This is a genomic window from Saprospira grandis DSM 2844 (genome assembly GCF_000275825.1).
Classification (GTDB): Bacteria; Bacteroidota; Bacteroidia; order Chitinophagales; family Saprospiraceae; genus Saprospira; species Saprospira grandis_A.
On record NZ_JH719942.1, the window covers coordinates 907300 to 964214 of the forward strand.

53 protein-coding genes and 1 tRNA gene (2 of these 54 only partly in view) are annotated in these 56915 nt (G+C 45.7%); 21 read left to right on the top strand and 33 right to left on the bottom strand.

Annotated elements, in window-relative coordinates; all coding sequences use genetic code 11:
- The 4 genes from SAPGRDRAFT_RS04220 to SAPGRDRAFT_RS04235 all read right to left on the bottom strand — a co-directional run.
- Positions 1–90: the 5' end (the start) of a peptidase M61 gene (locus tag SAPGRDRAFT_RS04220; protein ID WP_002657458.1), read on the bottom strand. 1782 nt of this gene lie to the left of the window's left edge; the window shows 90 of its 1872 coding nt (coding positions 1–90); the start codon lies at positions 88–90; its stop codon lies off the left edge, out of view.
- A 205-nt stretch (positions 91–295) separates the two neighbouring features.
- Positions 296–1099 (bottom strand): zinc ribbon domain-containing protein, encoded by an 804-nt coding sequence (locus tag SAPGRDRAFT_RS04225; RefSeq protein WP_002657460.1) that lies wholly within the window; start codon positions 1097–1099, stop codon positions 296–298.
- A gap of 8 nt (positions 1100–1107) precedes the next feature.
- Positions 1108–1671 carry a hypothetical protein gene (locus SAPGRDRAFT_RS04230; RefSeq protein ID WP_002657462.1) on the bottom strand — a complete coding sequence of 188 codons (564 nt, stop codon included), beginning with the start codon at positions 1669–1671 and terminating at the stop codon, positions 1108–1110.
- Between the two features lie 11 nt (positions 1672–1682).
- Positions 1683–2345 (bottom strand): hypothetical protein, encoded by a 663-nt coding sequence (locus SAPGRDRAFT_RS04235; protein ID WP_253271260.1) that lies wholly within the window; start codon positions 2343–2345, stop codon positions 1683–1685.
- A gap of 310 nt (positions 2346–2655) precedes the next feature.
- Here SAPGRDRAFT_RS04235 and recO point away from each other — a divergent pair, with 310 nt between their 5' ends.
- Positions 2656–3372 carry a DNA repair protein RecO gene (gene recO, locus SAPGRDRAFT_RS04240; protein WP_002657466.1) on the top strand — a complete coding sequence of 239 codons (717 nt, stop codon included), beginning with the start codon at positions 2656–2658 and terminating at the stop codon, positions 3370–3372.
- A 163-nt stretch (positions 3373–3535) separates the two neighbouring features.
- Here recO and SAPGRDRAFT_RS04245 read toward each other — a convergent pair whose 3' ends face one another.
- From SAPGRDRAFT_RS04245 to SAPGRDRAFT_RS04275, 6 genes are all read right to left on the bottom strand, one after another.
- Complete coding sequence (locus SAPGRDRAFT_RS04245; protein ID WP_002657468.1) at positions 3536–4291, bottom strand: glycosyltransferase family 2 protein; 756 nt, start codon at positions 4289–4291, stop codon at positions 3536–3538.
- Positions 4292–4293: 2 nt separating this feature from the next.
- The gene (locus SAPGRDRAFT_RS04250; protein ID WP_002657470.1) at positions 4294–5160 is read right to left on the bottom strand and encodes a glycosyltransferase family 2 protein; all 867 of its coding nucleotides are present in this window, start codon (positions 5158–5160) and stop codon (positions 4294–4296) included.
- A 104-nt stretch (positions 5161–5264) separates the two neighbouring features.
- Positions 5265–8279 carry a translation initiation factor IF-2 gene (infB, locus tag SAPGRDRAFT_RS04255; RefSeq protein ID WP_002657471.1) on the bottom strand — a complete coding sequence of 1005 codons (3015 nt, stop codon included), beginning with the start codon at positions 8277–8279 and terminating at the stop codon, positions 5265–5267.
- Positions 8280–8562: 283 nt separating this feature from the next.
- On the bottom strand, positions 8563–9891 hold the full coding sequence (gene nusA / locus SAPGRDRAFT_RS04260) for a transcription termination factor NusA (protein ID WP_002657474.1): 1329 nt from the start codon (positions 9889–9891) through the stop codon (positions 8563–8565).
- 16 nt (positions 9892–9907) lie between these two features.
- Positions 9908–10396 (bottom strand): ribosome assembly cofactor RimP, encoded by a 489-nt coding sequence (gene rimP, locus SAPGRDRAFT_RS04265; RefSeq protein WP_002657476.1) that lies wholly within the window; start codon positions 10394–10396, stop codon positions 9908–9910.
- A gap of 402 nt (positions 10397–10798) precedes the next feature.
- Positions 10799–12451 (bottom strand): hypothetical protein, encoded by a 1653-nt coding sequence (locus SAPGRDRAFT_RS04275; RefSeq protein WP_002657478.1) that lies wholly within the window; start codon positions 12449–12451, stop codon positions 10799–10801.
- Positions 12452–12866: 415 nt separating this feature from the next.
- Between SAPGRDRAFT_RS04275 and SAPGRDRAFT_RS23390 the strand changes: the two genes are divergently transcribed.
- Positions 12867–13202, top strand: coding sequence for a hypothetical protein (locus SAPGRDRAFT_RS23390; protein ID WP_253271263.1), 336 nt, complete (start codon positions 12867–12869; stop codon positions 13200–13202).
- A gap of 177 nt (positions 13203–13379) precedes the next feature.
- On the opposite strand, the gene SAPGRDRAFT_RS04285 is transcribed toward SAPGRDRAFT_RS23390, so the two are convergent.
- On the bottom strand, positions 13380–14375 hold the full coding sequence (locus SAPGRDRAFT_RS04285) for a Hint domain-containing protein (protein ID WP_002657481.1): 996 nt from the start codon (positions 14373–14375) through the stop codon (positions 13380–13382).
- A gap of 312 nt (positions 14376–14687) precedes the next feature.
- Between SAPGRDRAFT_RS04285 and SAPGRDRAFT_RS04290 the strand changes: the two genes are divergently transcribed.
- Entirely contained in the window at positions 14688–15227 is a 540-nt protein-coding gene (locus SAPGRDRAFT_RS04290; protein ID WP_253271264.1) for a transposase, read from the top strand.
- A complete protein-coding gene (locus tag SAPGRDRAFT_RS23395) occupies positions 15211–15438 on the top strand; it encodes a hypothetical protein (RefSeq protein ID WP_253271265.1) in 228 nt (75 codons plus the stop codon). The genes SAPGRDRAFT_RS04290 and SAPGRDRAFT_RS23395 overlap by 17 nt, the downstream gene beginning before the upstream one ends.
- Positions 15439–15491: 53 nt before the next feature.
- Here the strand turns inward: SAPGRDRAFT_RS23395 and SAPGRDRAFT_RS04295 are convergent, their stop codons facing one another.
- The 4 genes from SAPGRDRAFT_RS04295 to SAPGRDRAFT_RS04315 form a co-directional block, all read right to left on the bottom strand.
- Positions 15492–16028 carry a GNAT family N-acetyltransferase gene (locus SAPGRDRAFT_RS04295; protein ID WP_002657485.1) on the bottom strand — a complete coding sequence of 179 codons (537 nt, stop codon included), beginning with the start codon at positions 16026–16028 and terminating at the stop codon, positions 15492–15494.
- A gap of 492 nt (positions 16029–16520) precedes the next feature.
- Positions 16521–17342 carry an SDR family oxidoreductase gene (locus SAPGRDRAFT_RS04305; protein ID WP_002657487.1) on the bottom strand — a complete coding sequence of 274 codons (822 nt, stop codon included), beginning with the start codon at positions 17340–17342 and terminating at the stop codon, positions 16521–16523.
- Positions 17343–17436: 94 nt separating this feature from the next.
- Positions 17437–18903 carry a sigma 54-interacting transcriptional regulator gene (locus tag SAPGRDRAFT_RS04310; RefSeq protein ID WP_253271266.1) on the bottom strand — a complete coding sequence of 489 codons (1467 nt, stop codon included), beginning with the start codon at positions 18901–18903 and terminating at the stop codon, positions 17437–17439.
- A gap of 206 nt (positions 18904–19109) precedes the next feature.
- The gene (locus SAPGRDRAFT_RS04315; RefSeq protein WP_002657491.1) at positions 19110–19841 is read right to left on the bottom strand and encodes a peptidylprolyl isomerase; all 732 of its coding nucleotides are present in this window, start codon (positions 19839–19841) and stop codon (positions 19110–19112) included.
- A 33-nt stretch (positions 19842–19874) separates the two neighbouring features.
- Here SAPGRDRAFT_RS04315 and SAPGRDRAFT_RS04320 point away from each other — a divergent pair, with 33 nt between their 5' ends.
- On the top strand, positions 19875–20255 hold the full coding sequence (locus tag SAPGRDRAFT_RS04320) for a DUF1573 domain-containing protein (protein ID WP_002657493.1): 381 nt from the start codon (positions 19875–19877) through the stop codon (positions 20253–20255).
- On the opposite strand, the gene bshA is transcribed toward SAPGRDRAFT_RS04320, so the two are convergent.
- A complete protein-coding gene (gene bshA / locus SAPGRDRAFT_RS04325; RefSeq protein ID WP_002657495.1) occupies positions 20252–21403 on the bottom strand; it encodes an N-acetyl-alpha-D-glucosaminyl L-malate synthase BshA in 1152 nt (383 codons plus the stop codon). The two genes, SAPGRDRAFT_RS04320 and bshA, sit on opposite strands and share 4 nt — an antisense overlap.
- Before the next feature lie 287 nt (positions 21404–21690).
- Between bshA and SAPGRDRAFT_RS20205 the strand changes: the two genes are divergently transcribed.
- From SAPGRDRAFT_RS20205 to SAPGRDRAFT_RS04345, 3 genes are all read left to right on the top strand, one after another.
- Positions 21691–21864, top strand: coding sequence for a DUF2256 domain-containing protein (locus tag SAPGRDRAFT_RS20205; RefSeq protein ID WP_002657499.1), 174 nt, complete (start codon positions 21691–21693; stop codon positions 21862–21864).
- Entirely contained in the window at positions 21836–22285 is a 450-nt protein-coding gene (locus SAPGRDRAFT_RS04335) for a hypothetical protein (protein WP_002657500.1), read from the top strand. Before SAPGRDRAFT_RS20205 ends, SAPGRDRAFT_RS04335 begins: the two co-directional genes overlap by 29 nt.
- Before the next feature lie 320 nt (positions 22286–22605).
- Positions 22606–24093, top strand: coding sequence for a glyceraldehyde-3-phosphate dehydrogenase (locus tag SAPGRDRAFT_RS04345; protein WP_002657502.1), 1488 nt, complete (start codon positions 22606–22608; stop codon positions 24091–24093).
- Positions 24094–24160: 67 nt separating this feature from the next.
- On the opposite strand, the gene SAPGRDRAFT_RS04350 is transcribed toward SAPGRDRAFT_RS04345, so the two are convergent.
- Positions 24161–24577, bottom strand: a complete 417-nt coding sequence (locus SAPGRDRAFT_RS04350) for a hypothetical protein (RefSeq protein ID WP_002657504.1) — start codon at positions 24575–24577, stop codon at positions 24161–24163.
- A 137-nt stretch (positions 24578–24714) separates the two neighbouring features.
- Between SAPGRDRAFT_RS04350 and SAPGRDRAFT_RS04355 the strand changes: the two genes are divergently transcribed.
- Positions 24715–25476: a transporter gene (locus tag SAPGRDRAFT_RS04355; RefSeq protein ID WP_002657505.1), complete on the top strand. Its 762-nt coding sequence runs from the start codon at positions 24715–24717 to the stop codon at positions 25474–25476.
- 211 nt (positions 25477–25687) lie between these two features.
- Positions 25688–26167, top strand: coding sequence for a hypothetical protein (locus SAPGRDRAFT_RS04360; protein ID WP_002657507.1), 480 nt, complete (start codon positions 25688–25690; stop codon positions 26165–26167).
- Here the strand turns inward: SAPGRDRAFT_RS04360 and SAPGRDRAFT_RS04365 are convergent.
- Positions 26130–27506 carry a flavin-containing monooxygenase gene (locus tag SAPGRDRAFT_RS04365; protein ID WP_002657508.1) on the bottom strand — a complete coding sequence of 459 codons (1377 nt, stop codon included), beginning with the start codon at positions 27504–27506 and terminating at the stop codon, positions 26130–26132. The two genes, SAPGRDRAFT_RS04360 and SAPGRDRAFT_RS04365, sit on opposite strands and share 38 nt — an antisense overlap.
- Positions 27507–27727: 221 nt before the next feature.
- Here SAPGRDRAFT_RS04365 and SAPGRDRAFT_RS04370 point away from each other — a divergent pair, with 221 nt between their 5' ends.
- Positions 27728–28792 carry a hypothetical protein gene (locus tag SAPGRDRAFT_RS04370; protein ID WP_002657510.1) on the top strand — a complete coding sequence of 355 codons (1065 nt, stop codon included), beginning with the start codon at positions 27728–27730 and terminating at the stop codon, positions 28790–28792.
- 281 nt (positions 28793–29073) lie between these two features.
- Here the strand turns inward: SAPGRDRAFT_RS04370 and metK are convergent, their stop codons facing one another.
- Together metK and SAPGRDRAFT_RS04385 are read right to left on the bottom strand one after the other, a co-directional pair.
- Positions 29074–30327 (bottom strand): methionine adenosyltransferase, encoded by a 1254-nt coding sequence (gene metK / locus SAPGRDRAFT_RS04380; protein WP_002657511.1) that lies wholly within the window; start codon positions 30325–30327, stop codon positions 29074–29076.
- A 165-nt stretch (positions 30328–30492) separates the two neighbouring features.
- On the bottom strand, positions 30493–32001 hold the full coding sequence (locus SAPGRDRAFT_RS04385; RefSeq protein WP_002657512.1) for a Fic family protein: 1509 nt from the start codon (positions 31999–32001) through the stop codon (positions 30493–30495).
- Positions 32002–32428: 427 nt separating this feature from the next.
- On the opposite strand from SAPGRDRAFT_RS04385, the gene msrB reads away from it, so the two are divergent.
- Positions 32429–32824, top strand: coding sequence for a peptide-methionine (R)-S-oxide reductase MsrB (gene msrB / locus SAPGRDRAFT_RS04395; protein ID WP_002657515.1), 396 nt, complete (start codon positions 32429–32431; stop codon positions 32822–32824).
- 174 nt (positions 32825–32998) lie between these two features.
- On the opposite strand, the gene SAPGRDRAFT_RS04400 is transcribed toward msrB, so the two are convergent.
- Positions 32999–33478 (bottom strand): 2'-5' RNA ligase family protein, encoded by a 480-nt coding sequence (locus tag SAPGRDRAFT_RS04400; RefSeq protein WP_002657517.1) that lies wholly within the window; start codon positions 33476–33478, stop codon positions 32999–33001.
- A 124-nt stretch (positions 33479–33602) separates the two neighbouring features.
- Between SAPGRDRAFT_RS04400 and SAPGRDRAFT_RS04405 the strand changes: the two genes are divergently transcribed.
- The 8 genes from SAPGRDRAFT_RS04405 to SAPGRDRAFT_RS04440 all read left to right on the top strand — a co-directional run bounded on the left by SAPGRDRAFT_RS04405 (position 33603) and on the right by SAPGRDRAFT_RS04440 (position 40371).
- Positions 33603–34802, top strand: a complete 1200-nt coding sequence (locus SAPGRDRAFT_RS04405; RefSeq protein WP_002657519.1) for a putative sugar nucleotidyl transferase — start codon at positions 33603–33605, stop codon at positions 34800–34802.
- Positions 34793–35458 (top strand): spermidine synthase, encoded by a 666-nt coding sequence (locus SAPGRDRAFT_RS04410; protein WP_002657520.1) that lies wholly within the window; start codon positions 34793–34795, stop codon positions 35456–35458. Before SAPGRDRAFT_RS04405 ends, SAPGRDRAFT_RS04410 begins: the two co-directional genes overlap by 10 nt.
- Before the next feature lie 293 nt (positions 35459–35751).
- Positions 35752–36831, top strand: coding sequence for an OmpA family protein (locus tag SAPGRDRAFT_RS04415; RefSeq protein ID WP_002657523.1), 1080 nt, complete (start codon positions 35752–35754; stop codon positions 36829–36831).
- A gap of 174 nt (positions 36832–37005) precedes the next feature.
- Positions 37006–37356 (top strand): hypothetical protein, encoded by a 351-nt coding sequence (locus tag SAPGRDRAFT_RS04420; RefSeq protein WP_002657525.1) that lies wholly within the window; start codon positions 37006–37008, stop codon positions 37354–37356.
- A 9-nt stretch (positions 37357–37365) separates the two neighbouring features.
- Entirely contained in the window at positions 37366–38175 is an 810-nt protein-coding gene (locus tag SAPGRDRAFT_RS04425; protein ID WP_002657527.1) for a hypothetical protein, read from the top strand.
- Positions 38176–38325: 150 nt separating this feature from the next.
- Complete coding sequence (locus SAPGRDRAFT_RS04430; protein ID WP_002657530.1) at positions 38326–38979, top strand: hypothetical protein; 654 nt, start codon at positions 38326–38328, stop codon at positions 38977–38979.
- Positions 38946–39692, top strand: a complete 747-nt coding sequence (locus SAPGRDRAFT_RS04435; RefSeq protein WP_002657531.1) for a sensor histidine kinase — start codon at positions 38946–38948, stop codon at positions 39690–39692. Before SAPGRDRAFT_RS04430 ends, SAPGRDRAFT_RS04435 begins: the two co-directional genes overlap by 34 nt.
- Entirely contained in the window at positions 39676–40371 is a 696-nt protein-coding gene (locus SAPGRDRAFT_RS04440) for a response regulator transcription factor (protein WP_002657533.1), read from the top strand. Before SAPGRDRAFT_RS04435 ends, SAPGRDRAFT_RS04440 begins: the two co-directional genes overlap by 17 nt.
- Before the next feature lie 580 nt (positions 40372–40951).
- Here the strand turns inward: SAPGRDRAFT_RS04440 and SAPGRDRAFT_RS04450 are convergent.
- Both SAPGRDRAFT_RS04450 and SAPGRDRAFT_RS04455 read right to left on the bottom strand, forming a co-directional pair.
- Positions 40952–42082 (bottom strand): aminotransferase class I/II-fold pyridoxal phosphate-dependent enzyme, encoded by a 1131-nt coding sequence (locus tag SAPGRDRAFT_RS04450; protein ID WP_002657534.1) that lies wholly within the window; start codon positions 42080–42082, stop codon positions 40952–40954.
- Positions 42083–42085: 3 nt separating this feature from the next.
- Positions 42086–44383: a RelA/SpoT family protein gene (locus SAPGRDRAFT_RS04455; protein WP_002657536.1), complete on the bottom strand. Its 2298-nt coding sequence runs from the start codon at positions 44381–44383 to the stop codon at positions 42086–42088.
- Positions 44384–45205: 822 nt separating this feature from the next.
- Between SAPGRDRAFT_RS04455 and SAPGRDRAFT_RS04460 the strand changes: the two genes are divergently transcribed.
- Positions 45206–46189, top strand: coding sequence for a hypothetical protein (locus SAPGRDRAFT_RS04460; RefSeq protein ID WP_002657538.1), 984 nt, complete (start codon positions 45206–45208; stop codon positions 46187–46189).
- A 136-nt stretch (positions 46190–46325) separates the two neighbouring features.
- Here SAPGRDRAFT_RS04460 and sppA read toward each other — a convergent pair whose 3' ends face one another.
- The 10 genes from sppA to SAPGRDRAFT_RS04520 all read right to left on the bottom strand — a co-directional run.
- Positions 46326–48140, bottom strand: a complete 1815-nt coding sequence (sppA, locus tag SAPGRDRAFT_RS04465; protein WP_002657540.1) for a signal peptide peptidase SppA — start codon at positions 48138–48140, stop codon at positions 46326–46328.
- Between the two features lie 368 nt (positions 48141–48508).
- Positions 48509–49285 carry an enoyl-CoA hydratase/isomerase family protein gene (locus SAPGRDRAFT_RS04475; RefSeq protein WP_002657542.1) on the bottom strand — a complete coding sequence of 259 codons (777 nt, stop codon included), beginning with the start codon at positions 49283–49285 and terminating at the stop codon, positions 48509–48511.
- Positions 49286–49485: 200 nt separating this feature from the next.
- Positions 49486–51891 (bottom strand): YfhO family protein, encoded by a 2406-nt coding sequence (locus SAPGRDRAFT_RS04480; protein ID WP_002657543.1) that lies wholly within the window; start codon positions 51889–51891, stop codon positions 49486–49488.
- Between the two features lie 115 nt (positions 51892–52006).
- Positions 52007–52474, bottom strand: a complete 468-nt coding sequence (locus SAPGRDRAFT_RS04485; RefSeq protein ID WP_002657545.1) for an ExbD/TolR family protein — start codon at positions 52472–52474, stop codon at positions 52007–52009.
- 18 nt (positions 52475–52492) lie between these two features.
- Entirely contained in the window at positions 52493–53026 is a 534-nt protein-coding gene (locus SAPGRDRAFT_RS04490) for an ExbD/TolR family protein (RefSeq protein ID WP_002657547.1), read from the bottom strand.
- Between the two features lie 18 nt (positions 53027–53044).
- Complete coding sequence (locus tag SAPGRDRAFT_RS04495; protein WP_002657549.1) at positions 53045–53527, bottom strand: hypothetical protein; 483 nt, start codon at positions 53525–53527, stop codon at positions 53045–53047.
- 40 nt (positions 53528–53567) lie between these two features.
- Positions 53568–54452 (bottom strand): MotA/TolQ/ExbB proton channel family protein, encoded by an 885-nt coding sequence (locus SAPGRDRAFT_RS04500; protein WP_002657550.1) that lies wholly within the window; start codon positions 54450–54452, stop codon positions 53568–53570.
- A 146-nt stretch (positions 54453–54598) separates the two neighbouring features.
- Positions 54599–54685 (bottom strand) — tRNA-Ser (locus tag SAPGRDRAFT_RS04505).
- Between the two features lie 453 nt (positions 54686–55138).
- On the bottom strand, positions 55139–56233 hold the full coding sequence (gene hppD, locus SAPGRDRAFT_RS04510) for a 4-hydroxyphenylpyruvate dioxygenase (RefSeq protein ID WP_002657552.1): 1095 nt from the start codon (positions 56231–56233) through the stop codon (positions 55139–55141).
- A gap of 401 nt (positions 56234–56634) precedes the next feature.
- Positions 56635–56915, bottom strand: the end of a protein-coding gene (locus SAPGRDRAFT_RS04520; protein WP_002657553.1) for a capsule assembly Wzi family protein. 1375 nt of this gene lie beyond the right edge of the window; 281 of the gene's 1656 nt are visible here — the last part of the coding sequence; the start codon falls outside the window, past its right edge — the gene reads right to left on this strand; it ends in the stop codon at positions 56635–56637.

Consider the following 56915-nt stretch of genomic DNA (forward strand, 5'->3'; position numbering starts at 1 on the left):
GTCTACTTCATACTTATAAATATCATCATCTTGCGCCATTAGGCTCAGGCTCCCGAAAAAGAGCAGCAGAGCAGTAAAGAGCTTGTTCATAAAAATTTGTTTTTAGTGAACGGAACATCCATTCAGACAAAATCAGGTGTGTTATAGGTCTATTAACAAAAGAGATAAAAACTCAAATAAAATACTAAAATGGGAGTATACCTCTCGACTTTTTCGCCTAAAGCTTTAGTTTTTTAGACTGAGTTAGGCGTCTCTTCTTTTAGCTAGGCAATTAATAAACCAAAGTTAACGGCATTTAGGACAAAAGTGCCAAGCGTTTAAAGAGAAAGTAGAGGTTGAAGTTAAGTTTGGCCTGAACGTCAAAGACTTGCCCATTAATGTACAAGATCTGTTTTTTCAGTTGCAGTTCGGCTTGCAGGCTAAAGCGAGCGCTACGGCCTTGGCTCATCGATTGTCGCCAATATAGGCCTTTGGGCGTAAGGATAAACCCTCGGCGGCCCAATTGTCGCATAGAGGGGTCTAAGAAAAAGAGGAGTTCTTCTTGGCCTAGGGCCGAAAAGAATTTTCGGCCAGCTGTTTTCAGTTTTTTGGGCCAATCTATGGCCTGCCAACTATGGGCATAGGGCAATTTATCGCTTTGCAGGTAATTGGCGATTAATGTCCTAAGGTTACAGCTTTCGCCTCTTTGCATTTGTTGGTAGCTCTGTAGGCTTTGGGGCAGGGCCTGCGGCAGTTGCTCTCGACCTTCCTGCAAAAAGTAGGCTTCGGCCCAGCCTCTAAATTGCCAATCTATTTCTTCACTAATGGCCCGAAGTTCTTCTTGCTGGCTGGGGTCTTGTTGCTCTATCCAATAGGCCAGTTGCAGCAGGCGCTCTTCTAAATAGCGCAGCCGAAAACCATCTTCTTGGCCCAAATCCACGGCCTTTAGGCCCAAATCCTGCCCTTCTTCTTGCATATATAAGAAAAAGGCCCCTTTAAGCTGCTGAGGCAGCCGGGCCAAATCTTTAAAATCTATGGGCCATTGCATGCCCCCGCAGAGCGAACAAAAACGACTGCGGGCGGGCAATTCGGCCTGACAATGTATGCAGCTTTGCGCCATAATTCTCTTTAGGGCATTTTAGCAATAGCCTGCTGTAGGTCCTCATATCCTTTCTTGAGGTGCAGGTCTTCGGTTAAATGTTCGGCCAATAATTGGGCGTATTCTTCAGCCTTGGCCTTTTCGGAGCGATAATAGGCAATATGGGCCAAATTGAGGTAAGACATGGCTTTTTCGGCCTTGCGGCGCATCCCCAAATCAATGGCTTGCAACAATTGCTGCTCGCCTTTTTCCAAAAATGCAAAGCGCTCTTTTTGGTCCATCCCCTTTTCTTGGCTCTTATAAATGGCAATTAGGCCCTGACAAAAAAAGTAGTAGGCCCGATGAGAAGCCAATAACCAATCTACTTTATGCGTGGCCGCCAAGTACTTTTCCGCCTGCTCTATTTTGCCCGCTTTCAAAGCAAAAAGCGCCCCATTGATATGACCAAATAGAAAATAACCCAAAAGCAGCAAAATGGCAAATCCCCAACTCAAAATACTAATCGTAGGCCCAAAACCTAATAAGAGGGCCACCACTCCCGCCGCAAATAAGGAGAAGATGAGTATAAAACGCAATCTCGGATTAAAAAACATAAACTTTCTTTTTATCGGCGCTTACGGCCTCCTCCTCTTTTCATATAGCCTTGCATCTGCCCTTTCATGCCACCACGGCCACCTTTCATGGCCTGCCGCTGCATCTCATGCTGCCCTTTCAACATCAAATCAATCTCTTTGATGTTCTCTTTGACCTGCGGATTACTAACGTTCAACTTCTTGGCCGTCTCCAAATATTCTTTCATTTTCATCATATAAGGACGACGCTGACTGTCTGTGACCATTTTTTGCAAATACATGCCCTGCACATTAATAAGCTGCAAGTAGAGCATTGCTCGAATGTCATCAGGTAGGTCCAACTTCATGGCCTGATTGGCCAATTTTTCGCATTTTTTGGTCTCGCCTTTCTGCAAAGCCAAACCCGAACGAATAAAGTAGTACATCCCATGATAACCAAATTGCAACCAGTCTGGCTTAATCGTATAAGCCAACACTTTTTCGGCCCCCTCGGTATCGCCAATCTGCATTTTCATGGCCGCCGCATTCACAGTACCAATCAAAAAGTGCTTAACCAACAAGATTATTACCACCAATAAAGGCATCCAAGCCCAAGCAAAACCTACCGTCGGCCAAAGCCCTATGGTTAAGGCCAAACAGGCAAAAAACAAAATTAACTGTCGCTGAAAAGTGAAAAATTGAATGAAGGATAACATATTTCTCGTTTTACTATTTTCGTTAAGTGCCGCAAAGATACGAAAGCTTGGGCGCAGGACTGCTTTTTTTTTATTTTTTTGTCTGCTCCCCATTTTATAACTTTATTTTGATCTAGTTTTGGGGCTGCCCCTTCCTATGGTCGGGTCGGGCTGTGTCGTGGCTCGCAGGTCTGCTCGGCCCTGCAGTTTTTTCGCTACGCTCAAAAACTTGGGTCTGCGGCTGCGCCGCCCCACTTTCCATCCCTCAGCCTGCGGGCGCTTCGCGCCCTGCCAGACGCAAATTATCTCCTTTTGGACCAAATTTCCATTTATGCTCAAACAAATTGAAGGCCTAGTGCTACGCACTGTAGATTATAGCGAGAGTAGCGTCATCTGCGATCTATTTAGCCGTGAACTTGGTCGCCGCTCTTATATGGTGCATGGCGTGCGCAAGCCCAAAGCCAAAATTACCAAGGCGCTTTTGCGGCCCATGTCTTGGGTAGAATTAGTGGTTTATCATAATGAGGAGCGAGACCTCAATAAGGTCAAGGAGATTCGGCCTAGCTACATCTACCAAATCATTCCCTTTGATATTGCCCGCTCTAATATGGCCCTTTTCATGGTAGAGTTGGCCCAAAAAGGCCTACAAGAAGAGGGGCCACAAGAAGAGCTCTATAATTTTTTGTGGGTTTACTTTAATCAGTTGGACCAAAAAGAGAGTCCCGCCTGGGCCAATTTGCATCTGCATTTTATGGTCCATTTTTCGGCAGAATTGGGTTTTTGCCCCAGCCCTAGCACCTCTCCTATTTTTGATTATAAAGAGGGAGAGTTTGTGCAAGAAAAGCCCTTGCACCCCTATCATTTTGATGAAGAAAGCAGTCAGATATTGGACCAACTCCTGCGTTTGGGTCGGCATCAGTTGGCGGAGTTAAAGCTCAACCGCATCAAGCGGCAACATTTTATTGAGCAAATGATTTTATTTTATCGCTATCATTTGCCCAATTTCCAGCTTAAAAGTTGGGAGGTTCTCAAGCAGATTATGGGCTAAATTGCGTTTTAGCTCGAGGCCCGAAGGGCCTCTTTTTTTGGCCTAGCGATGCGGCGGGGTGGCCGTCAGGCCAGACCGAGGCGCCGCAGGCGCCGAAGGGCCGAGCAGACCTGCGAGCCCCAAAGCGTAGCGCCGCAGCTTTGCTGCGGAGGCCCCAAAACCACTAATGTCCCCTTTTTTCTAGGAGGATCACATAGCGCATAAACACGCCCCAGGCCAGTAATTTGCAGACGATAAAGCCCAGTTTGCCGTCGCGGAAGCCCTGTTGGATGATGTAGTGTTTGAAGAAGCGGAAAGCGGGTTTGAGGTAGAGGTGAAAAAAGCCTACTTTTGGGGTTTTGCTGGCATAATCGCTGGCGGACCAATGGGCGTAGCGCTCCATTTTGGCCATAAAGTGGTGTATACTTTTGAAGGTATAGTGCAAAAGGCGGCCCTTTAGCCAAGCGACTTTTCCCTTCGTGATAATTTCGGCATGTACTTCTTTTTCTTCATAGCGGCAAAGGTCTCGTTTAAAAAATCGGATGACTGCATCATTTTGCCAGCCTGAAAAGCGGACCGCCTGTCCCATAAAATGGTTATCGCGGCCCATCCAGTAGGCGATAGGGCCTTGGGGGTCTTCGGCTTGGTTCATGATGGCCTTAATTTCGGCTGTTAGGTTTTCGCTAGGGCGTTCATCGGCATCGAGCAGCAGAATCCATTCATTTTTGGCTTGGGGGATGGCCCAATTTTTCTGGCTAGCGGAATTTCCGTATTCTCTTTGAATAATTCGGGCGCCGGCTTTTTGGGCCAGTTCTAAAGTATCATCCGTACTAAAAGAATCGACGATTAGCAGTTCATCGGCCCAGCTGAGCAGAGGCAATAATGCGCGGAGATTATCGGCTTCATTGAAGGTGGGAATGAGTACAGTAAGCGGGCGCATAATTAGATAATTTTATAATTTTGGTACTCGCCTACTCTTTTTCCTGTTATATTTTCGATTATTCTGGAGAGGCGTTCTTTGAGAGAGAGTTTTGGGGGATTGGGAGAGAACTCCCAATGTAGGCGTTTGAGGCGTTGCTCCATCACTTTTGGGGCGGTACCTTCAAAGCGTTTCACGGAGTCGATTTCGGAATAATCGTATTCTCCTTCTTTTTGCATATTCTTCTCGATCCATTCATCGGAATGCCAGAAGCGGTTAGAAGAGAGGCGTTTTTGGATTTGTTTTTCTGGGGGGCGCACCCAGCCGTAGTGATAGATATCGGCGGGGATGAGCTTGACCTTTAGTTTTTCGTCCGCTCTAGTTCTGAAGCCTTGAGCATCCTTATAAGAGCGAATATTTTTATCATTTCGGACCAGTCGGATTTCTCGGCGGTACCATTTTCGGGAGTCGGCCACATAATTGTAGGAGCCCCAAAAATGTTGATAATTGAAGAGTAGGCCTTGGACCTCTTTATCGTCTAGGTATTTTTCCATGGCTTGGCGGACGGTAGGGATAAACTTCTCGTGCAGCACCTCATCGCCTTGGAGGTAGAACACCCAATCGCTATCGGGGCTAACGGCATCTAGGGCTTTGTTGGTTTCTACGGCTAGGACCTTCCCGCCTTCGCGGAGGCTATCATCCCAGACTGAGGGAATAATTTTGAGTTTGGGGTCTTTAATTTGGGCTAGGAGTTCTTCGGTCCCATCTTCTGAGTTGCCACAGACAAGGATAAACTCATCGCAGAGCGGGAGTATGGATTGGATAGCTTCGAGGATGGGGTAATCAAATTTAACTGCATTTCTGACAAAGCTGATACCGGTAACTTTCATAACTATTAGGATTAGATGGGTCCTTTAATGGGGCAAAGGTACAAAAAAAGGACCTCTAATAGCAGTAGCTAGAAGAGGTCTTTTGTATTATTGAGGCAATTGGCTTAGAGCGTTTGCTTCACTTCTTTAATTTCGTAGACTTCGATTTCGTCGCCTTCACGGATACCGTCAAAATTGCGGATAGTTAGACCACATTCGAAGCCATTTTTAACTTCGGGAACACTATCTTTAAAGCGTTTGAGTGAGCTAAGTTCGCCATGTTGGCCTTCCTTTTTGGGGAAGATCACGATACCGTCACGGATCACGCGGATATGGCTATTGCGGGTTACTTTACCAGATTGTACCATACAACCGGCAACTTTACCGACCTTAGAAATGCTAAATACCGTTTGGATAGCTACAGAACCGATAGTTTCTTCTACCTGCTTAGGCTCGAGCATACCTTCTAGGGCTGCTCTTACTTCTTCGATTGCATCGTAGATGATAGAATAGGTCTTAATTTCCACGCCTTCTTGTTCAGAGAGGCGGCGAGCAGATGGGTTGGGGCGCACTTGGAAGCCGATAATAATGGCATCCGAAGCGGCGGCAAGGTTCACATCAGACTCTGTAATTTGACCTACAGCTTTATAGATAATATTGGTTTGGATCTGCTCGGTAGAAAGTTTGAGCAAAGAATCGGCGAGCGCTTCTACAGAACCGTCCATATCTCCTTTAACGATCAAGTTCAGTTCTTGGAAGTTACCCACTTTTAGTCGGCGCGTAATATCGTCTAGGGTAATCCGGCGGGTAGCTCGAATTTGTTGTTGGCGGATGATTTGGCCACGTTTGTTGGCCAATTCTTTCACCTTACGTTCAGACTCTAGTACCTGAAGTTTCTCCCCTGCTTGAGGGGCGCCATCGAGGCCCAGAACGAGAACGGGAGTAGAGGGTCCGGCTTTTTTCACTCGTTTACCTCTTTCATCGAACATAGCTTTCACACGGCCATGATATTGACCAGCGATAATAGGATCTCCGATAGCGAGTGTACCGGTTTGCACCAATACTTTGGCTACATATCCGCGGCCTTTTTCTAGAGAGGCTTCGAGGATTGCCCCAATAGCTCGGCGGCTAGGGTTAGCTTTAAGTTCTAGCATTTCAGACTCCAATAAGATTTTCTCGAGGAGTAAATCTACATTGAGGCCTTGTTTGGCTGAGATATCTTGGCTTTGGTAAGTACCGCCCCATTCTTCAACGAGGAGGTTCATAGAGGCCAATTCTTGTTTAATTTTTTCGGGTTGAGCGCCTTCCTTATCAATTTTGTTAATAGCAAAAATGATGGGTACTTCGGCGGCTTGGGCGTGACTAATCGCCTCTTTAGTTTGGGGCATGATATTATCATCTGCAGCGATAATAATTACGGCAACGTCAGTTACTTTTGCACCACGGGCACGCATAGCGGTAAAGGCTTCGTGACCGGGAGTATCAAGGAAAGTAATGCTTCCCATATCTCTCACCTTCACTTCATAGGCACCAATATGCTGCGTAATTCCTCCGGCCTCACCTTCGGCTACATTTGCCTTACGGATATGGTCCAAAAGAGAGGTTTTACCATGATCTACATGACCCATTACGGTAACAATTGGAGAGCGGGGTTTGAGATCTGCGGGATCATCTTCTTCCTCCTCCTCTTCGATATCGACTTGATCTTCGGCAGAGATAAACTCTACTTCATAGTCATATTCTGTAGCGATCAGTTCGATAATTTCTGCATCTAGGCGTTGGTTAATCGAAACGAACTGTCCGATTTGCATACACATCATGATGATATCGGCGGGAGTGGCATTGAGCAGGCCGGCCAATTCAGATACAGAGATAAACTCTGTCACCTGTAGTACCTGGGGCTCTTCCATCTCTTCTTCCATACGTTGGCGCATGGCTTCCTTCTTTTCATCACGAGAGGCACGGGTAGAACGGCGTCCTCCTTTTTTGCCTCCACCATGCAAGCGTTGCATAGTTTGTTTTAGCTTATCGTCTACCTCCTTATCAGAGATTTCGCGGCGTTTACCTTTCTTCTTCCGCTTCTTGTTGCTATTAGCCGTCTGCTGGTTATTAGATCCGGTACCTCCACGATTATCCTTAGATTTTCCACGATTATCGTTTTGGGCTTGATTGGTTGAGATTTTGGTGCGCTTACGTTTTGTTCTATCGTTATTGCCATCCTTTTTCTCTTCCTTCTTCTCTCCGCCTTTTTTGGCTTCTTGCTTCTCTTGGGGCTTTTTATCATCCGTACCGCCAATTTTCTTGCGGTTACGTTTCTTTTTGCGTTTGCGGCGCGGGTCTTCAATATTGATCTTACCTAAGATCTTAAGCCCTTTAAGTTGGGGAGCCTCCATTTTGATATCGACTCCATCCTTTTTCTTTTCAGTAGTTGCTTCTGGCTTTTCTTCGGTTTTCTGTTCCGTTTTCTTGGCCACTACTTGTTTTTCTTCTACCACTTTTGGTGATTTGGTTTCTTCCTGTTTAGGCGTCTCCTGCTTCGGCTCTTCCTTAGCTTTGGGGGCTTTTTCCTTTCTAGGGGTTGCTTTAACCTCCTGTTTGGCTTTTTCCTCCTGCTTAGGTTTAGGCTCTTCTTTTTTGGGCGCCTGTTCTTTCTTGGCAGTAGTTTTCCTGCCTCCTTTACGTCGGCCAGAGCGAGACTGCTCATCTAAGTTGATTTTGCCCAAAATTTTTGGCCCCTTAGGCATATTAGAAACCACTTCATTATCTTTGGTTTCTTCCTTTTTCTCAGAAAGCTCGCTTTGCTTTACAACGGGAGTCTCTTCTTTGGGTGTAGTAATTTCAACTTTCTTAACCGGCTTAGCTTCTTGCTTGGCCTTGGCTAACTGCCGCTCTTTTTCCTTCTTTCTTTTCTCCTCCTCCTTTTTTTCCTTCTCTAAGCGGCTACCAATAGTAATCTTGTCCGCCTCTTCCTTAATGGCAGCAGATTTGTTGAAACGGGCCAACAACTTATCGTACATTTCGTCTGAAACCTTGGCTGTGGGGCGGTTAACCACCTCATATCCATTATCGTTCAGGTACTCAACGATAGTGTTTGTTCCAATATTTAGCTCGGCAGCTACTTTTACTAACCTTTTTGACATTCCGTGTATTTAGCTAATTGCGTAAAAATCGTGATTTTAAAAAATCGGTACAAATATAGTCAATATATTTGATAGCATTCCTATAACATTAGGAAAAATGCCTTTTACCCCCTTCTTTATTCTCAGAAAAGCCTAGGGGCCATGCTTTTCTAAGCTCGAATTAAGCGCAATGATGATGGCTTGTGGGCCAGTCAAAAGAGCTTATCATACTACAGTCTCCTAAAAAAGACCTAAGTACAAGACATTTTATATTGCCTCCTACTTAGGCCTGCAAAATTAGCTGTTATTCTGCGCTATCTTCCTCACTGCTATCTTCCTCACTGCTATCCTCTTCTTCTTCTTCAACAGGATCGGGCAAATCTTTGCCTCCATCGTCAAATTCTGCTTTGAGGACCACAATAATTTCCTTGATGGTCTCTTCTTCTAAGTCCGTCCGACGCAAGAGCTCATCCAAACTTAAATTGAGTACGTTTCTGGCCGTATCACAACCAATGTTCTTCAATTCGTCAATGACCCAATCTTCAATCTCATCTCTAAACTCATCGAGCTCTACATCAAAGTCGGCATCTGTATCAAAGGCGCCTTCTCTAAAGACGTCAATGTTGTAATCTACCAAACGGCTAGCCAATTTAATATTGACGCCCTTCTTACCAATCGCCTTAGAAATTTCAGCCGCCTCCAAAAAGACAGAAGCCTTGCGATTATCCAAGTCCAATTCTACCGAACTGATCCGAGCTGGCGTCAATGCCCGCTGAATCAATAAGGCTTCATTGTTCGTATAATTGATAATGTCTATGTTTTCGTTCCGCAATTCCCGAACAATTCCGTGAATTCTAGAACCTTTCATCCCTACACAGGCCCCAACAGGGTCAATGCGCTCGTCATAAGACTCTACCGCTACCTTGGCTCTGTCACCAGGCGCACGAACAATATTACGGACCGTAATCAATCCATCTTCAATTTCTGGCACTTCCTGCTCTAACAAACGCTCCAAAAAGCTGCTGGCCGTACGAGAAAGAATGACCATGGGGTTGTTGTTTTTGTTCTCTACCCGGTCCACTACCGCCCGAACCATATCTCCCTTGCGGAAGTAATCGCCGCGAATAGTTTCCGATTTAGGCAACATCAACTCCGCTCCAGTACTCTCATCCACAATCACAAATTCCCGCTTCAAGGTCTGGGCTACTTCTCCAAATATAAGGTCCCCAATCCGGTCGGCATACAACTGATATACCTTGTCCTTCTCCAGTTCCAAAATTCTAGAAATTAAGGTCTGACGAGCCGCCATGATCGCACGACGACCAAAATCAGCTACCCCCACTTTTTCATAACACTCCTCGCCTACCTCATAGTCCTCCTCAATCTTTACCGCATCGCTAATCGCAATATGATAACGATCATCCTCTACCTCGCCATTGGGAACAATCTCGCGCTTGCGCCAAATCTCTAAATCCCCCTCTATAGTGCTCACAATGATGTCAAAGTTATCATCGGCCCCATACTTTTTGCGAATAAGGGTTCTGAATACATCCTCGAGCACCCGCACCATAGTTGGGCGATCAATGCTCTTCATATTTTTAAACTCCGAAAAGGAATCAATCAAATTGATCATACCTTGTGTATAATTTTTAAAATGTAATCTTAACTAGCGCTTTCTTAATACGCTCAAAGGGAATCTCCTGACGCATCTCAACCAACTCTTTCTTTTTCCGCCCCTCCAATTTCACTTTCTCACTATAAGTCAATACAATATGCGCTTCCGTCACTTCTTCCAATTTCCCCTTCACATGCTTGTGCTCTCCCTCAATCTCTACCGATAACTCCCGCCCTATGTTCTTCACATACTGACGGTGTAGCTTTAACGGACGATCTAGGCCCGGAGAAGACACATCTAAAGTGTATTTCTCTCCCAACCAACCATTCTCCTCTATCTGAGCTTCCAAATGACGACTCAATCGCGCACAATTCCCAAAATTGACCCCATTGTCGCTGTCAATAAAAACTTGCACTTTGTTCTCGCCTTTGTTCTCTATTTCTACCAGAAATAAAGCCTCTCGACCCTCTTCTGCAAAATAAGCCGCTATCAAATCGGCTAGCTTTTCCGTAATTGTTGGCATCTGACTTCTTTATAATAAAAAGAGGGAACGTTTTCACGGTTCCCTCGCTCAATGCGTTTTGCTGCCACAAATATAAGCATTTATCTTTAGCTTTTTGGACTTTCTCCAGATTTGTTAGCCCAGCCCCCATTTTTTCCACCTTCTCTCCTCTCTTTTCTGCTCCCTCAATTTCTGCTGTTTTGGGGCCTATCAGCAAAGATGATCTAAAGGTTTTCTTCTCTTTATATTGCTTACTGTTTTTTTGGGGCCTCCCGCCTGCGGCGGGCGCTACGCTTTGGGGCTCGCTGTTCGCTCGGCCCTTCGCAGGCTTTGCCTGCTCGGTCTGGCCTACGGCCACCCCGCCGCATCGCTAGGCCGTTTGGAAGTCCTGCGCTTTGGCCATTCTTTGATAGAAAATTCAGGCTAGTCAATGAAAAACTCAGGAAGACCAAATGAAAGCAGCAAATCCAATTTTACTGATGTTAACTGACTCATTATTTCACTATTAACCTCACCTCCACGCATCCTATTCCTATTTCGCTGGTAAAACCCAAAAGTAGTGACCAAGTCTTTAGGTTTTGATGCCAACAAATTCAGCATATCTTGAAATTGATCATTCCAAAGAAAAACATCAATAGCCCTTTTTAAGGACAGATAAAAATAGGAGCCCGAATCATTTGTTATAAATTCTGCTGCTATTAAGTCCCGATATTTTCTTTGTAGTGGGGCTGTCCACTCTATTAAAAATTCTTTTAGGGCCAGAGAAAAATTATTTTCCGGCCCTATTATGATTTGGTAATACTCTTCTCGAGGATGGGCCATCCATTCATCTGACCAATCTAACGTTACGGAATCCATTCCTATGGAAAAAAATTCACCAAAGAGCTCATATAATTGTATTAGGTTTTGATGCCTAATTAGAATTTGAGCTCTTGTATTATAATTGAGATAGATGTTTATGCCAGAAAACTCCGAAACATCCTCCGCTATTCTTTGAAAGTGCTCCACCATAACACTAAGGACTGAATCAAAAATGCCATAATCAAAAATTAGCCTTACATAAAGGTCGTTTGGGTAGTCAGAACTAGGATATATTTTTGAATGATATTCAACAGCTTTCAAAGCTGATTTGAACATTTTTTCAAAGGCAGCTATTTTATCGAACTCATAAAATGTAATACTAAAACTCAGCACAAATGATTTGGGATTTAAATTTCCTACCAACACTTGTCTTCCTTCCATTTCATCTATCATTTTCAGCCTTTTAGAAGCTTTAAAATGATAGAATTCAGGAAAACCACATGAAAGTAATAGGTCCACTTTGAGCGACTTCACTTGGCTTATTATCCCCCTACCAAGTTCGCCTCCAAACATACTGCCTCTATTTTGCTGATAATATCCAAAAGTAGCCGCTAAGTCTTTAGGCTTAGTCTCCAACAAATCTAGCATATCTTGAAACTGTTCATTCCAAGAATAAATCCTAATATTACCTTTCAAAGATAAATAAAAATAGGAGCCCGAATCATTTGTTATAAATTCTGCTGCTATTAAGTCCCGATATTTTCTTTGTAGTGGGGCAGTCCACCCTATCAAAAATTCTTTTAGGGCCAGAGAATAGTTATTTCCTGGCCCTATTATGATTTGGTAATACTCTTCTTGATCATAAACCTCCCGCTCAGGAGGCCAGTTTAACACAAATGAATTTACCCCTACAGAAAATTCATCCCCAAAAAGCTCATATAATTGTATTAGGTTTTGATGACTGATTAGAATTTGAGCTCTTGTGCTATATTCAACAAAAATGTTTATTCCAAAAAACTCAGAAACATCCTCCGCTATTCTTTGAAAGTGCTCCACCATAACACTAAGAACTGAATCAAAAGTGCTATAGTCTAAAGTCAACCTTATATGAAGGTCATTTATACAATTAGAGTTAGGATATATTTTTGAATGATATTCAACAGTCTTCAAAGCTGATTTGAATATTTCTTCAAAGGCAACTATTTTATTATGCTGATAAAATGTAATACCAAAACCTAGCACAAATGATTTGGGGGGTAAATTTTCTAATAGCATTTATTATCCGAGGTTGTTTAAATTTTTTAGTCAGCAGCTAGACTAAGGCAAAAAAAATGCTGCAAAGCGCTTATTATTATTGTTGATTACGACAAAAAAGGCTTTGCAACATGGTTGTAAATCTATCAAAAGAATTTATTACGGAAAAATATTAGCATTTTTTCCCGCAAAAAAAATTGGCTCGAAAAACCAAAGCGCCCCTGTGGCAAATTGTTAAAGCCATAATTTATAGGCTTAAAACAGGTTTTCAGTGGCGAGAATTACCAATTAAATCTTTTTTTTAATAAAGCCCTAATTTATTGGCAAACAGTATATTACTATTTTAATAGTTGGTCGGAATCTGGTATTTGGCAAAAAGTGTGGATCCAATTTCTAGCGCATGAAAAATCTTGTTTAGATTTATCTAGTATACAGCTTGACGGAAGTCATACCCCAGCAAAAAGAGGGGGCGAAGCTGTGGGCTATCAGGGCCGAAAAAAGTCAAAAAACCACAAATCCCCTCTTTATCACAGATCAAAATGGGCTGCCAATCGCTATGTATCTGCCTTTTGCGGGGAACCACAATGATTTATTTGAAATCGAGAGTCATTTCCAAAAAATGCTTGCCGATCTACAGCTTTCAGACATCTCTCCTGATGGTTTATTTACGAATGCTGAGGTAGGATTTGATAGCAAAAAAATGGGAGTTATCTCCCATATTGACCCTAATAAAATAAATATAAAAAACTTACTATCAATAAAGTATATATAAATAACTTTACAAGTAATGCTTTTCTGTTGAGCGAACAAATGCCTGGATTGACGCATTTAAAATGCTACTCATTTGTTTTGAAAGAAAGGCTGACAACTGATCGAGTTTACATTATTTGGCCTTTATGCTTATTTTCTTAAAACGAAATTTTTAAACAACCTCTTTATTATCGATTAATTACCTCACCATATCTTGTACATCCTGTATAGTTAAGCTTGTATCAAATGTTTTCCCTTTAAACTTTCCATGCGTTGGCCTAAAATATAAAGACTTCCCATCTGGAGATATACCAAAATCAGGATTATTTCCATATAATGATTTTATTTTTTTTCCATTAAATCCTAAGGCAGCTTTTAAATTATCCTTTACTCCTGTACCAGCACCATTATGCCATTGCTTTTCTTTTATCCCTAATCTTTTGGCGAGTTGAGGTGCTTTAGGAAAAACGCCTCCACTTGTTCTAGTTCCAAAGCAGCTGTTATGTACTAATATTCTATCTATAGAAACTAAAAAATTATGATCTTGATATACTTCAAGATTATAAACTTTCTGTCTTCCCTCAAGCTTTTCTTTAGCAATAAGTACAACCTTTCTATACTGGGTTTTAATGTTTTCCCCTACATTCAAGTCCATCGCATGTACCCAACCATTTCTATCTATTGACCAAATTGGGTGTAAACCTGTCACTCCTAGAGGACTAGCAGCATTATCTCTAAAATATAAATTATATACATCATCACTTTCATGAATAAACTTCCCAGTGATTGGACGACTTACATAATCTCCTTTTCTAGCTTCATCCCAGAACCTTGTGTCTAGTTGGTTTATTCTAATTCCTGTAACAGTCGCCCATCCTTCTGAACCTAATTCAGGCATATCCAGATACACATCTCGCCCTATACTATCAACTCCTATTTCTTCCAACCACCAATGAGGTCTTCTTAAGTTTATTTTAGTAATTGTCCCATCAGCTTTTGGAAGTTCAAGGTCAACCCACTTCCAAGTATATGGAGTAATTTCTTCATAATCAATAACTGTCCATTCCTTTTCTACTCTAAGTGGTGAGTAAGTTATAATCCCATCTGCAGTTTTTTCATTTATTAACTTTTGGACTTCTTTTTCTACCTCAGAATAAAAAGTTAACGGTATTGGCTTATCTAGCCAAACCTTCATCAAGGTTTTGGGAGACCTCATTATGTCTATTGGCTTAAAAGACATTAGCCCATGACTTTCTAACAAGTTCGAATTACCAGAAGCTGTCGCTTGACCAAAAGAACTCCCCCATGAAAGGACAAACAATAGTAGTATTATAAAAAAAAATTCATTACTTTTTATTAATTCAAATTACGGACAATATCAATATAAAACTGTTTAAATTTCTTTGTTAACAACCAGACTAAGGCAAAAAAGACTTTGCAACATGGTTGTAAATCTATCAAAAGAATTTATTACGGAAAAATATTAGCATTTTTTCCCGCAAAAAAATTGGCTCGAAAAACCAAAGCGCCTCTGTGGCAAATTGTTAAAGCGATAATTTATAGGCTTAAAACAGGTTGTCAGTGGAGAGAATTACCGATAAAATCTTTTTTCGATAAAGCCCTAATTTATTGGCAAACAGTATATTACTATTTTAATAGTTGGTCGGAATCTGGTATTTGGCAAAAAGTGTGGATCCAATTTCTAGCGCATGAAAAATCTTGTTTAGATTTATCTAGTATACAGCTTGACGGAAGTCATACCCCAGCAAAAAGAGGGGGCGAAGCTGTGGGCTATCAGGGCCGAAAAAAGTCAAAAACTACAAATGCTCTCTTTCTCACAGATAAAAATGGGCTGCCAATCGCTATGTCTCCGCCTTTTGCGGGGAACCATAATGATTTGTTTGAAATCGAGAGTCATTTCCAAAAAATGCTTGCCGATCTGCAGCTTTCAGACATCTCTCCTGATGGTTTATTTATGAATGCTGATGCAGGATTTGATAGCAAAAAGCTTAGAGAAAATTGCCAAAAAAATGGGCATTATCCCTAATATTGACCACAATAAAATAAATAGAAAAAAGGCTTATTATCAAGACATTATAGATGAGGAACTTTACAAAGAACGCTTTTCTGTTGAGCGAACTAATGCATGGATTGACGCATTCAAAATTTTACTCATTCGTTTTGAAAGAAAAGCCAATAACTGGGCGAGTCTACATTATTTAGCCTTTATGCTTATTTTCCTAAAACGAAATTTTTAAACAAGCTCAGAGACAACACTTATCGTTTTTTGGAATTAAGCAAAAGATACAAATTATTTCCCACTCCCCCCATAGCAGAGGCAATCTTCATACGCTGCATAGTCTTTTAGCTTAGGGTGCTTAAACTCCCCCAACTTTTGTAGGCCAATTTTTTTCATGACTTGCTCGGACTTTTGGTTGTCTAGGGTGCAAACGGCAATGAGCTGCTCTATTTCTAACTCCTCAAAGGCAAATTCCAGACATTTTTTGGCCCCTTCTGTCGCAAAACCCTGCCCCCAGGCCGCTTTTTTCAAGCGCCAGCCAATATCTACCGCAGGCGTGTAGGCGCTCTCATAATCCTGATAGGCTAAGCCGATGAAACCTATAAATTCTCCACTTTCTAAAATTTCAGTGGCAAAATAGCAGTAGCCATATTTCTCCTGATGCGCCTGTAGCCGCCGCAGAAAGGCCGCAGTTTCTTCTTCTGTTAGCGGACTAGGAAAATGTTCCATGACTTCTATATCGGCATTCATTTTTGCAAATTCAGGCAGGTCCGCGGCGGTCCAAGCACGAAAGCCCAAGCGGGCAGAGCGAAAAAGGTAGTTTTTCATTTTGATTGTTTTTATTGGTCCAAGATAGGGTTTAGAGTTTTCTGTCTGCCCCTTCCTTGCGGCCTAGGGGCAAGCCTTTAGGCCCTGATTGGTGTTTTATCATAGGGGGCTGTTAACTAAGCTTAAATATTCTAGCAGCTAGCCCTTTCTGCCATGGGCTGAAGCCCATGGTTGCGGGTCTATGCAAACTGGCGGGCTAAAGCCCTTGTTTGCTGGAAAATGGAAAAAATTTAGCTTCAAGAAAAAACAACAGCAAAACTGCCGAAGAAAAAAGCCCAAAGAAAAAAAATGGATGAGCTGGCCTAGCGATGCGGCGGGGTGGCCGAAGGCCAGACCAAGTTTTTGAGCGCAGCGAAAAAACGAAGGGCCGAGCAGACCTGCGAGCCCCAAAGCGTAGCGCCGACGACCGAAGGGAGGCGGAGGCCCCCAAAAAACAAAAAAGGAGCAGTAAAAAATTACTACTCCTTTTGCTATGCTATTGTGCCCAGGCCATTAGATAAAGAGGTCGGGCATAGGTTTTTGGCTGCTATCTACAGCATATTGGCTAAGGTCCTGGATGCCTTCGAACATCAAGACTTCATCATCGAGGAAGAAGTTGCCCGTGCATTCTGCGGCGGGGCGTTGCAAGATGAAATAAGCGGCATCGGCTACGACTTTTGGGGTGCGGCTTTGTTGCACCATAGCCTCTCCGCCCAAAAGGTTGCGCACGGCAGCCGTGGCAACAGTAGTTCTGGGCCAAAGGGCATTCACGCCAATTTTATAATCCTTAAACTCTTCTGACATACCCAAAACGCACATACTCATGCCGTATTTCGTCATGGTATAGGCCACATGATTAGCGAACCATTTGGGGTCCATATTCAAGGGTGGCGAAAGGTTGAGGATATGGCCATTTTCTGACTTTTTGAGATGGGGCAAACAAGTTTTGCTGACCAAAAAGGTCCCTCTCACATTCACGGCATGCATCAAATCATAGCGTTTGAGGCTAGTGTGCTCCGTGGGCGTTAGGCTAATTGCGCTAGCGTTATTGATGAGGATATCGATGCCACCAAACTCGGCTACGGCCTTATCTACGGCTTCTTGGACCAGCTCCTCGCTGCGTACATCTAGGAAAACGGCCAGGCCTTTTCCGCCAGCGGCTGTCATTTCTTCGGCGGCGGTATAAATGGTTCCCTCTAGTTTGGGATGGGGTTCAGTGGTTTTGGCTGCCACCACGATATTGGCGCCCTCTTGGGCCAAACGAAGGCCAATTGCTTTGCCGATTCCGCGGCTACCGCCTGTAATAAAGACAGTTTTATTCTTAAAATAACTCATCAGGATTGATTTTTTGGTATTGCTCTTAGCGAGCGGCTTGAAATTGACCATTTTTTGTCAGTTCACAAAATATTAGTTGGTCTTTTTCTCTGCGCTAAGACAAGTCCAAATACTTGCGGATGGTGTTAATGGCCACCCCTAGCACCCGAGCCGTTGCCGTTTGGTTGCCCTGCATGCGTTCATAGACCATTTTGATATGCTGCGCCTTGACATCCTCTAGGCGGAGGCTATCGAGAAAAAGCTGTTGCATCAGATGCAATCTTTTGGGAAAATCTTGGCGAGTTACCTCTTCTAGGCCCAAAACATAGAAGCGTTCCACCAAACTTTCTAGCTCTCGGATATTTCCGGGAAAGCGATAACTGAGTAGCTCCTTATAGGCTTTCTTTTCAAACTGAATGGGTTTTTGGCGGCAATAAAGCTGTTGTTTTTTATCTACAAAATGCTTTAGGTAGAGCTCCTTGGCGGCCTGTCCCTGCTCATCTAGGCTGGGCAGTTCGAGCTCAGCAATAGCGAGGCGGTAATAGAGATCCCAGCGAAATTTACCTTCCTGACAAAGCTGCACCAAATCCTGATTGGTAGCCACAATAATGCGCACATCTACTTTTCTGATTTGCTGGCCAATGGGGGCAATTTCTCCAGACTGCAAAACCCGCAAGAGCGTTTGTTGCATTTGGGGCGAAATATCGCCAATTTCATCTAGGAAAATGCTGCCCTTATTGGCCTGTTCAAAATAGCCTTTATGCTCTTGGCTGGCGCCAGTAAAGGAGCCTTTGGCATGGCCAAAGAGGCGAGACTCTAGCAGAGAGTCGGAAAAAGCCGCACAATTGACGGCAATAAATGGCTGCTTGGATCGGGGCGATTTATTATGGATAAACTGGGCCAATAATTCTTTGCCACTTCCACTAGCTCCCTGAATAATAATGGTTCCCCTTTCGGCCTGTGCCACCTTAAACGCCTGATTATAGACCCGCTCTAGGGCGGGGCTCAGGAGCACATGATCTTCGGGCAATTGGCTGCGGCTCATTTCTTGGCGGCTGCGGCCTTCTTTTAGGATAAAGGAGCCCAGCTCGGTGGCCCGCTCAATATTGAGAAACTTTCGACGGGGTTGTTGTTGGGGGCTATCTTGGCTTTTGGTGGTTTGCAACAGGCAGGTCCGTAGCCCGAGTTGCTGATGCAGCATAAACCAAACCACCGACATGGCGGAGGTGCCTGGAGAGAAAAAGAGGTCGATTTGATAGTCCCTATGCTCAAACAATACCGGCTCTACCTTGGCCTTAATGGGGGCAAAATCTATAATTTCCTCTTCGTTTAGGCCCATATATCGGCCCTCAATTTGATGTCCGGGAAAATCTCTTCTCAGGGTATTGAGCAGAAACTCAAAGGCCGTATTTTCTTGGGCCTTAGAGCAGAGAATAATGTGCTTTTCATAGCCCTCGCTTTCTGAAAAAAAGTATTGGTGAAGCTCGTAATTAGGTCCAAACTTATTGATTTGCGAACGCTTTTTTTCTCGCTCAAAATCAGAAAGGGGGGCCCACCAAGAAATAACGACCTTGGGTTGCATACAGCAGTGTTTAAACAATTGAATGGGTTGAAATTGATGGTTCAGATAGCTGACGAACCGGCTGTTGTCTGTCATTTGAGTAGGTTTTGCTTTAGGAGAGCCAAAACGAACTAAAAAATAGACCAAGCTATAATTCCCTGATAAATAAGCCTTTTCAAGTAGGAGCTTCATCAAAAACTGATAGCAGCTATCAAAAACTGACGACTTTATTCTTTAATGATACGGAATTTCATCCAAATATCTTCCTGAGGGCGGCCATATTGGTCTTTGGTTTGGGCCGCAATGCTATCAATAATATCGAGGCCCTCATAAACCCGCCCAAAAACGGAGTAATTCATATCGAGCTGCGGGCTGCCCCCGAGGTACTTATAGCGCATTCTGTTTTCGGGACCATAAACCATATTGTACTTGCGCTCATTTTGGTCCAATTGCTCCATTCTAATTTTGCTACCCTGCACAATATAAAACTGGCTAGCGGAGGACTTTTTTTCTGGGTTGAGCTCATCACTTTGTCGAGCCGCGGCCAAAGCCCCTTTGATATGGGGATATTGCGGAAGGATTTCGGCTGTTAACAACTGGCCATTTCCGCCCCCGCCCAAACGTTGCCCTTTTTTGGCCTGTCTAGAGCTGGGGTCTCCGCCCTGAATCATAAAGCCTTCTATTACCCGATGAAAAAGCAGGCTATCATAAAAGTTTTGGCGGATCAACTGCAGCATATTTTCTCTATGGCCGCTGGGCTCAAAATAGAGCTCCATCTTCATTTCGCCATAGGGCGTTTCTAGGGCCACCAAAGAAGAAAAGGGATCGGGAGCTGGAATTAGCAAACTGCTATCTATAGCCGCTGTTTTAGGGTTAGAGCGGTCTTCAATCTCTAAAGGGCGATGGCAGGCACAAAAAAGCAAGAGCAGCAGGCCAAGCGGGTATAATTTCTGTATCATTAGCGGTATTTTGGCCCTAAAATACTAAGGCAAATGCAAAGCAAATTATTTCTATTTAGCTTTTTTCTATCTCTTCCGTTTTCGCTGCTGGCCCAGAGCATCCAGCTGGTAGATGGCCCTGCCCCCGAACAGCCTTATGCAGAGTTAGTAGCCGAAAGCTGGGATGAGCAAGGCGCCAATTTTGAAATCTTGATTGAGAACAAAGGAAAAGCGATGCTCCAAATTGATAGCATCGCCCTGGGCTGCGATTGTTTGACTTTGCGGCCTTATCATAACATCCCCTTGCCAGAAGATGGCCGCCGCCGCTTTTTTATTCAATATAAAGGGCCCAAAAAGCCTTTTGATTTAATGGCCATTATATATAGCAATGCCAAAAATCATCCCGCCTATTGGCTGCGCCTAAAACAAGACTAATCTACAGCTGCTTTAGGATAGACCGAGCGCTGAATCACTTTCTCATAATAGGCCTCATATTGAGGCAGTATGTTTTCTATCGAAAACTTTTTGGCATGTTCTAGGGCCGCCTTCTGAAACTCCTGATGCAGGGCTTCATCCTTGAGCAACTTGAGCGCATTGGCGGCCATTTCATCTACCTCACCCAATTCCGAGCAAAAACCCGTCACTCCATGCAAATTGACCTCGGGCAAACCGCCCACATTGGTCGAAATTACGGGTACCTCACAGGCCATAGCCTCCAAGGCCGAAAGCCCAAAACTCTCACTAGCGGAAGGCATAATAAAGAGGTCCGAAACGGCCAACAGCTCTTCTACCGCATCTTGCTTACCCAAAAAGCGAATATCTGCACAAAGGCCCAATTCTCTACACAATTGCGCTAGCTTTTGCCGCTCTGGCCCATCGCCAACCAGCAGTAGCTTGGCCGGCAACTCGGCCCGAACCTGCGCAAAAATCTTGACCACATCCTCTACCCGCTTTACCTTGCGGAAGTTAGAAATGTGAATCAGTATTTTTTCGCCATGAGGCGCAATGGCTTTGCGAAAATGCTCTTTGTTCGAGCGTTTAAAGCGATCAAAGTCAATAAAGTTATAAATGACCTCAATATCTTGGTCCACCTCAAAGTTGGCATAAGTATCCTTCCGCAAACTATCCGATACCGCCGTTACCCCATCCGATTTGTTAATCGCAAAACTAACCACCGGCTCATAAACGGGCTGCTTGCCCACCAGCGTAATGTCGGTCCCATGCAAGGTGGTCACGGTTGGAATATAAATCCCTTCTTGCAACAATATTTTCTTGGCCATATAGGCCACCGAGGCATGCGGCACCGCATAATGCACATGCAAAACGTCTAGTTGGTCATATTTAACCACATCCACCAACTTAGAAGCCAAGGCCGTCTCATAAGGCGGATAATCAAAAAGAGGATAGTCAGCAAAACGAACCTCATTATAGACAATGTTTTCATGAAACCCATCCAAACGAGCCGGCGGCGCATAGGTAATAAAATGAACTTTATGGCCCTTATCGGCTAGGCCTTTGCCCAATTCTGTGGCAACAACACCGCTACCTCCATAGGTAGGATAACAAACAATTCCTATTTTCATAATGACGCTTCTGTATGCTTTGGCCTCAAGATAAGGCCGGACTTATAATAAACAAAAGCCCTAAAAGGTTTTTAAATGATGTTTAAGCATATTCTGCTGTTTTGGGGCCTCCGCCTCCCTTCGGTCGTCGGCGCTACGTTACAGGGCTCGCTATTCGCTCGGCCCTTCAGCGCTTGCAGCGCTTCGGTCTGGCCTAACGGCCCCCCTTGCACATCGCTAGGCCGTTTGGCGGCTGCGCCGCCCAAACCCAAACCTTTGGTCCAGCTAGCTGTTTAAGGCAAAAAAAGATGAAGAAAGCCCCTAGAAAAAAGCCTTGGAAAAAAGAGCAGCTCCCCTCCAAAATTTGTATACATTGTGGCCGCCCCTTCAATTGGAGAAAGAAATGGGCAAAAAACTGGGAACATGTAAAATACTGCTCTAAAGCTTGCCGAAATGGAAAAACGCCTACAACTTCAGGATAGAATCCTGAGCCAAAAATGGGGATTTTATGTCTTGCTTTTCCTCCTGCTCTTAGGAGGGAGCTACCTCAACAGACTCCTCAAAGCGGGCATCTTTGGCTGGGCCCTACTGGCCTTTGGCCTCTGGCAACTTAGCCGCTCTTTTCAACTACAACTACGACTGGCCCAAAAAGAAATCATCTTAGAACGACAGATTTTTGGCCTGACCATCAAACGCAGGCATTGCGTTTTCTCTCAATTGGAATGCGGGGAGCAAGGCTGTCGCCTCCTCTTTTTTCAGAATGGCCAAAAATGCCTAGAGCTCAGCTTTGAAGAGGAAGGGCTCCGCTGGGCCGAAAACAACTACCAAAGCCTATTGGCCCGGCCAAAAATAGGCCAAGCCCTCTGGGGCAAAATTATGCAGTATTATGGTTTTTTGGGCTAAAACTGGCCCTTTGCGGCAAGCAGGCGGCAAAGCCGCCGCAGGCCTAGCGATGTGTAGCAGTGCGGCAAAGCCGCAGACCAAGGCCGTCAGGCCGCAGGGCCGAGCAGACCTGCGAGCTGCAAAACGTAGCGCCGCAAGGCGAAGCCGCAGCGGAGGCCCCAAAAAATCTAGCTAGATATTAAAACTTAACATTTTCTTGAAACAACTTAGGCTATATTATTTATAAGAAAGCGCGACCTTAGTCTTCAATTTTAAACCTTTAAGTTGGTCTAATTTGGACCACAAAAAGATTTCTTCGAATCAATTTACTTGCAGAACCTATGGATATCAAAACCACTGCTGCCCCCTTTGAGGAGCACTTGAGCAAATGGCGCGAAAATGAAAAAACAGCCCTTGAACTTCAGCGTTTAGTTGGAGAACTGCGCTTTGATCGCTCTATTGAGATTGTCCTTTTCCGTCGAGATATTTATGATAGCCGCCCCAGCCAAATTATTAATGACCACCTTTTTGCCAAAAATTACGTCAAAAAGCCCATTACGGCTCAAATGAGCTTGGCCATTACGGAAGCCATTGCCAAATTGGACCTAGCCCCCTCTAAAATTGATATTGGGAAGTTGGCCACGCAATGGCTGAGCCTAGACCAAAGTGAAAGCCCTAGCCTAGAAGAGTTTGTGGCCGATCAGCTTAAGGATTTTGTAGGACAAGCGGCCAAAGATGCTCAAGATGTAAGCCCCAAAGATGTGGTAGTTTATGGTTTTGGCCGTATTGGTCGCCTAGCCGTTCGCATTCTTACCGAAATGATGGGCCGTGGTGAGCAGCTCCGTTTGCGCGCCATCGTTTTGCGTCCCCGAAAAGGAGGCGATTTGGTGGCCGAACTCAACAAACGCGCTTCTTTGCTCCGCAAAGATTCTGTGCATGGCAAATTGCGAGGGACCGTGCAGGTTTTGCACAAAGAAAACCAACTGATTGTCAATAGCTGTAAGGTACAAATTATCTATGCCGCCCAGCCCGAAGACATTGACTACCGAGAATACGGCATCAATGAGGCCCTCATTATTGATAGTACCGGGGCATGGAAAGACCGTGAAGGCCTAAGCCGCCACCTTCGTCCTGGTGTGGATCGCGTGCTCTTTACCGCTCCGGCCAAAGGCATCAAAAATGTGGTTTATGGCATCAACCAAAGCGATTTGGACCTCAATAGCGAGGAAGATAAAGTAGTTTGTGCCGCCTCTTGTACCACCAATGCCATTGCCCCCGTGCTCAAGGTACTTTATGATAATTTTGGGATTGAAAAAGGCCATATGGAAACTATCCACGCCTATACCAGCTCTCAGAATTTGCTCGATAACTACCACAAAAAAGAACGCCGTGGACGTGGAGCCGCCACCAATATGGTTATCACTTCTTCTGGCGCCAGCTCGGCCCTAAAAGAAGTATTGCCCGCCTTGACGGGTAAAATTACGGGCTCTTCTGTACGTGTACCTATTCCCGACGGTTCTGTGGCCATTATGACCCTCAACCTTGATAAGGCCATCAGCCTTGATGAACTCAACCAAGCTATGCGTCAGGCCTCTTTGCATGGCCATCTCTTTGAGCAAATTCAGTACTCTACCTCTAAAGAATTTGTTTCTGCCGATGTGATTGGCGCCCAAGCTTGCTCCGTTTATGATGCGCCCGCCAGCAAAATTTCTGCAGATGGAAAAACCATTACTATCTATGTTTGGTACGATAACGAATATGGCTACACCCGCCAAGTACTTCGCCTCGCCAAATATGTGAGCCAAGTACGCCGCTATCACTACTACTAGACGCTTGTCTATGAGAGATAAAAAAAAAGGACTGCCTAAGGCAGTCCTTTTTTTGTGCCCTCAACAATTAGCGCACAATATTTTCATGCAAAATGCTTAGCTGCTCCTCTTGGGCCAACCATTTTTTCAGGGCCAAAAAGCGAGCCTCTCGCTCAGTTCCCGAATAAATAGACAGCTCAATAATAAAGGGCCAGTCCTTATAAGAGGAAAATAAAACCTTTTCCGGCTGATGATTCTGGTAAACCGAAAAACTACTAAAAACCTCTTTATCTGCCGACTGATGAATCTGCCCAAAAGAAGGCGATACTGAAATCTGATAACTCAAACCATACTGCTTTTCAAAAAGCGACAAAACGGTTTTCACATCCTCGGTCTTAGCGCCAATCTCTAAATAATACTCTACAGCTTCCGTCATACTACTGCTCGTTTGCGCCATTAAAATGCTGCTGCAAAATAATAGCAAGGGGATTAAAAAATTCTTCATATTAACATTTTTGAGGTAAGAAACTCAAAATAAAACATTTAGCAGAAAACAAAAAACAAATATATTAACTGTTGGCAGGCTTGCAAATCCAGAAGCAACTCATTAACTTAGCGATACATAACAAAAACACAAAAATTATGCATCGACTAATTATCTTTCTCCTCAGCTTTTTTCCGCTTCTTCTATTGGCCCAAATCAATACCGACCGTCCTACCCAATCCGAGAGTTCGGCCCTTGTTTCGCCCAAGCAACTACAGCTAGAGCTGGGCAGCAGCTGGCAGCAAGCCACTGATTTACAAGCCTATCAATTGCCTAGTTTTTCTTGGCGTTACGGCCTCATTAAAGGCTTAGAGTTGCGGGCCTTGGGGCAGCTGCAGCACCTTCGGCCCGAGCAAGAGCCGGCAGAAAATCACTGGAACCTTTCGGGCCTTCAGCTAGGCACAAAAATGCAGCTTTTTTCTAGCTCTTCTGGCACTTCTGAAGGGGCTTGGGTCAGCCAAATAGCACTTCCTTTTCAAACTTATGGGGGAGCGAGCAACTGGGCCTGGACCAACAAATTAGCCTTTAGCCATCAGCTCAATAGCCGACACAATTTGGCCTATAATCTGGGCGCACATTATGCAGAAGGGGGCCAACATAGCTTTAGCTACACCCTTTGTTGGTCTTATAGTTTGGCCAAGGGCTGGACCGTTTTCCTGGAGCCTTATGGACAGTTTTCACCGCAAACTAATCCCCAAATTTGGGCCAATACGGGCCTCATTTATTTGATCAATAATAACCTTCAGCTCGATTGTTCTTTTGGCCTAGACCTACAAACGGCCCAACAGTATTTTATTGGCCTAGGCCTGAGTAGCCGCTTTTTTGCCCCTTCCTCCCCTAAAGAAGAAGAGGAAGACTAGTTGTTTTTTTCTTTTTTGGGGCTGCCCCGCCCTGCGGGCGGGTCGGGCTGTGTCGCAGCTCGCAGGTCTGCTCGGCCCTGCAGGCTTTTTCGCTTCGCTTCAAAAGCCTTGGGTCTGCCGCCTAGCGGCGGCCCTGCTTTCCATCCCTCAGCCGGGGCCCTCTTCTCTGCGCTTCCCCCTTATATCCTAGCCCCAAAAGTCTACCCCATTTATGCCCTACCTTATTTTTCTTTCCCTCTTATTGAGCAGCTCTTTTCTTTTGGCCCAATTGCAGCCTCTACCCGAGGCGGGCGGAGAATTGCTTCTTCAAGGAGATAGTATTTTTTATATCGCTCCCAAAGCCAGTTATCTCTATCAAGCGGGTCAATTTATTCCCCTAGACAAAGCCCCAAAAGCGCCCCAAAAGAAGCCTGCTCTGGCCTGGGGTGCCCAAGAGCGATACATTTTGGACCAAAGCCAAAACTTTCGAGCAGGCTATTGGGCCAAAGATTTGGACCAAAGCGAGGCCCTGCTCGAACAAAAGAAAGCCGAAAGCTGGCAGAGCTTTCGGCTTTTCCTTCCTCCTTATGAGGACGCTTACATTTATAGCCTAATAGAAAAAGAGGAGCAATTGTACCTCTGTCTCTATCTAGACGAACAACATTTTTTGCAACTTATTGCGGTAGAGCCGCAGCCTCCTTCTCTAAAATAGAGCGGTAAGTGCTGGTATCTACACAAAAAGGCATATTATCCTGCTTTAGGTACTTGTAGCCCGCCGTCATATCTGGATTTGGACCTGCTTTTTTTGCCTTAAAGTCTAGGGCTTCGGCACAGCCCTGTTCTAATCCGGCAATAAAATTGGCCACTAAGCGGGCTTGCTCTGCTCGGCCTTCCCAACCTAAGCCCACGGCTTCTACCATTCCCAAAACAAAGAGGTTATCATATTGAGGATGAAACATATTGAGGTAGAGCTTGGGCGCCCGTTCTTGCCAGTTGAGCTCCTTTTTATCAATAAAAGGATAATCTAGCTTATAGCCCGTAGCCAACATCAAGATATCGTACTCTTCCTTTTGGCCATCTTTAAAATGGACCGTCTGCCCCTCAAACTGCTTAATATCTCCACGGATGTTAATATCACCTTGACCAATATGCTGTAAAATTAGCGTATTCATTACTGGCCGAGACTCATATACCTTATGGTCGGGAGCAGGAAAACCAAAGTGCTGAAGGTCGCCAACCACCCACTTGAGGAGTTTTCCGCCAATCCATTGTTGTAAAGGACGAGGCAGGCGCCATTTTCCACCTAAGGTATCCGAGGGTTTACCCATAATGTATTTGGGCACAAAATAATAGCCTCTACGGACAGATACGTCTACTTTCGGCGAACGATGGGCCGCATCTACGGCAATATCGCAGCCGCTGTTTCCGGCACCAACAATAAGCACCCGCTTACCTTCAAAGATGGCCGCATTTTTATACTGCGAAGAATGCCAGATTTCTCCAGTAAACTCCCCTTTAAACTTAGGGTAATTGGGCTGGGCCAACATGCCATTGGCAATAATGAGCCCCTTGTATAGATGGGTGGAACTTTGGCCATTTTGCTCTACCGTAATCTCCCACTGCTCTCCTTTTCTTTCGGTCTTGATCACCTTGGTCTGAAAAGAATAGTGAGGATAAAGATCAAACTCTTGGGCATAAGCCTGAAAATAGCTATACATCTCTCGATGAGAGGGATAGTCGGGCCAATGATCTGGCATAGGGAAGTCCTTGAATTCCGTTTTCTTTTTAGAAGAAATCAGGTGAGCTGACTCGTAGACAATGCTATTGGGGTTATTGATATTCCATAATCCGCCAACATCGACACCTAGCTCAAAGCCATCAAAAGGAATTCCTTGTTCCTTGAGTGCTTTGGCCGCAGAAATCCCCGAAGGGCCGGCACCAATAATAGCATATTTTTTTTCTGTTTGGAGGAGGGATTTGGGGCCGTGAACATTATTCTTGCGATTGGGCACAAATATATAGTTTTGGTGAAAGCGTAACATGCTAAGCATCTCGCTATAATAGACTTTCTGCCAATAGATAACGGTTTTCAAAAAAAAATGAAAATTTCTACCGTTAAAAAAATCTAATGAATTCGGGAAATCGTACTAAATAGATTTTTTCTAAAAATATTGCTCTAAAGGGTAACAAAACCTTAAGAATTGTCATCTATACAATAAGTCTTAGGTAAATGTTTATCTAGGACCTCTTATCTCACCTAAAGCTTAATTTAATGTCTAGATTATTATTTTTACCCCTACTCTTGTTCTTCTTCTACCAACCGGCAGAAGCTCAACTAATGAACCGCCTTAAGAAAAAGGCAAAGGCCGGTGTTGCAGGTGTAAAGGCCCAGCCCAAAGCGCCAGAAGACGTCAAAAAACTTTCTGTAGAAGAGCGTCGCGCACTTTATGCAAAAAATGAAAACTACCAAGTTGTGGTTGGTAACCTTCGCTTTCCCGCCAAAGATGGCCGAGCAGAATCAGAGGTAGCAGGTGCGGCCTTTGCCGCCAAAATGCCCAATGCCAACTCTATTGATTTGGCCGCGCCCCTAGAGCAAGAAGACCTCATCAAGTTTGTGAGTTTTCCAGAAACTAAAGATTGGGTAGCTGCTGGCGAGCAGTTTTACTCTATTGTAGAAATGAGCTGCTTTATTTATGACCAAGAGGCTCAAAAAAGCTATAATCCTGGCCAATATCAAAAAGCGGGAAGAATGCTACAAATGGCTGATGGTAGCTGGATTGTTTATGTGGTCCAAATGCAATCGCCCAGAGAGTTTGGCCCGGTAGAAATGGTGGCCGCTGGCGCAAAAACCGAAGCTAAAGCCCAAGAATTGTTCAAGGCCCAAAGCTCTATTGATAAGGCCGAAGCCGTAGAAGCTAAAATTAGAGCTTATATGGCTGCCGAAGAAGCCAAAAAACTAGAAGCCCGCCGCCAAGCAGCGGCCAAAGTGCAGGTTCCTAAAAAAGGTGCTATGGATAAAAATAGCGATCTCCGTGCTTTGTCTAAAAAATACTTGACTGAGCTTTGCGAAAAAGACGGGACGCCCCTACTCTATTTTCACCTAGAGTCTAATGACTGGACCCCCTACATGAACCAACTCACCTCTAAGCCTTTTTACCGTTGGTGTAAGGGTGCTTTTGTTCAGAAGAATAAAGACGGAAGTTGCATGCTTCATGGCTTTACGCTCAAGCAGCGTTATGTGGGTGGAAAATACCATACAGAGATTGAGTTTGGTGGAGTTATCCAGGGCCAGGTGCCTTATGGTAGCTACATCAGCTGCGATAATATTCCGAAATAATCATTTTTTGGTTTGATGTAAAAGGGGAGCTTAGGCTCCCTTTTTTTTGGCCCATTTTTACGTCTAGAGGAGCGAAGCGACTGGCCCAGCGCTGCGGAGTGGGTGGCGCAAAGCGCCAGACCAAAGCCGCCGCAGGCGGCTGCAGGGCCGAACAGACCTGTGAGCCCCGCAGCATAGCGGCGGCCCAGCGAAGCTGGCCGCGGGCCCCAAAGCATAAAAAAATAACCAACCCTAATGCTAGAGTTGGTTATTCTTATGTCTAGAGAAATAGAAAATTTATCTTAAAGACCAAAAGCCTTTTTGATATCTTCTACGCGGTCCAAACGCTCCCAAGTGAAGGTTTCCACTTTGCGTTTTTCCCAGCCCTGAGGCGTCAATACTTCTACCTCTTTCATTTCTGAAGGGCGGCCCATGTGACCATAAGCAGCGGTTTCAGAATAGATAGGATTGCGTAGGCCGAGGTTGCGAATTACGGCAGAAGGGCGAAGATCGAACAAAGTAGAAAGCGTTTTAGCAATTTCCCCGTCGTTCATATCTACTTTGGCCGTGCCATAAGTGTCTACAAAAAGACCTACGGGCTCGGCTACACCAATGGCGTAAGCTACCTGAACGAGTGCTTGATCAGCAACGCCAGCGGCCACCAAGTTTTTGGCGATATGGCGAGTGGCGTAGGCGGCAGAACGGTCTACTTTAGAAGGATCTTTACCAGAGAAAGCGCCACCACCATGGGCTCCTTTTCCACCATAAGTATCTACAATGATTTTGCGGCCAGTCAAACCAGCATCGCCATGAGGGCCACCAATCACGAACTTACCCGTGGGGTTGACATGATAGATGATCTTGTCATCAAAAAGGGCTTGGATGCGCTCGGGCAAGCTTGCTTTTACGCGGGGCACCAAAGTTTCGATCACATCCTTTTGGATCTGATTGCGCATGGCTTTCTCCTCTGCAAAATCGTCATGTTGTGTAGACAAAACGATGGTGTTGATGCGGATCGGCTGATTGTCGTCATTGTACTCAATGGTTACCTGAGACTTGGCATCGGGGCGGAGGTAAGTCATTTCTTTACCCGCCTTGCGAATGTCTGCCAACTCTCTCAACAAACGGTGAGAAAGGTCTAGGGCCAAAGGCATGTAGTTGTCGGTTTCGTTGGTGGCAAAACCAAACATCATTCCTTGGTCACCAGCGCCTTGTTCCTCTTCTTCACGTCCTACATCTACGCCCTGCGCGATATCGGCAGATTGTTCGTGGATAGCAGACATGATTCCGCAAGAGTTGTAATCAAATTGATATTCCGCTTTGGTATAACCAATTTTATGCAAAGTTTTGCGAATCGCTTTTTGGATATCTACATAAGCTTCTGAGCGAACTTCACCGCCCACAACCACCAAACCTGTGGTCACAAAGCTTTCACAGGCTACCTTAGAACTAGGATCATTGGCCAAAAAAGCATCTAGGATAGCATCTGAGATTTGGTCGGCTACTTTATCGGGATGCCCCTCAGAGACCGACTCTGATGTGAACAAATATGGCATTGTTTCTCGCTAATTTAAAGTTGTTCAAAAAATATGCAAAGGGCCAAATTTGTCTTTTGGGCGGCCTTCGCTTCATAAATGCAGCAAAGATATAAATTTCTGCAAAGGAAGTTAAGCCCACCCCTATTTTGCTAGAAAAAAAGCGGAGAAACAAGCGCCAAGCGATCAGAAATCAAAGGCCCGAGCAAAACAAGCCTCGGCCCAGTTTACTTCTTCCTGCTCAAAATGAATAAATTCTTTTTTTAAGGCTCTTTTTGATAAACGCCCCTGATTCTGTTTTAAAAATTGATGCAATAAACTTATTTCAGCATCTGAGAGCTCCATTTTTTCTAGCAGCCCTCTTTTAAAGCAATCATAAGCTGCCAAGTAAGCCAATTCTTTGGGAAGCAATTCGGCCTTAATTTGCGCCAAACAACTACAAAAAAACTGAGCTTGCCGACTAACATCAAAGTAGCGATAGTAGTCTGCCGTCTCATTGCTAATCTGGACATTATGATCTGCCGATTCCCTCCATTCTATAAAAGGTAAAACTGCAGCAGAATAGCTGCTGAGCACCTGATGATATCCTTTTAAATCATTAAGTATAGCTGCTGATATAGGCCAAACAGAAGTCTGTACGCCCCTAGCCCCCAATATATGATGAAAAAGATAACGATGTAAACGCCCATTTCCATCAACAAAAGGATGAATAAAGACAAAGGCAAAAGCCATTTCTGCAGCCAATAAAACCAAGGGAAACTCTTTCTCTTCTAAATATTCATAACTAGCCAAATAACAAGCTAATAAATTCTCTAGATCCGAAGCTTTTGCAGAAATATGCTCTGGCATGGGCTGCCCTGTTGCCCAATCATGCTCTCCTATAAATCCCTCTTGCTGACGTATACCTAATGCCCGCTTTTGCTTGCCCGCCAAAACAACAGTTTGCAACTCTTCTAATAAAGAAATCGACAAGGGCTGCTGCCCCGCCTGCCCCAACAAGCGAGCCCAAGCCCAAGCCTGATTTGCCCTAGGCCGCTCTCCTTCTATAGAAAAGGAAGCCCTAGAGTCTTTTAAGACTAAATAGGCGCTCGCTCGCTCCAAATCTGCGGAATTAAAATTATTTGTCCAGCTAGAAAAACCCTCTGCTATACAGTCATCTAGTTCTTGGCTCCGAAATATTAAAGGGCAAAAACCTGGCAATCCTGGCAAATTATTCAAAATTCTATGCCGTGCAGAACGCTCTGGCCGAACCCCATACTGCAAACGCTCATCCAACAATAAGCAATAGTTTCCCCGTTTCAAATCATCTAAAGGCAAATGCTGGCCCATCAACCATTCATACAAAAACCAAATCTTTCGACTGTATTTCCCCCCTGGCGCCAAAGCCAAAAATGCTAACAGCTCTTTTTCTGCTATAGTCTCAAACAGCTTTTTGAAAAAAAGCAAGTTGATGCCTTCATATTTTAAAGCAAATACCAATTGCGACCATAAATCATCTTCTGGCTGATAACGAACAGAAAAAACTCGCCAAGCTTCCGTTTCATATTGTCGATGCTTCAAACTAATTAAAGCCAATTTCTCAGGATAAGGAACGGCTAATCCTAAAGCATTAATGATAGCCCCATAGCCCACTAAATAGCCCTCTTCAGCAGCCGCACGCCCCCGAAAAACAGTTATCCTTAATGAATATTGCATACAAAACAGCTTAGTTTATGAAAATTGCATACAATTTAAGGCTTAAGTTGTAAAAATACTATCATTAGTTTCTTTTTTTGGGGCTGCCCCGGCCAAAGGCCAGGTCGGGCTGTGTCGTGGCTCGCAGGTCTGCTCGGCCCTGCGGCGCAAAGCGCCTTGGTCTGCGGCTGCGCCGCCCCACTTTCCATCCCTCAGCCGATGCAGGCCAAGGCCTGCATAAAAGCGGCAGGCTATCGCCTATTTTATATAAAGCGGGCCACGGCCCGCTTTGGGTTGGACCAATTTGGCCCAGGCAGCCCGAGGGATTCCGCAAGGAATCCCGCAGAGGGGTGGGTGGGCGGGTCATCAGCAAGGATGACGAGCGAAGCGAGGAATACCGCTTTGGGCCAACCAAAAGCAAAAAAGACTGTTTAAGAAAAAAAACGCCATGAAAAAAGTAGAAAAAACCGAGGCCCAATGGAAGGCCCAACTTCAGCCAGAAGAATACCGCATTTTGCGGCAAGCAGGCACCGAACGCCCCTTTACAGGAGCCTATTACCAAGAAGAACGGCCCGGCCAATATAGCTGCAAAGCCTGCAATTGGCCCCTTTTTAATGCCCAACAAAAATATCATTCGGGCTGTGGCTGGCCCAGCTTCTGGACCGAATTAGGCAGCGCCAATATCATCCAACGGCCAGATTATAGCCATGGCATGCAGCGCATCGAGCTGCTTTGCCCCCAATGCGAATCGCATTTGGGCCATATCTTTAATGATGGGCCAGCCCCTACGGGAGTTCGCTATTGTATCAATTCGGCTAGCCTAAACTTTAGCCCCAAAGAATAAGGTCCAAAGAGGCGGCGAAGCCGCCGAAGAGGCGCGCAGCGCCTCGGCTGAGGGGCTGTAGCAGGGCCGCCGAAGGCGGCAGACCAAAGCGCTGAAAGCGCTGCAGGGCCGAGCAGACCTGCGAGCTGCGCAATGGCCCGACCCGCCCAAAGGGCGGGGCAGCCCCAAATCATCCTAGAACTTAATTTCTGTCAAAATCTCCCATTCATTGGGCCTAGGGGCGGTATGCACCAGCTGCAGGCGGTCAAAATCTAAGGGAATAGCTTGGTCTTTGTTTTCCTCATTAAAGATGGGCAGGGCCCCATATAAAAAGCTGAGTTGGGGCACAAAAGGATGCAGCTGCAGATGTTCAAAACGCGCTTCGGCCTCTGTTCTGAGCTGCTCTATCTTGCCCCCCCCTTGTTTATTGAGAAAAAGGCAGCGATAATAGGCCTCTAGCTCGCCACAGGGATGAAAATCTAGGGAAATAGGCATCAGCTTCTCTGCCCAATCCGCTAATTTTGGAGTGAGCTGCTCGGCTGGCTCTAACAAGCCAGACAAAAGCGTTAGGTGAGGGCAAAAACGCGGCGAATCATCTAAGCTCGATAGGCCCTTAATGTGTTGGGCCAGCTGCCGATAAGCCTGATGATTGGGGATTAACCAAAGAGAAAGCATAGCAAATTGTGATTAGGAAAAGGAAGATACAAACTTATTAGGGAAAATTGCCCCCCTCTTCGGTCCTTAAAGAGTTTTGTTTAAATTTGCGGGCAATTTCATCTGCTCAAATACAGCGATTTATATGCTCAACATCATTTTATTTAGTAGTGAGGCCCAAGACATTCGTTTGCGCCCATTTAGTTATAGCCGCCCCATTGGAGCCTTTCGTTTGGGGATAGACAGCTTGGCGGAAAAATGGCAGGCCTTGCTTGGCGGAAAAGTCTCGCATTTTACGGCCCCTTATTTGGCCCAAAAATATCCCTGCCAATTTGAAGAGGAAAACCTCTTGCTCCGCGCTACAGTGCTGCCTAGCCCCGCCCTCCTTACCGCCATCGAGCAGCTGCAGCTGGGCGAAAGCCTAGCCGATGCCCAAGGGCAATCTATTGCTTTGAAGACTAGCTGTTTAGCTGCCCAACAATATTTAGCGGGCCAATTAATCGAGCCGCCCATTCAGCAAAGCTATCAAGGCGAATTAGTCGAGTTAAAAGGGCCTTGGGACCTCTTTCGGCTCAATGATGATCAGCTTCGGCAAGACTTTGAGCGCATGAAGGGGCAGGGCAAAAAGCTTTCGGCGAGCAACCGTTTGATTGGGCCAGAGGATCAGCTGTATATTCATCCAACCGCCCGTGTAGAAGGTAGTATTTTGAATACCCAAACGGGGCCTATATATATTGGTCCCAAGGCTCAGGTTTTAGAGGGTTGTATGTTGCGTGGACCGATTGCGCTAAACGAGGGGGCGGTCCTAAAAATGGGCGCCAAGGTCTATGGGGCAACCACTTTGGGCCCTTATGCTAAAATGGGCGGAGAGATCAGCAATGTCAATGTCTTTGGCTATTCGAACAAAGGACATGACGGATTTTTGGGCAATGCCGTTTTGGGCGAATGGTGCAACCTAGGTGCAGATACCAATAGCTCGAACCTCAAAAATAACTATGGCAAAGTCAAAGTATGGAACTACGCCCAAGAACAATTTGAGCAAAGCGACCTACAATTTTGTGGGCTACTGATGGGCGACCATAGCAAAACGGGCATCAATAGTATGCTCAATACGGCCACTACCGTAGGCTTTTCGGCCAACCTCTACGGCGCCGACTTCCCGGAGAAGTTTATTCCTTCTTTTGCTTGGGGCAGCAAAAACAACTGGCAAAGCTACAGCCTCGATAAAGCCATGCAAACCGCAGAGCGAATGATGCAACGCCGCAATATTCCCTTTGATGAAAAAGAAAGCCAACTTTTTGAACAGCTTTTCCTACGGACCAAAAACTATCGAAAATGGGAGTAGCTGTCACAAAGAAGCCCAACTTTTTCAAAAAAATAGCGAGCTATTTTTATAGCTTCCTTTTAGAGCAGGCAGACAGCCCCATTAGCGGCCCCCTAGAACTGCACTACCGCCAAGGGCGCTATATGCTGAGCACGGCAAATGCTATCTACTCCTACCAAGACCTCTACCACAACTTTCGGCTAGCTTTTGACTATCTGCAACCCGAAAAAAAAGGCATTCAGTCGGTCCTTATTTTAGGCTTTGCTATGGGCAGCGTTTGCCAGCTTCTAGAAAATAGAGGACTAAAAGCCAACTACTTAGGGGTAGAAATTGATCCCGTCATCATTAACTGGAGTGAACGCTATATTTTAAGCGAATTAGCGGCTAATATTTGCATCCAACAAGCCGATGCGGCCAAGTTTTTGCAAAAAAACACAGACGAGTTTGAGCTGATACTCATTGATCTATTTGTAGATAATCAGGTCCCTGAAACCTTCAGAACCATAGACTTTCTAGAGAACATTCAGGAACATTTGGCCCCTAATGGACGTATAATATACAACAGTATGTCTGATCAAAAGGGACATACAGCATTTTTGGAACAATTTCGGCAAGTCTTTCCAAAAATGTACAGTCTAGAAATAGGAAAGAACCAACTTCTCTTTAATTTTGCATAATAAGCTGTCACAAATATTAGGTATTTCACCTAAGTGCAGATTAAAAAATCATTAGGGTGAACGAGGCCCTTGGCAAATAGACTTTTATTCCTTATTTTTAGTTAAATTAAAATAAAATTCTGAGTAGCCCAGTAGTTAGCTAACAAGAGATAGCTACAAAAAGCCGTCTTTTGCAATTTATTTCTCAAAACTCTTAATTTACACGATATTCATTGGCTCGACAGCCCCCAAAACACTCCAACTCAAGATAGAACCAAAGACAAAAAATCGACACACTTAATATTTTAGGGAATATGAAAGCACTGTACAATCAATCATTCTTTAGTTTGCTGCTCCTTTGCAGCTTGCTGTTTTTAGGGAGCAGCTCTACGCTAGAGGCCAACGACAAGTTTTTCGATTACCTGCCCAAGTACCGTAAATTCAATTCCAATTATCAGATTGATAAGATTGAATACCGAGAAAAACGCACGGTAATTTACTTCCGCTTTGTGGTGGAAGAAGATAATAATGTAGCCTTTTATAGCGGCTCTCACCCCAATGCTTGGTACCTGCGCACCCCTCCTCGTATGCGAGGCATTGAGGTCCAATTTAAATTGATGGAAATCACAGACATCCGTGTCAATAATGAGGTAAAAGTAGATATCCTCAAAGATATCCCAGAAATTGAATACGAAATGAAGAGAGGTGATGTAGTCACCTGTGAAATGCACTTTGCTCGTATCCCTCACTATATCCGTATGCTCGACCTTATTGAAGGAACCGATGGAGATATGGATAACGACCGCTTCAATTGTTTTGATATTCTCATCAAAACAGCTCAAAGCCCTCTGCTCGGAAAAGAAAGCGAGGCCCAAAAGAATACCCAACGCTTTGAGTCTACCTTTACTTACCTACAACCCAAAACCGCTAGCCAACCCCTAGCCGCCCAAGAAGATAACCCCAAAGAAGCTAATAATACACATATGGCCGAGCCAATCGACTATCGCCCTCAAGCCATGACCGACCTAGCCGATATCCGCTGCAATAAACGGGTGATTCTTCCCTCTATCTCCTTTAAGGAAGATGCCGTGAACTTTAACGGAAGAGTTCGGGCGATGCAGGATATCAAAACACTCCGCCAATATCTAGAAAATTATCCCTCAGCAATGATTCGCCTACACGGACATACCGATATTTTTGGCGATGATATCCGAAATCTCCAGCTTTCTAGAGAACGGGCCATGGCCGTTAAACTAGAATTGGTCAAAATGGGCATCGACCGCGATCGTATCGAGATTCTATTCTACGGCGGAAGACAAGCCCTACAAGGCCTAGAAGAAGGCGGCGTAGAAAATAGAAGGGTGGAAGCAGAAGCCATCTGTACCGACCAATAAACTATACTATACCGCTATTTAAAGCAGCTATTCCTTTTCAGGAATAGCTGCTTTTTTCATTTAGGGTTTTCCCTAGTTTTGCAAATCCTAGGGTTTCCCCTAACAAAAGAGCCTAGTCTAGGGCATATATTTGTATCAGAAGCAAAATAGCCCTATCCCCTTAAATCTTTTGTTATGCGATTAGCTATAGAAAAAGTTAGTAGTCTGTTTTTTTACCTTATCAATGATTACCTCTATCAAGCCCTCCCCCCTATTCGGCTCTATACCAAAGTATACCTGATCGATAATCAATCTGATTACCATCTGACGATTGTGGGGCGAAAAGGCGGACAGAAAAAACATGAATTTATTTCCCTTGGCCCTAACGGACAATTAAATCTAGAAGACAGCCAACGATATTGTAAAACTAGCCTCGGCCAGTCTGTATCTGTCTTTATCAATGGCTGTTATACGAGCAAACGCATCAAATATATCAACGGACAAGCCACCCTAGTCATCACCAATTCAGATTACTCATCCTTTTAATCGTTCATTATGCAAATTAAAGAAGAGATCCAAGCCTGGAACGAGATCCGAAATAGCCAAAAAGGCTTTCAGTTCTTGCAAGCCGGTAGCGGACTCACCCTCTCCAAAGAGGAGTTCCAACAATGGAATAGCAGCTCAGATTATGTTCACCTCTACCTAGCCAATCAAAATGATTCGCTCTGCTTCTATCTTATTGATGACTATCATGATAATGCCCAAGCGTATATCCTGGACCAGACCATTTTCAAAAAGCAGTTTATTCATCCCACAATAAACGCCAAACAACAGCCTCCTCTAGCAAAACAAACAAACAACCTCTTTATCCAATTTCTTCAAGAGCTCAATAACCGACTACAAGCAGCTAGCAATAACACGCTCGACCAACAAAAGCAAAGCCTAGAAGAAGGCTGCAAAAAGATCTTGGACCAAATCAAGACGCCCCTAGCCCTCAGCCAATTTCAACAAGCTATACAAAACCAAATAGATGCAGTCATCCCCAGCTTCCGCTGGCTGATGTTCTCCCCACAATGGTTCGAGGAACTAGCCCAGGCCGAAAAAGTGGTGCAGGCCTTCAAAATCCCTTTCCAAGATTTTAAATTCCTCTTCAAAGAGCACAATAGCCAAGAGGCCCTCCTGTTTTTTGGCCTGAAAGATACCCCCAATGAAGATTTTTCTACCACTATTGATGTCTTTCTAACCCAATACGACCCCAATAAGAAAAGTAGCGAGGAGATTAGCTTTGTCCTTGCCAATCGCACAGCAGATATTAGCACGCCTTGCCCTCCTTACCATAGCTACGATCTCCCCCTTCTTCATTAGATACAGCCCCAATAACTATTTTTTATGCTTTTTGCTCTGCCCCCAGCCCTAGGCCGCTCGAAAAAGGCTAATAAACTTTAGCCACCCTAGGACTAGACAAAAAGCATATTTTAAGTACATTAGCCCCAATCAAATTGGGGCTTTTTACTTATGATGGAATGGATAAATTTATTAGGCCGATTGATTGCCGTCTCCGCTATCGTCATCCTAACGCTGGGCGGGCTGCTTTCAATCACTACAAAACAATACGCAGAGAAAAACTGGACCCTCACTTACCTGCTTTTCTTGCTCGCCACTGAAGGCCTTGCCAGTTATATTGGCTTTTATCGCCAAGAGAGCGTCTTCTTTATGTTTATCCTCTCTTTTTTCTTGCATTTCTCTTTTCTCAATCTCTACTATAACCACTTTCTCTTTCAACACCCGCCCTGGAAAACCCTGCTCACCGCCAGCCTCGGCCTGATCCCCTTTCTCCTCTTTGCCTTGCCCGAACCCTACTACCATTTATTCCGATACTATGACCGACTGCCCTTCTCTTTCTCCATTATGCTCGCTAGCCTGCTCTATTTCTACCAATTGGTCAGCGGAAAAAGAAACTACGAAAAGCCTACAACCTTCCTCAACGCCAGTATTCTCCTCTTTTTTAGCCTCGATGCCTTCCTGGCCCTCGCTACGGAGTACCTGATTCACGAAAACCTGATTTTAGTCTCTGGCTTTTGGACCATCAGAGCCATCTGCCTCCAATTATTCTATAGCGCTTTAATTTATCACGGATGGGCCCGCAGCAAAATGCCTCTACAATTCTAATCCTCCTCGCTCTAGGAACCCTTATCCTAGGGACCCTCCTCGGCCTGCTCTTTTTCTTCCTCCGTATCCACCTCAAAAGAATTAAAGCCGCAGAAGAAGAAAAACACCGCCTCGAAATTAACCACCAAAAAGCCCTGGCCTCGGCTACTGTAGAGATCCAAGAAAGAGAACGCGCCCGCATCGCAGAAGAGTTACATGACGATCTTATCGCCCAACTCTACCGAATTAAGCTCTCTAACTTTAATCCACAAATCAACCAGATGCTCAAAATGAGTATCCAAAAGGCCCGCGGCCTCTCTCACGATCTTAGCCCCCCTATGATTGATCAGGTGAATATGGAAACCATTCTCCTCGATTTTATCGAGCCCTTCCGACAAAAATACCAAATTCAATCTAACCTCAATGATGGCAATAATAAAGAGTTGCCCAAAGAGGCTAAGCTCCAACTTTTCCGCATTTTCCAAGAACTCATTACCAATATCGATAAACATGCAGCCACTAAGCATATAGATATTTATTACCGCTATCGCCATAACTATTTGGCCCTCCTCCTCCGCGATGATGGCCGAGGCTTTAAGGCCGAACAACAAAATGGCCTAGGCCTAAAGAATATTGCTATGCGCTGCCAAATCCTAAACGGTCAATTTAAGTTTAAACCCAATTCTCCAAACGGAACTACCTTTACTTTCCTACATTATGAGCCAAATAACTAAGATTAAGATCGCTATTACCGACGACGACTCTCTGGTGGTCCAACTACTCACCGAATATCTAGAGAAGTTCTCTCCCCTGCCCTGCCAAGTGGTCCTCCAAGCCTATAGTGGCCAAGAGTTTATAGAAAAGACAAAGCTCCCCAGCTTCCAAGAGGTCGATATTATCCTGCTCGATATGCGAATGAAGGAGGGCGACGGCCTTTGGGTACTCAATGAATTGAGTAAACAGCCTTTTTCGGCCAAGATTATTGTGCTCACTTCTTACTATAAAACGGCCTACATTGGCCAGATGATGAGCCTTGGAGCCCATGCCTTTTTACCCAAAGAGATTGATAAGGAACAGTTGGTCGAGATTATCCAAGAGGTCCAGCAAAAAGGCCACTACTTTAGCCCCGAACAGATGCAGTCGCTCCGCTCGCAAATTACAGCAAAATCGCCTAAGTTGCAGCTCGACCCCAATACCCAGATCAGTCGCCGAGAGCTAGAGGTGCTCCAACTGATTGCCCAGCAATATACCAATAAGGAGATTGCCCAAAAACTCTGCCTGACGGTTAAGACCATTGAGGCCCACAAAAGTAATTTGCTTTCTAAAACGGGCTCCAAGAATGCCGTGGGCCTAGTGGTTTATGCCATAGAGCAGGGCCTGATTAAGGCCAGTGATTGTATCCGCCTCAACTAATTTTTTTTGGTCTTTTTGACCTTTGTTTTTTCTTTTTTCCTTTTGGGGCCCGCGGCCCAGGCAGGCCTAGGGCCTGCCTGGGCCGCCGCTATGCTGCGCGGCTCGCTTTTCGCTCGGCCCATCGCTTTTTCGCTTTGCTCAAAAGCTCGGTCTGGCCTGCGGCCACCGCTGCGCAGCGCTGGGCCGCTCGGCCTTTTAGCTTAGCCAGTTCTTTCTGCTGCGGCCGCCTTGGCCCCTCCTTTTAAATGGTATTCGTCGCTGCGCTCCTCATCCGTCTATATGTCCCCGCCCACCCACCCCTCTACGGGATTCCCTAAGGAATCCCTCGGGATGGCTGGACCAACTCCTGCACCTCCTCGCCCACTAAATAGGCGGCTTCGCCGCCTCTGGCCCAAAGGGCCAGAACGGCCTAGTGATGCGGCGGGGTGGCCCTTTGGGCCAGACCCAGGCGGCAAAGCCGCCGCAGGGCCGAGCAGACCTGCGAGCCCCAAAGCGTAACGGCGCAAGGCGAAGCCGCAGCGCAGGCCCCAACTCCTCCCCTCAGAAAAATAGCGGAAAGAAAAAACAAAACCTCTAACCACTAGCGCCCAAGATAAGCTGCCAGCGCCTCCAATAAAGCCGAAATATCCCCCAAATCCATATCCGCCCGCAAGCAAATGCGCAGACGTTCCTCGCCCCTAGGCACCGTAGGGTATCGAATGGGACGCAAATCAAAACCCTCTCCCTCCAAATACTCCGAAAGGGCCAAAACTGCTCTATTCCCTGGCCAAAAAATAGCCTGAATTGGGCCTTCATTGGCCGTCAAAATAGCCGAAAGGGCCAGTTTTTCCCTCAAGGCCAAATAATGGGCTAAGCGCTGCCCTAGTTCGGCCCGCAGCCGCTCCCCCTCCCGCTCCAAATAGCGATAAACCAAGCGCAAATGCCCAATTTGGGGCAAAGACATAGCCGTACTGTAGATCAAAGGACGAGCAAAGTTGATGAGATACTGCCGTAAGGTCGAACTGCCCAAAATCACGGCCCCATGGCTGCCCACCGCCTTGCCAAAAGTATGCAGACGGGCAAAAATGCGCTGGCTCAGGCCTAATTCCTGAACCAAACCGCCCCCATTTGGACCAAAACAGGCCGTCGCATGCGCCTCATCAACTAAAAGAGCCGCCCCATAACGCTCCGCCAAATCGGCCAAGGCCCGCAAAGGCGCCTGATCGCCATCCATGGAATAAAGCGACTCTACCCAAATGTAGCGCAAGCCCTTGGGCGCAAGTGCCAACTGCCCCTCCAAGTCCTGCAAATCATTGTGCGCAAAAGCAAAAGCCTGCCCCTTGGCTAGTTTTAAAGCATCATGCAAACTCGCATGGGCCAAGGCATCATAATATAAGGTATCGCCCCGCTGCAAAAGGGCCGAAACCAAACCCAAATTGCCCAGATAACCCGTGTTGAACAACAAAGCCGCCTCAGCATCATGAAATTGGGCCAACTGCTGCTCCAACTCCAACATCGCAGGATGATGGCCCGAAAGCAAACGAGAACCCGTGGCCCCCATTTGCTCATACTTTTCTTGCCCCAACTGCAAAAGGAGCTCCCGATTCCTAGCCAAACCCAAATAATCATTAGAGCTAAAGCTAATGAGCTCTGGCCGATAGCGCAAACTGCGCTGCATCCCCCGCTTAGCATAGGCCGCAAGACGTTCTTGCAGCCGTTTTTCATGATTCATCGCTTACTCAATTCTGGCTACCGTATTGACCGCATCCAAGTTCTTAATCGACATAATAATCTGCTTGAGCTGGTCCTTATTTTGCACCATCAAACTAATCCGCCCCTCAAAATGCCCCTCTAGGCCCTCCATAGAAAACGAACGCATATTCACGCCCAACTTATTAGTAATAATGTTCGACAACTGCTGCACGACCCCCATATCATCCATGCCCGTAATCAAGAGATCGGCCACAAAAGAAGTTTCGCTAGACTCTACCCATTCTGCCTTTTTAATCCGATAGCCATAGGTGGCCTGCATATGCTCGGCATTGGGGCAGGTGGTCCGATGAATTTTTAAGCTATGCTTAGAAGTCACATAAGCAAAAATATCATCGCCCATAACAGGATTGCAGCAAGTGGCCAAAGAGTAGGTATAACTGCTGGCATCTTCGCCATCTACCATCAATTTGGGCTTCTTAAACTGCTTTCGACTAGCCAAGGGACGTAATCTTGGGCCCTTGGGCTTTTCCATCTGTGCAATTTCCTCCTTAGGCGTATCGGCCAACTCTGGAAACAGCTTGCCCTGCTCTTGCCGCAACAGCTTAATCTCATTTAAGTTATACTGCCCCTGATAAATGCCATAATAAAGGGCTGGGCGATTCTCTAGGCCATAGTATTTGACCAGCACATCTATGTTCTCATCGGCATCTAGCTTGAGTGTTTTCAGTTTGCGCTCTAAAGTTTCTTTGCCCAAGGCCCCCAACTTCATGCGCTCCTCTCTAAGCGCCTGACGGATCTTATGCCTGGCCCGTCCAGTCTCCACCATCTTTAGCCAGCCCTCTGTGGGCTTTTGGTTGGGGCTAGTCACTACCCTCAATTGATCGCCATTTCGTAGGCGATAGCTAAGGGGAACAATCTTTTCGGCCACCTTGACCGCCTTACAATGATAGCCCACTTCCGAGTGAATATCAAAGGCAAAATCTAGGGCCGTGGCTCCTTTAGGGAAAAAGCGAAGGTCTCCCTTGGGCGTAAATACATAAACCTCCTCAGAAAAAAGGTTAGACTTAAAGCTATTTAGAAACTCAATGGCATTGGTTTCTGGATTCTCTAGCATTTCTCGGGCTTTGGTCAGCCAGCGCTCAAAGGTACTGCTTTGGCTGGATTTAACGCCCTTGTATTTCCAATGTGCCGCAAAACCCATTTCGGCAATCTCATCCATCCGCTCAGAACGAATTTGCACCTCGACAAAGCGGCCCTTTGGTCCCATAACCGTTGTGTGCAAAGATTCATAGCCATTGGTCTTTGGCATAGATACCCAATCTTTTAGGCGTTCGGGCACGGGGGTATAATAATCGGTAATGATAGAATAAACATTCCAACAGGCGGCCTTTTCTCTTTCAATGGGTAAGTCTAAAACAATCCGAATAGCAAAGAAATCATATATCTCCTCAAAGGCCAGTTGTTTCTTCTTGAGCTTGTTGTTAATAGAAAAAATGGATTTGGCCCGGCCAAAAATGCGAGCTTTATAGCCTGCAGCTTCTACGGCCTTACGAACAGGAGCAATAAAATCCTCTATATAAGCCTCTCGCTCGTCCTTAGTTTCTTGTAATTTCTTGACAATATCTTGGTACTCTGCAGGCTCAATGATTTTCATGACCAAGTCTTCCATTTCCGTCTTTATGGAGTAGAAACCCAGACGGTGGGCCAAAGGCGCATAGATATAAGAAGTTTCTGAAGCAATCTTTAGCTGCTTATGATGAGGCATAGAGCCTAGGGTCCGCATATTATGTAGGCGGTCCGCCATCTTAATTAGGACCACCCGCACATCCTTGGCAATAGTTAAGAGGATCTTTTTGAAGTTTTCGGCCTGTGGGCTACTCATCTTATCGCCCTGTACATTATTGGCATTGGCAATGCCCGAAAATTTGGTCAAGCCATCTACAATAGAACTTACCTTTTGGCCAAACAATAAGCGAATTTGAGCCAAACTAACCTCCGTGTCTTCTACCACATCATGCATAAGCGCCGCTTTAATAGAACGAGGCGCCAAGCCCAACTCATCGGCACAAATACGAGCCACCTCTATGGGATGCAGAATATAAGGCTCTCCCGACTTTCGTCTTTGGCCCGCATGCGCCCGAAAAGCTAAGGTAAACGCTAGACGCATTTCTCTTTCTTCCTCCGGGGGGTAGTCCATCCGCAGGCTGCCTAGCAAATGCTCAAAGGCCGCATAAACTTCTTTTTCTTCAGCAGCATTAAGGTCCGTGGTTGGATCTGGCAAATTTAAAGGCGCCAGCTTTTCTTCTATATAGTCTACCATAGTATTATTCTTTTTGTACAGGGCCCTACTTATCCAAAAATTTGATACTTGGCCACCGCTTGCTCTTTTGCTTTCCCCCTCCAATAGAAAATCTTCCCATATCAGAAAGGAATGCCCCTGCCCTAACCTATAAGCTAAGCAGAGCACAACAACAAAAAAGAAATTTAGAGAGAAGCCCTTGCTTTTCCAAACTTTTTTAAGCTATTGTCTGCATCACTATATATTATATGTGTAAAAGAAACACAAAACGCTGCTTTTTTGCCCCTAAGTCAATAGATGAATAAAGCAGGAAGCTTTTCTTATCAGCTAAGCAGCAACCCTTAGACTAAAAACAAGGCGCCAGAGGCATCTGGATCGTTACATTTGACTCTGGCGTGGCGCCGGAGCCATCTGGATCGTTACATTTGACTCCGGGGATTCCCCAGAGGCATCTGGATCGTTACATTTGACTCCAGGGATTCCCCAGAGGCGTCTGGATCATTACATTTAGCTCCGGGGATCCCCCAGAGGCATCTGGATCGTTACATTTGACTCCGGGGATCCCCCAGAGGCATCTGGATCGTTACATTTGACTCCGGGGATTCCCCCTAGCTGTCTGGATCGTTACATTTAAGCGGGGGGATTCCCCACAGCCGTCTGAATCCTTAGATCATCATCTACAGTCTTCACTTCAGTAACGACCATAAAAACAGCCTTAAATTTTCTACGTAAACAACAAAAGTTAAAAAAGTTGTGTTTTTTTCTGCAAAAGACTTGACCTTATAAAATCGTTTACCTATATTTATAACGTTATCTTATTTACAAACTAATAAACACAGTGAAATGGTAGAAACTACTGGATGGATCAAGACGGAAAATTTCGTCTATACGACCACCAAAGAAAACAAAAAGAAGATGTACCTTTTAGCGAAGGATCATGTTCACAAATTGACAGAAAAAGCCAGCAGCGATCCTGTCATTCAAGACATCTTGAACTTTATCCTCCCTGCCTATGAGGACTTTCTTCTTCAGTATCGTAAGAATACGGTAGAGAAAAGAGATTATCATCAGAAGACAGCAGCATTTGAAGATCTAATTGCCCAATTGTCTGGCGTTGAAATTCGCCGCTGGGACGTTGAAATTCAGATGACCTATGATATTACTACCAATGACTACCGTCTATTTCTTCCCTACGGACGAGAGCCCTTCCAAAAAGGGACCTATGATATGCGCATTGAGGCAGTTATGACCTTGGGAGATTTGTTGAGCGCCGATCCGCAGCTTCAGGGCTTGGGGGCTCGTGTACTTGCCTTTGGCCAGCAGCTAGATGATCTTCGTGGCCAGCAGCAGGGAGTAGAAGGCAATAACGATGACAATGTAGATGATTTGGAAGCCAAGCGTGAAGAGCTTGCTATTGTACTTTATGGTGCTTTTGCTCGCCTATTGGCCCATTATTATCGTACGCCCAAGCGGGTAGATAACTTTTATGAGCTCAAGTATTTCCGCCGTAGCCGAAATAGCAGCCAAGAGCAAGAAGAAGAAAACGACAACTTTAGCAACTTTGAAGTGGCCCTGAGTCCTGGCAGCAGCCAGCAGCAACTAGAGGGTCTACTTATTGGTGGCGAGCGTTTGCGTTTGCAGCATATTAGCGGAGAGCCCGTCTTGTACTACTTCTTGGTTAATTCTAGCGATAGCCCAGGCCAACAGTATGAGTTGCAGCCCAACCAAAGCGTCGAATTGATTGTCCCGCTTGGCCATCGCCTTATTATGCTAGAGAATCCTAGCCGCCAAGACAGCCTTGTCGAGATTGAGCTACTGCCTAGCTAGGCCTAGCAACAGAAAAGCCATCCAAGACTATGGATGGCTTTTTCTTTGTTTTGGTCCTTGGCCCTAGAGCTAGCCCAAAAAGAAAGCGGCCTAGGAGAGATGCTCCTAGGCCGCTACTTATTGTGGTCCTATTGCTTTAATCTAGCTTTAATTCAAAAGGCAAGCGCATTTGTGGTCCTTGCATACTTCGCAAGTCTTTGACCTGCTTCATCCAAATCAAAAGCTCGGGATCTAGATCTTGAAGCAATTGATTTTTCTGCCATTCGGTGGGCGAGAAATCAACTTTTTTGCCCCCGGTCAAGCTTTCCATCAGCTCTTCTTCAAAGTTTTTGATCTTGGGGTAATGCACGGCATCATAGCTTTCGCCCAAATTGGCCAAGGCGGCAGCCTCTGTAATAGCGGCATCTAGGCCCGCAAGGCTATCGACCAATCCAACTTCTAGAGCGGCAGTGCCCAGCCATACACGGCCCTGAGCAATGCTATCTACATGGGCGCGCTTGAGGCCACGGCCCTCACTCACTCGGTTTTTGAACAAGTCATAAATCTCCTCAATAGATTGGGTAATGATGGCCCCCTCCTCTTCATTGAAGGCGTAATATTGGCCCATATCCCGACTCATGATCGAGAACTTGCCCGTTTTTACGGTATCCATGCTCAAGCCCAATTTCTCTTCATAGAGGCCGCGCATATTGGGAATCATACCGAATACCCCAATTGAACCCGTAATGGTATTGCTTTCGGCAAAGATTTTATCCGAGTTAGAGGCAATATAATAGCCGCCCGAAGCTGCCACATCTCCCATAGAGGTCACGACCTTAATGCCCTGTTCTTTGGCCAACTCAATTTCTCTCCAGATGACCTCAGAGGCAAAGGCAGAGCCCCCACCAGAATTTACTCGCAAAACAATGGCTTTCACCTTATCATCTTCACGGATTTTGCGGATAGTGCGGGCATAGAACTCGCCCCCAATACTCCCGCGATCGCCTTCGCCATCAACGATGCTTCCTTCTGCAAAGATTACGGCTACTTTATCGGAGCCCGCAGAGCGTTCCCGCAAGGCCTTTTTCTTCACATCATAGTAGCCAGAAAGACCCACAAACTTCAGTTTGGCCTCTTTGTCATCCTGAATCCCCACTAACTCACGCAACTCCTTAATAACTTCATCCTTATACTTCAGGGCATCTACCATACCGTATTCTAGGGCAGCATTGGCATTGCGAATCTTAGCCTGATTGGCCAATTGAAATAGACTATCGGCAGAGATGCCACGGCTCTCGCCAATGACCTCCAAATACTGCATATAGGCCCCATTGAGGTACTCCCGCACTTGTTTGCGGTTCGCCTCGCTCATATCCGTTCTGCGGAAAGGCTCGGTAGCGCTCTTAAATTTCCCTGCATAATAGATCTGTGCTTTCACGCCCAGCTTATCCATTAGGCCCTTATAGTACATAATTTGTCCCCCAAAGCCCATGAAATCGATGCCGCCCATAGGATGCAGATACAACTTATCTGAGGCAGAAGCCAGGTAGTAAGTAGACTGCGAATAGCTATTGGCATAGCCCAAGACAAACTTACCAGAGGCCTGAAAATCGGCTAGGGCTTCACGGACCTTTTTCATGCTAGCAAAACCACCGGGGCTGCTCTTGGGAGAAAGGTAAATCCCCTTGATATTGGGGTCCTCCTTAGCCATGGCAATCAACTCCAAAAGGTCGGCTAGGCCTACATTCTCGGCAAAGAGGCTTTCTAGGTCGGTGGACCCACTTTTGTCCAAATTATTACTCAATTCTGGAACAGCAGCCCCAAAATCTAGCTTCAAGATGCTGTTTTCCTCTACCTCAGGATCTCCTGGTTGGTTGAGCAGCACAATAGTCAATACAATAGCCCCCAAACCAAAAAGACCGACAATGGTCCCGAAGCAGGAAGCAAAAAACTCACGGATAAAATTCTTCATAGGTGATTGATTTATTAGATATGTTTTATTTCTGATGATTTGGGGCTGCCCCGCCCTGCGGGCGGGTCGGGCTGTGTCGCAGCTCGCTCTTCGCTCGGCCCTGCGCGGGCTGCGCCCGCTGGGTCTGGCCTTCGGCCACTGCTATCCATCCCTCAGCCTCTGCGGCTAAAGCCGCAGCCAAGCGGCATAGCGCTTTGCGCTATTCGCAAAGATGGCGGGCTAGGGCCCGCCATATCGGCGGCTTCGCCGCCTCTTTGGACCAAAGGTGCCGCCTTGCCCAATTCCTTAGAGAAAATAGCTAAAGTTTTTGGGACAAAAAAAGGGCTGCCCCTAAAAGTCGACAGCCCCACAGATATTTCGGACAAAACTTAGTTCCCTTTAAAATTGGGCGCACGTTTCTCCAAGAAAGCCGAGGCCCCTTCCTTAAAGTCTTCGGTATTCACGGCATTGGCAAACTCGATCACTTCCTTCTCAAAGCCGCCCTTGCTAAAGTGGCTATTGACACATTCAATCACTTTTTGGATAGCGATAGGGGCTTTAGTAGCAATCTTCTCTAGGAGTTCTTTGGCCTTAGCGAGCTCCTCTCCTGCGGGCGTGACATAATTCAGCAAGCCGAGGCGGTAGGCCTCTTCGGCCTTAATCATATCGCCGGTCATGAGTAATTCGATGGCTTTGGTTTTGCCCAAGTATTGGATCAAGCGTTGGGTACCGCCATAGCCGGGGATAATGCCCAGGTTTACTTCGGGTTGGCCAAATCGGGCCTTCTCGCTAGCCACACGAAGGTGGCAAGCCATGGCCAGCTCACAGCCACCGCCCAAGGCAAAACCATTGACAGCAGCGACTACAGGAACCTTAAACTCTTCAATCAAAAAGAAAATATCTTGGCCATGTTGGGCCATCTCTAGACCAGCCTGAGCGTCTAGTCCAGTAAACTCGCTAATATCGGCACCGGCCACAAAAGACTTGGGGCCTGCTCCCGTAAGGACCACCCCTTTAAGGCCTTCTACGGCTAGGGCATCTTGGCCAAAAAACTGCTTGAGCTCCTTCAAGGTTTGTTGATTGAGGGCATTGAGTGCTTTAGGGCGATTGATAGTTAGTGTAATAATGCCGTTTTCTTCAACGGCCAAAAGATTCTGATAAGTCATAATGATATCTGATTGATCAAATGGATATTTTTCTATTGTGCTGCGTCTAGAGGCGAGCGCAGCGAGCCGGCCTAGCGATGTGCAGGGGTGGCCCGAAGGGCCAGACCTAGGCGGCCTAGCCGCCGCAGGGCCGAGCAGACTTGCGAGCCCCGAAACGTAGCGCCGACGAGCGTAGCGAGGCGGAGGCCCCAAACAGAAAGCTATTGCTTTCTTTGCCAGAACAGCAGGCCCCCAAAGATAAGAAAGCCGAGCAAACTCCCCAAGAGGCTGGGCTGCCAATAAGGGGGCGAAAACTGCAATTCGATTTGGTGTTCGCCAGAAGGCAGCAGAAAAGCCATAAAGCCTAGCTGGGCTCGATAAAGTGACTGTGTTTCTCCATTGACGACTAGTTGCCAATTGGGATCGAAAGGAATGGAGAGAAAGATCGCTACTGGCTTTTTCAGTGCTATTTCGCCTTGGAGATGCTTTTGGTCCAGCTTACTCCAGCTAACGACTTGGCCGCTTCGGTTAGCGATATCTTGGCCTAGTTCATTTGGGCCATAGGCCTGAGGGTTGAGATCAGTCAAGGGGTTATCTTGCAGGGCGGCAAAGACGGGCAAATCCTCTTTGGCCAAGACCAAAGTTTTGAGCAAAGCCATCTGTTGTCTAATTGATTGATTATCCTTGGGCAGAGCCTCCCAGCGCTCTTCGGAGCATTTTGTATCGTAAGCAAAGCCTAGCGGAAGAAACATACTATTCTTCCAGATCTTGACTGGCCCCACACTATCTTGCAAAACATAAAAGAAAGGATTGAGGGGTTCCTTAGCCAGCCAATACTTGCTGCTGGCAAGGACCTGCAACAAAGGCCGTTGGCGAATGCCGGGAGCCCAGCGGGTCTGATTTTCGTCTTTGGGATCAATCACTGCTGTTTTGGCCAAAAAGCGGATATAATTCTTTTGGTTGAAGGAGTGATAAGAGGAGGAGCCCTTGAAGTTTTGGACCTTGGCATCATTGAGGCCATTGTGCATAGCGGGGCTAGAACTATACATCTTCTCTATGCGATAAAAGCCGGAGTCTTGGGCTTCAATTTTGGCCAAAGCGGCCATACTTTCATCTTGGTAGCCTATGTTTTTGGACCATTCTTCTTTGCTGAGCATTTGGCGGTCGTTGCTATACACCTGCTTAGCCGAGAAAACCAGCTCGGCCAAAAAGAGCAGGGCCAGAAAACCAAAGGCCTGCAAGCGATATTTTTCAACGGCTAGGGCTGCAATGGCTAGCGCGCCCCCCAGCAAAAAGATAAAGAGCAGATTCTGCAAAGGCTGATCGACCTGTACCTCTTTGGCCGATAGAAAAGGAACATAGAGCAGAGCTGCCCAAAAGACAAGGCTAAAAATGAGCAGCCAAATATTCGGCTTGGCCCCCTGCAACAGCTTAGAGAGTCCCTTTAGGGCCAGAAGCAGCAAGCCCGTGGCCACAAAAAGCGAGTAAATGCGGTAATAATTACCTGCGTACAGCCAAATGCTATATCGGAAAAAGGGAATAAAAAGCGGGAGCAAGAGTAAAACCAAGGCGGCCAAGCTCAGGTAGCGTTGCTTGCCCTTTTGGAAAAAGAGTGCTTGGGGCAAGAGCAAGAGCAAAGGGAGAGCGATATAGAGGCTAGGCGCCTCTAGGTAATTATTCCAACCCTTATAGGTCAGAACATTTTGGCCATTGGGCAACTGTTCGTAGGCCGCGCCGAAGAAAAAGTTGGGAGAAAAGAGTCGGCCAAGGATCGTCAGGGCCTCTGCCTTTTGGGTACTGCCGAGGTCTTCCTGCATCAATTGGGTAAAAAATGCGGATTCTCCGCCCAGTCTGGGGCTATTGAGAATTTGGTCAATAGTACTAATTAGGAGGACCGAGCTCATGAGTAGGCCAACGGCTCCCCAGATCATTAGCCAAAGGTAGAGTTGGATAATGGCTTTTTTGTCTTTCTCCCCCAACTCCAAGAGGCGAAAAACGCTATAAACGCCTACAAAAAGGCCAATAATATAGAGATCCACTGGCATATTGAGGGCCAAGAAAAAGACCGAAAGGCCGAAAGTCTCTCCTTTTTGTTTGGCCAGCAAGCGCTCGAAGCCCCAGAGGCAGAGCGCCATAAAAACGGCTTGCGTACTGAAGACATACCAGCCTGCGCCGATGAGCAGAAAGCCAGAGAAAGCGAAGGCTAGTCCGCCCGTCATTTGGGCCAGGGGGGCCAACTGTCTATAGCCTAAGAAGCGAAAGAAAAAGAAAGCGGCCAAAAGCAGCTTGAGTGCTTCCATCCAAGCGATACCATAGGCCAATTGTTTTGGGCCGAGGAGATAGAGGGGCCATTGGAAGGGGTCGCCTAGGCTGAGGGGAAGAATATTTTGTCCCATTCCTTGTTGGAAAGACCAAGTAGGGAGCCCCTCTTTTTGGAGATAGTCGGCTACATGATGGAGTTGGGGATAAAACACATTGAGCGTATCGCTTCCAATATCTTTAAAGAGAAAAAGATTTGGGCCAAAGAGAAAAGCGCTAAAGGCCAGCAGAAGCAAGATAGTCGTCAGGCCCAGAAAGATATAGGTTTTATGGGGCAGCCATTTTTGGGGAATAAGCGAAGAGGGCATAAGGCGAAGAATTAGGGAAGCCTTTTATACTAGGGGCTTCTGTTGGGCTAAAATTGACTAAAAAAGGCCCTTCTCAGGGAAGAGAAGAGCCTATAGAAAAGATTGCTTGTTATAACTATTGTGCGCGCTTATTCGCCAAATAACTTACTCGGCGGAAGTTAGCTTTACGCAGTTCTGTTTTTACATCGGTGATGAGTCCCATTTTCACTTCCCCATCAATTTTCATGGCACAAGTCATTTCGTTGTGGCGTTCGGGGTTAATGGCCGAGCGTTCCACATTGACAAACTGCATGATATCTTCTGGTTTAGCGAAAGCATCGTTGAGTTGGATCTTAGGAGCCGAACCAAACTGAGCTTGATAAACGGGAGAAGGAGGACCGATGAAGATATGGCTCACCATAGATTTCTTCTCTAGCTTTTGTAGTTCGGTAGCTTGAGGAATTCTGACTCGCACCTTTACATCTGCATCACGCATTTTTGTTACTACCATAAAGAAACAGAGCAACATAAAAACGATATCGGGTAAAGAGGCGGTGGTGATACCTGGGGCATCCTTCTTTTTATTCTTCTTAAATTTAGACATGGTCTAGTGGTTTAAGATTTAATCAAATCGAGTGGGCTCCGCTTCAGAGAGGAACTTGGGATAATCCTCACGGATAGCCATACGGTCCTCTTTTTCTAGAGTTTGGTATGGGCGGCCAAAGCGGCGCTGGGCTTCTGACTCCCAAATGGCATTATAGGCAGCTTCTAGTTCGTTGTAGACGCCTAGGTAGGTAGAGTAATCGGTTCCATCATCATTTTGCAGCGAGATCACTGCTGCTTTGGGGTTATCTGACATAGTGGGGTCAGAACCATTGTTGGTGATAAAACGGATAGCTTTTTCCTTAAGGCTTTCTACGGGAAAGCCGGGCTCTCCTTCTACAGCAAGCTGATTGGCTCCATTGATGACCACTTCTAGTACGTTACGAGAGTTTTTATCCTGAGGATCTAGGGGTTCATCTACCCATTGGGGCAGGGTTACCTGTAGTCCAGAATCCGTTTGAATAGTTGTAGTAACGAGGAAGAAAACCAAGAGCAGGAAGGCGATATCGGCCATAGAGCCTGCGTTGATTTCTGGGATTTGTCTTTCAGCCATAATTCTTGATTTCTATGATTATGATTTAATAGTATCCCAAACTGCGGAGAAGACCCAGGCAGCGATACTGAGGAAGATCATGACCACGGCGAACAGGAGGAGGCCATCGACAAAAGCGACATCGGCACCTTCTAGGTGGTGGTTATGGTTTCCTTGAAAGACGACCAATTCTTCGGCAGTGGGAGTAGTACCCATTGCTTTGGTGACAAAGAAAACAACCAGCATTGCTCCGGCGGTAGCTAGGAACTTGATTGATTCTTTGATATTGAACGCCATGTATAGGACAGGGCCTACAACAGCGACAATAGCACAAATAAAAATGAGTAGATAAGTAATATTTAGCGCAGGGTTGAAGATTCCTGAAGCATAAAGCGTAGGCTTATCTGCTTGTTCTGGAAAGCCTCCAACGATCGCGAAGATAGAGATGAGAGACAATAGGGCACCTAAAGAGAAGCTAATTGTCACCCCATGCTTTTTCAAAAACTGATATGCACCGTTCATAAGGCATTTCTGATTTTTGGATGTGAATGGAGAAAATCAATTAGGCTTCTTTGCCATTATTGTTGTAGCCGTTATCTAGGAGGATATCAATCATAGAGATTGTAGCATCTTCCATTTTGTTAGATAGAGAGTCTACTTTGTTGGTAATCAAGTTGTAGAAAATCTGTAGGATAATCGCTGTGATCAGACCAAATACGGTAGTCAAAAGGGCTACTTTAATACCACCTGCTACATCAGAGGGGCGGATATCACCGGCGGCTTCGATCGCATCAAAGGCTGAGATCATACCGATTACCGTACCCATAAAGCCCAACATAGGAGCGAGAGCGATAAATAGCGCCAACCAAACCAAGCCTTTTTCTAGGAGGCCCATTTGTACGCTACCGTTAGAAACGATGGCTTTTTCTACAGCGTCTAGGCCGTTATCTACGCGGCGGAGGCCTTCTCCGAGTACTTCGGCGGTAGGGCCAGGAGTAGCTTTGCAAAGCTCATGAGCGCCAGAAATATCGTTGGTGCGAACATGCTCCTCAATTTTGGTCAACAACTTTTTGGTGTTGATGGTGGCCAAGCTAAGCGTGATAATACGCTCAATAGCTACAGCCAAACCAAGGATCAAACAAACCAATACGAAGGTCATGAATTCCCAACCTCCATCGATATAGTATTTCTTAATTTGCTGGTAGAAGGTTACTTTTTCTGTTTCAGCATCTGCAGTTTCTACATCAGCGCCAGATTCTTCTTCTGGGGCGGCTTCTGGAGTTTCTTCAGGAGTCGCAGCGGGGTCGGCTCCATCTTCTGGAGTTCCCTCTTCTACTTGTTCAGTAGGGTCGCCGTCTGCAGCGGGAGGATCTTGGGCATAAAGCGCCGTGGTTGAAATCGTTGCTCCCAAAACAAGCACAAGCAACAAAGCAAACAATCTTTTCATAATAGATGTGCGATTTAACAGTTTTTCGGAAAATTACTTTTCGTCTTTGCCAAGAAGCAAGAAATTACTTCTTAGAAAGCAGCTGTAAAGTTAAAGTGTAGTTGAAAATTTGAGCGCCTAAATTGCTTCAGGCGCTCGAAAATTAGCGGAGAGGGCGGGATTCGAACCCGCGGTACCCGTAAAGGCACACACGCTTTCCAGGCGTGCCCGTTCGACCGCTCCGGCACCTCTCCTGTTACTTCCTTGGCCCTTGGGCTTTTGGAACCGCACAAAATTTGTAAAATAAAGTTATAAAACAAAATTTTTTTTAAGCCTAAATTAACAAGCGCCTTTTTTTAGCTTTCATTTTGCCTTATTTCCTTCATTTTCAGGAGCCGCCTAATTTTCTTTTATCCTTAGCCTTTTGGGCCAATCTTTGTTTTATAGACGCCTCTTTTTAAAAAAGGGGTGTGCGGCCCTCTTTTTTTTCTAAAAAAACTGATTTGGAGTAGCTCCTTGCGTTTAGGGAGGGCCAAAGGCCCGACGGCTGAGGGATGGAAAAGGGGGGCCGCAGGCCAGACCAAGCAAAACGAGCGCTAGCGAAGTTTTGCGAAGGGCCGAGCAGACCTGCGAGCCCTGACACAGCCCGACCCGACCAAAGGGAGGGGCAGCCCCAAAACAAAAACGACCTACTCCAAATTATCATCTTAAAGGGTTCCTCTTAGCTCTTGCTCCCGCTCGATGGCTTCAAACAAGGCCTTGAAGTTTCCTTTGCCAAAAGATTGGGCGCCACAACGCTGAATAATTTCATAGAAAACGGTGGGGCGATCCTGTACCGGCTTGGTAAAAATCTGTAGCAAATAGCCATCTTCATCTCGGTCGATCAAAATATTGAGTTTTTTCAACTCTTCCAAATCCTCTTCAATTTTGCCTACTCGGTCCAAGACCGTATCATAGTAATTATCGGGCACATAAAGGAAGTCTACCCCATTGGCTCTCAACTGACTAACGGTCTCGATGATATTTTCTGTGGCTACGGCAATATGTTGTACGCCGCCGCCCTGATAAAAGTCAATGTACTCCTCAATTTGCGACTTTTTGCGGCCTTCTGCGGGCTCATTAATTGGGAACTTCACATAGCCATTTCCATTAGAAACCACCTTACTCATTAGGGCCGTATAGTCGGTAGAAATATCCTTATCATCAAAGGTAATCAGGAGGTTAAAGCCCATCACTTTTTGGTAATATTCTACCCATTTATTCATCTCGCCCCAACCGACATTGCCCACACAATGATCAATATATTTTAGGCCGACAGACTGGGTTTTCATGGGGCTTTCTTTGGCCATATAGCCCGGCATAAATGCGCCCTTATAATTTTTGCGCTCGACAAAAGTGTGCACGGTTTCGCCATAAGTATAAATACCGGCCAGCTTCACTTCGCCCTCTTCATCGCTCAAGGTTTTAGGCTCAAAAGCCGATTTTGCCCCTCTTTCTAGGGCCACTTTATAGGCATTTTCTGCATCATCTACCCAAAGGGCCAAAGTTTTCACCCCATCGCCATGCTTTTTCACATGCTCCGCTACAGGATGATCGGGTACTAGGGCCGAAGTTAAAAGCAAGCGGATTTTGCCCTGCTCCAATACATAGGTGCAAAGCTCCTTATCGCCAGTCTCCAAACCTCTATAAGCGACCAACTTATAGCCAAAAGCCGTTTGATAATAGTGGGCCGATTGCTTGGCATTTCCCACATAAAACTCCACATGATCGGTCCCCAATAGGGGCATTGCATCTTGGTTCATGTTACTGTTTTTTTTAACGTATTTAGATGATCTTGCTGTTTAGCGCCTAAACTTAAGGAATTTTTAGCGCTTTTTACTGTTTTTTGGGGCTGCCCCTTCCTTCGGTCGGGTCGGGCTGTGTCGTGGCTCGCAGGTCTGCTCGGCCCTGCGGGGCTTTCGCTTCGCTTCAGCCCCTGGGTCTGCGGCTTCGCCGCCCCACTTTCCATCCCTCAGCCAGATTTAATCGCGCTGCTTTGGCCATAGTTTGCTATGAATTTTCTGCTAGGCCAGCTATTTTTTAAGGGCATAGCCTTCGCTATGGCCGAGAAAAATAGGGCCGACTAGCGGGAAATTGCTGCAAACTATAAAAGTGAGTGCGTTTAAATCTGGCTATTGCCTGCGGCCCTTCGGGCCTGTAGGACCTAAAAATCTTGTCCTCGCTCTAGCATATTCCAACGCAAGCCTAGGCGGCCCCAAAGCGCCTGCGGGCTTTCTGTTAGGCCAGTTATTTTTTCTTGGCGGAAAGATAGGCCCAGGTCTACAAATAAATTGTGGCGCAGCTGATAGCTGCCCAATAGGTCCAGATATAATAAATGCGTGGCCAGCCCCTGCCCTATTTGGTTGCCATATTCCTGTTCTCTAGTAATATAAGAAAGGTGGATATTGCTGCCCCAGTTGCTGCCGCTGCTATCCTGCCCATAAA

Excerpts from the sequence above, each read along its gene's own strand:
- SAPGRDRAFT_RS04225 (WP_002657460.1), bottom strand. The coding sequence starts at position 1,099 with ATGGCGCAAAGCTGCATACATTGTCAGGCCGAATTGCCCGCCCGCAGT.
- SAPGRDRAFT_RS04230 (WP_002657462.1), bottom strand. The coding sequence starts at position 1,671 with ATGTTTTTTAATCCGAGATTGCGTTTTATACTCATCTTCTCCTTATTT.
- SAPGRDRAFT_RS04235 (WP_253271260.1), bottom strand. The coding sequence starts at position 2,345 with ATGTTATCCTTCATTCAATTTTTCACTTTTCAGCGACAGTTAATTTTG.
- recO (WP_002657466.1), top strand. The coding sequence starts at position 2,656 with ATGCTCAAACAAATTGAAGGCCTAGTGCTACGCACTGTAGATTATAGC.
- SAPGRDRAFT_RS04245 (WP_002657468.1), bottom strand. The coding sequence starts at position 4,291 with ATGCGCCCGCTTACTGTACTCATTCCCACCTTCAATGAAGCCGATAAT.
- SAPGRDRAFT_RS04250 (WP_002657470.1), bottom strand. The coding sequence starts at position 5,160 with ATGAAAGTTACCGGTATCAGCTTTGTCAGAAATGCAGTTAAATTTGAT.
- infB (WP_002657471.1), bottom strand. The coding sequence starts at position 8,279 with ATGTCAAAAAGGTTAGTAAAAGTAGCTGCCGAGCTAAATATTGGAACA.
- nusA (WP_002657474.1), bottom strand. The coding sequence starts at position 9,891 with ATGATCAATTTGATTGATTCCTTTTCGGAGTTTAAAAATATGAAGAGC.
- rimP (WP_002657476.1), bottom strand. The coding sequence starts at position 10,396 with ATGCCAACAATTACGGAAAAGCTAGCCGATTTGATAGCGGCTTATTTT.
- SAPGRDRAFT_RS04275 (WP_002657478.1), bottom strand. The coding sequence starts at position 12,451 with ATGCTATTAGAAAATTTACCCCCCAAATCATTTGTGCTAGGTTTTGGT.
- SAPGRDRAFT_RS04285 (WP_002657481.1), bottom strand. The coding sequence starts at position 14,375 with ATGAAGGTTTGGCTAGATAAGCCAATACCGTTAACTTTTTATTCTGAG.
- SAPGRDRAFT_RS23395 (WP_253271265.1), top strand. The coding sequence starts at position 15,211 with ATGGGCATTATCCCTAATATTGACCACAATAAAATAAATAGAAAAAAG.
- SAPGRDRAFT_RS04295 (WP_002657485.1), bottom strand. The coding sequence starts at position 16,028 with ATGAAAAACTACCTTTTTCGCTCTGCCCGCTTGGGCTTTCGTGCTTGG.
- SAPGRDRAFT_RS04305 (WP_002657487.1), bottom strand. The coding sequence starts at position 17,342 with ATGAGTTATTTTAAGAATAAAACTGTCTTTATTACAGGCGGTAGCCGC.
- SAPGRDRAFT_RS04310 (WP_253271266.1), bottom strand. The coding sequence starts at position 18,903 with ATGCAACCCAAGGTCGTTATTTCTTGGTGGGCCCCCCTTTCTGATTTT.
- SAPGRDRAFT_RS04315 (WP_002657491.1), bottom strand. The coding sequence starts at position 19,841 with ATGATACAGAAATTATACCCGCTTGGCCTGCTGCTCTTGCTTTTTTGT.
- SAPGRDRAFT_RS04320 (WP_002657493.1), top strand. The coding sequence starts at position 19,875 with ATGCAAAGCAAATTATTTCTATTTAGCTTTTTTCTATCTCTTCCGTTT.
- bshA (WP_002657495.1), bottom strand. The coding sequence starts at position 21,403 with ATGAAAATAGGAATTGTTTGTTATCCTACCTATGGAGGTAGCGGTGTT.
- SAPGRDRAFT_RS20205 (WP_002657499.1), top strand. The coding sequence starts at position 21,691 with ATGAAGAAAGCCCCTAGAAAAAAGCCTTGGAAAAAAGAGCAGCTCCCC.
- SAPGRDRAFT_RS04335 (WP_002657500.1), top strand. The coding sequence starts at position 21,836 with ATGGAAAAACGCCTACAACTTCAGGATAGAATCCTGAGCCAAAAATGG.
- SAPGRDRAFT_RS04345 (WP_002657502.1), top strand. The coding sequence starts at position 22,606 with ATGGATATCAAAACCACTGCTGCCCCCTTTGAGGAGCACTTGAGCAAA.
- SAPGRDRAFT_RS04350 (WP_002657504.1), bottom strand. The coding sequence starts at position 24,577 with ATGAAGAATTTTTTAATCCCCTTGCTATTATTTTGCAGCAGCATTTTA.
- SAPGRDRAFT_RS04355 (WP_002657505.1), top strand. The coding sequence starts at position 24,715 with ATGCATCGACTAATTATCTTTCTCCTCAGCTTTTTTCCGCTTCTTCTA.
- SAPGRDRAFT_RS04360 (WP_002657507.1), top strand. The coding sequence starts at position 25,688 with ATGCCCTACCTTATTTTTCTTTCCCTCTTATTGAGCAGCTCTTTTCTT.
- SAPGRDRAFT_RS04365 (WP_002657508.1), bottom strand. The coding sequence starts at position 27,506 with ATGCTTAGCATGTTACGCTTTCACCAAAACTATATATTTGTGCCCAAT.
- SAPGRDRAFT_RS04370 (WP_002657510.1), top strand. The coding sequence starts at position 27,728 with ATGTCTAGATTATTATTTTTACCCCTACTCTTGTTCTTCTTCTACCAA.
- metK (WP_002657511.1), bottom strand. The coding sequence starts at position 30,327 with ATGCCATATTTGTTCACATCAGAGTCGGTCTCTGAGGGGCATCCCGAT.
- SAPGRDRAFT_RS04385 (WP_002657512.1), bottom strand. The coding sequence starts at position 32,001 with ATGCAATATTCATTAAGGATAACTGTTTTTCGGGGGCGTGCGGCTGCT.
- msrB (WP_002657515.1), top strand. The coding sequence starts at position 32,429 with ATGAAAAAAGTAGAAAAAACCGAGGCCCAATGGAAGGCCCAACTTCAG.
- SAPGRDRAFT_RS04400 (WP_002657517.1), bottom strand. The coding sequence starts at position 33,478 with ATGCTTTCTCTTTGGTTAATCCCCAATCATCAGGCTTATCGGCAGCTG.
- SAPGRDRAFT_RS04405 (WP_002657519.1), top strand. The coding sequence starts at position 33,603 with ATGCTCAACATCATTTTATTTAGTAGTGAGGCCCAAGACATTCGTTTG.
- SAPGRDRAFT_RS04410 (WP_002657520.1), top strand. The coding sequence starts at position 34,793 with ATGGGAGTAGCTGTCACAAAGAAGCCCAACTTTTTCAAAAAAATAGCG.
- SAPGRDRAFT_RS04415 (WP_002657523.1), top strand. The coding sequence starts at position 35,752 with ATGAAAGCACTGTACAATCAATCATTCTTTAGTTTGCTGCTCCTTTGC.
- SAPGRDRAFT_RS04420 (WP_002657525.1), top strand. The coding sequence starts at position 37,006 with ATGCGATTAGCTATAGAAAAAGTTAGTAGTCTGTTTTTTTACCTTATC.
- SAPGRDRAFT_RS04425 (WP_002657527.1), top strand. The coding sequence starts at position 37,366 with ATGCAAATTAAAGAAGAGATCCAAGCCTGGAACGAGATCCGAAATAGC.
- SAPGRDRAFT_RS04430 (WP_002657530.1), top strand. The coding sequence starts at position 38,326 with ATGATGGAATGGATAAATTTATTAGGCCGATTGATTGCCGTCTCCGCT.
- SAPGRDRAFT_RS04435 (WP_002657531.1), top strand. The coding sequence starts at position 38,946 with ATGGGCCCGCAGCAAAATGCCTCTACAATTCTAATCCTCCTCGCTCTA.
- SAPGRDRAFT_RS04440 (WP_002657533.1), top strand. The coding sequence starts at position 39,676 with ATGAGCCAAATAACTAAGATTAAGATCGCTATTACCGACGACGACTCT.
- SAPGRDRAFT_RS04450 (WP_002657534.1), bottom strand. The coding sequence starts at position 42,082 with ATGAATCATGAAAAACGGCTGCAAGAACGTCTTGCGGCCTATGCTAAG.
- SAPGRDRAFT_RS04455 (WP_002657536.1), bottom strand. The coding sequence starts at position 44,383 with ATGGTAGACTATATAGAAGAAAAGCTGGCGCCTTTAAATTTGCCAGAT.
- SAPGRDRAFT_RS04460 (WP_002657538.1), top strand. The coding sequence starts at position 45,206 with ATGGTAGAAACTACTGGATGGATCAAGACGGAAAATTTCGTCTATACG.
- sppA (WP_002657540.1), bottom strand. The coding sequence starts at position 48,140 with ATGAAGAATTTTATCCGTGAGTTTTTTGCTTCCTGCTTCGGGACCATT.
- SAPGRDRAFT_RS04475 (WP_002657542.1), bottom strand. The coding sequence starts at position 49,285 with ATGACTTATCAGAATCTTTTGGCCGTTGAAGAAAACGGCATTATTACA.
- SAPGRDRAFT_RS04480 (WP_002657543.1), bottom strand. The coding sequence starts at position 51,891 with ATGCCCTCTTCGCTTATTCCCCAAAAATGGCTGCCCCATAAAACCTAT.
- SAPGRDRAFT_RS04485 (WP_002657545.1), bottom strand. The coding sequence starts at position 52,474 with ATGTCTAAATTTAAGAAGAATAAAAAGAAGGATGCCCCAGGTATCACC.
- SAPGRDRAFT_RS04490 (WP_002657547.1), bottom strand. The coding sequence starts at position 53,026 with ATGGCTGAAAGACAAATCCCAGAAATCAACGCAGGCTCTATGGCCGAT.
- SAPGRDRAFT_RS04495 (WP_002657549.1), bottom strand. The coding sequence starts at position 53,527 with ATGAACGGTGCATATCAGTTTTTGAAAAAGCATGGGGTGACAATTAGC.
- SAPGRDRAFT_RS04500 (WP_002657550.1), bottom strand. The coding sequence starts at position 54,452 with ATGAAAAGATTGTTTGCTTTGTTGCTTGTGCTTGTTTTGGGAGCAACG.
- hppD (WP_002657552.1), bottom strand. The coding sequence starts at position 56,233 with ATGAACCAAGATGCAATGCCCCTATTGGGGACCGATCATGTGGAGTTT.